Source organism: Burkholderia sp. Tr-862, from assembly GCF_011753085.1.
Taxonomy (GTDB): domain Bacteria; phylum Pseudomonadota; class Gammaproteobacteria; order Burkholderiales; family Burkholderiaceae; genus Burkholderia; species Burkholderia ambifaria.
In genome coordinates this window covers 1-53,133 of record NZ_VWWG01000033.1, presented here as the reverse complement: position 1 = coordinate 53,133, position 53,133 = coordinate 1, and the positions used below count along the sequence as shown (strand labels likewise).

Genomic DNA, 53,133 nt, shown 5'->3' with positions numbered 1-53,133 from the left:
GGTCCTGAAATAGATGTCGACGAAATTCACGCCGACGGCGGTCTGGCAAATCCGCACCTCGCCGTCGCCGGGCGGCCCGACGGGCGCATCGACGCGGCGCAGCACGCCGGCGTCGCCGTAGCGGTCGATCCCGATCCGGGCGGCGGTGACAACTTGGGTCATGACGTTCCTCGCAATCGAATGAAGTGACACGATCATCCCATCGTGCATAATCGAGCGAAATTCCCGTTACGCGCTCATCTACTGTGCAAAATTCGACCGATCCGACGCCAGCCTCTCCGCTGCCAATGAGCTGGGACGACCTCCGCTATTTCCTCGCGGTGATGCGCGGCGGCAGCCTGTCGGCCGCCGCGAGGGCACTGCAGGTCCAGCATTCGACGGTCGCTCGGCGCATCGACGCGCTGGAATCCGCGCTCGGCATCCGGCTGTTCGACCGGCTGCCGCGCGGCTGGCCGCCGACCGACGAAGGGCTGCATCTCGCCGAGCACGCGGCCCGCGTCGAGGCCGACGTGCATGCGTTCGCGCGCGCCGCGCAGGGCGCGGCGGCGCTCGACGGCGTCGTGCGCGTGTCGGCGTCGCCGGTATTTGCGAGCCACTTTCTCGCGCCGCGACTCGCCCGCGCGCAACGCGCGTGGCCCGCGCTGCGGATCGACCTGATGGGCGAGATGCACGCGGCCAACCTGTACGCACGCGAAGCCGACCTCGCGGTGCGCCTGTCGCGACCGAGCGAGCCGGGGCTGGCCGCGCGCCGGCTCGGCACGATGCGCTTCGCGCTGTGCGCGTCGCCCGAGCGGGCCGCCGAGCCGTCCGACACCTGGGCATTCCTCGGCTACGACGACGCACTCGCGCAGATGCCGCAACAGCAGTGGCTCGAACGCTTCGCGGCCGGCCGCCGCTTCGCGTTCGTCGCCAACGATCTGGCCGCGCTGCATCGTGCGTGCGTGGCCGGCGCGGGAATCGCGTTGCTGCCGCGCTTTCTCGTCGACGCACCGGTAACGGACGCGAGCGCGGGCACGCCGGCCTCGGCCGATCCGTCGCTGCCGGCCACCGCGGCGCTCGTCGAACTGACGTCGGCGCCTCGTTGCGATGTCGAGCGCGAGATCTGGCTCGTCGTCCACCCGGACGTGCGGCGCTCGCCGCGCGTGCAGCGCGTCGCGGACGCGATCGCCGACGCGGTGCGCGATGCGGAAGGCCACCTGTAGACCGGTACGCCCGGCATGGCAAGCGCGCGACGCTGCCGATGCCTTTACCGCACCGCCCGGCGGCCGGCATAGTAACGGTTTCGTCCGCCTGCTCCGCCATCATGCCCGCTGCTGCCGCCTGCGTCGTCCGCGACGCGACCGAGTCCGATCTCGCCGCCATTCACGCGATCTATGCGCACCACGTGCGCCACAGCGTCGCGTCGTTCGAGGAGACGCCGCCCGACGTCGACGAACTGCGCGCGCGCCGCGACGCGGTGCTGCGTCACGGGTTGCCCTATCTCGTCGCGGAATGCGACGGCCGCATCGCCGGCTACGCGTATGCGACGCCGTATCGCACGCGCAGCGCATACCGCCACACGATCGAGGACTCGATCTACATCGACGACGCACAGCGCGGCCGCGGCATCGGCCGCGCGCTGCTCGCGGCGCTGATCGCACGGTGCGAGACCGGCCCGTGGCGGCAGATGATCGCTGTGATCGCCGACGGCGGCACCGGCGGCTCGACGTCGCTGCACCGCGCATTCGGTTTCGAGCCGGCGGGCGTGCTGAAGGCGGTCGGTTTCAAGCACGGCCGCTGGATCGATACCACGCTGATGCAGCGCGCGCTCGGCGACGGCGCACGCACGCTCCCCGCCTCGCCCGAGCCTGTCGCGTCGCGCTAGAATGGCCGCATGTCAAAACAGACTCCCACCATGCCGGACGAGGCCGCCGCGAATTCCCGCAACGAGTACACGGTCGACGAACTCGCGCGCGTGTCCGACACGACCGTGCGCAACGTTCGTGCGTATCAGGATCGCGGGCTGCTCGCGCCGCCCGAGAAGCGCGGGCGCGTCGGCATCTACGACGACACGCACGTCGCCCGCCTGAAGCTGATCAACCATCTGCTCGCACGCGGCTACACGCTGTCGAACATCCAGGATCTGATCAAGGCGATCGACGAAGGTCACGACCTGCGCTCGATCCTCGGCCTGGAAAACGCGATCGGGGGCCGCTGGTCGCACGAACTGCCGAAAACCTATTCGCTTGCCGCCCTCGCGCAGATGTTCGGCCCGCAGACGGCGTCGCAACTGTCGCGCGTGACCGAACTCGGGCTGCTCGAACGGCACGGCCTGTCGTTCGTCGCGAAAAGCCCCGCGCTGCTCGAGGCAGCGGCCGCGATGACGAAGGAAGGCATCCCGCCGCGCGAACTGCTCGACGTGATCAGCCTCGCGCGGCCGCACTTCGACGCAATCGCGCGGCTGCTCGTCGATCTCGTCGTGAAGCGGCTCGACCGCTACGACGAAGGCACGCTGCCGCCGGTGACCGACGTGCCTGCGCTCGTCGATGCGATCTGGCGCCTGCGCCCGCTCGCGGCCGTGTTCGTCGAAGGCGAGACGAACCGTGCGCTCGAGAACGCGGCAAGCGCCTATCTCGGCGGGCGCGTCGCGACGATCCTCGACAAGAAGCTCAGCGACGAGGCGGCGCGGCAATCCGGCGCGACCGATACCGATCCGCAAGGCGACGGCGACAAAGCATAGGGCCGTCGCCGTCATATTCATATCGGCAATGCTTCGTTTGCGGGCGCGATCGCCCATGCGACGATTCTTCCAACCGGGCGGCACCGGCCGCTCGCCAGAAGACGTTTCGCATGGAGTTCGTTCGATGATTCGTTTCACCCGCTGGATCACCCGCACCGCCGCCGTCGCGCTCGTTGCGCTCTCCGCCACGTCGACCTTTGCGCAGGGCGGCGCCGACAAGGTCGTGCGCATCGGCTACCAGAAGGCCGGCCTGCTGTCGATCATCAAGGCACAAGGCTCGCTCGAAGCGCGGCTCAAGCCGCTCGGCTATGGCGTGCAGTGGTTTGAATTCCCCGCCGGCCCGCAACTGCTCGAAGCGCTGAACGCGAACAGCATCGACTTCGGCTATACGGGCGCGCCGCCGCCGGTGTTCGCGCAGGCGGCCGGCGTGCGGTTCGTCTATGTCGGCGCGGAGCCGCCGGCCCCGCACAACGAAGCCGTGTTGGTGAAGGCCGATTCGCCGATCCGTTCGGTCGCCGAGCTGCGCGGCAAGAAGGTCGCGCTGCAGAAAGGCTCGAGCGCGAACTACCTGCTGCTCGAAGCGCTGAAGAAGGCCGGCGTGCGCTATGACGAAATCCACCCCGTGTATCTCCCGCCGGCCGACGCGCGCGCGGCGTTCGAGAGCGGCAACGTCGACGCGTGGGTCGTATGGGATCCGTACTATGCGGCCGCGCAGAATGCGCTGAAGGTGCGCACGCTGTCCGACTATACGGGGCTCGCGGCGACCAACAACTTCTATGAAGCGACGCGCGACTTCGCGCAGCAGCATCCGGACGTGGTCGGCGCGATCCTGAAACAGGCGCGCGAAACGGGCCAGTGGGTCAACGGGCATCCGGCCGACACGGCCGCGCTGCTCGCGCCGAAGGTCGGCCTGCCGCAACCGCTCGTCGAGACGTGGATCAAGCGCGTGCCGTTCGGCGCGGTGCCGCTCGACGACCGGATTGTCGCGGCGCAGCAGCGGGTTGCCGATGCGTTCTATACGGCGAAGTTGATTCCGCAAAAGCTGAGCGTCGCGGAGAATGCGTGGATCGACACGAACGTGGCGAGTGCGCTCGCGGCGAAGTAACGCCAACGCACTCGAACGAGGCCGACGGACACCCTGCCCGTCGGCCTTTTCTGTCTTCTCGAATTTGCGGGAAACGCGGGAGGACCTGCCACGGGTTCCCTGCCCCGACCGCTGCCGCCGCTACCCTCGCGTCTAATCAAGATAGGGCGCCAAGACGCCCTCGATCCAGTCCATGAAGGCCCGCACGCGCGGCGACAGATTGCGCCGATGGGCCACCACGAGCGACGCCGCGAGCGGCTCGGGACGCAGGTCGGGCAGAACCTCGACCAGCGCGCCGCTTTCAATGTGATGCGCGAGCGCCGAATATCCCGCCTGGATCAACCCGATGCCGGCAAGCCCGGCCGCGTGATAGGTCTGGACGCTGTTGACCTGCATCGCGCTGGGCAACGGCAGCGACGCATAGCCGTCGCCATTCGGATATTCCCATCCGGGATGCCGGGCGCCGAGCGTCAGCGTGTAGTGGACCATCCGGTGCCCCTGGCTGCGCAGATCGTCGAGCGTGCGCGGTATGCCGTGCCGTGCCAGATAGGCCGGGCTCGCCGCATTCGTCATGCGCAGCTTGCCCAGCGGGCGGGCAATCAACGTGTCGTCGGTAATCGGACCCAGCCGGATCACGCAATCGAACCCTTCCTGCACGAGATCGACGCGCCGATCGGTGCTCGACAGTTCCAGTTCGAGCTCGGGATGCGCGGCCATCAGTTGCGGCAGTGCCGGAACCACGACGCTGCGTGCCAGCTCGGTCGGCATGTCGACGCGCAACCTTCCGCGCAGGCGTGTGCCGTTGCCCGAGAACATCGATTGCAATTCCTGCACTTCGGCCAGCAGGTCCCGGGCGCGGGAATAGAAGGCGCGGCCGTCCTCTGTCAACTGCACGCTCCTTGTGGTCCGATGCAGGAGCGCAACCCCCACGTCGCGCTCGAGCTTGCGGATTACCATCGACACACGTCCTTTCTGGATGCCCAGGCTTTCGGCCGCCCGCGTGAAGCTCGTCATTTCGGCGACACGGGCAAAGATCAAGAGCGCGTCGAGGTTTTGCATTGTTCACCCTGGAAGTAACAGCACGTTCAATCGGTCATCATTTATAACCCGGTTGCGACTCAGTAGAGTGCTTTCCCATGTCGTCGCCCGACGACAACCTGAACGAAAGGGAGCCATCATGACGCAACACACTTCTTCGGTTAAAGCGGTCGTTGTCTACCACTCCGGCTACGGGCATACCGAACGTATGGCAGCGGCAGTCGCCGAGGGTGCCGGCGCCGAACTCGTCGCAATCGACGCGGACGGAAATATTCCAGCGCACGCGTGGGACACGCTTGCGAGCGCCGATGCGATCCTGTTCGGCTCGCCGACCTATATGGGCGGCCCCAGCTGGCAGTTCAAGAAATTCGCCGATGCATCGTCTAAGGTCTGGTTCGACGCCGGGTGGCGCGACAAGATTTTTGGCGGCTTTACCAACAGCGCGAGCATTAACGGCGACAAGCTCAATACGCTCGAATACTTCGTTCTGCTCGCCGGCCAGCACGGCGGGATCTGGGCGAGCATGGACATCAAGCCGGCGAACGTGAAAGCCTCGATGCGTGACGACCTGAATCGCATGGGCTCCTATATCGCGCCGATGGCGCAGACGCCGGCCGACGCGTCGCCCGACGAGATGTCGTCAGGGGATCTCGAGACGGCACGCCGGTATGGCGCACGCGTCGCAACGATCGCCGGACAGTTTCGGGCAGGACGCGCTCGAATCGGCTGAAATCCGGGGGTGCGGGGCAAGCCGGCCTGCATGCCTTCGAGCTGTGCCGCGGTATGATGGCGGTACCTGCGCGCCACGCCGGATCGGGCGCGCAGCCATTCGGGGTCGCATCGTTGCGTCCGCCAACCGGACCGTCCAATGAAACAGTTACAACATAACGATTGACGGCCGCACTGGCGGCGCGTAGTGTGTCGCCAGAAGTTCAAGAAGTTCGATTGCTGTTCATCAATTGTCGCTACCCAGCGATATTCGTTGTCCTCTCCCTCCTTGACGCTTCAAACGCTCTCTCGTAGAGCAAATCTTTCTATTTTTTTCATCAAGGATTCTTCATGGATACCGGTATCGTCAAGTGGTTCAACGACAGCAAAGGCTTTGGCTTCATCACCCCGGACAACGGCGGCGACGACCTGTTCGCGCATTTCTCGGAAATTCGCGCCGACGGTTTCAAGACGCTGGCTGAAAACCAGAAGGTGAGCTTCGAAACGAAGCAAGGCCCGAAGGGTCTGCAAGCGGCCAACATCAAGCCGCTGTAAGGTTTGAAGGACCCGGCCTCCCGTAACGGACGCCGGGTTGCAGCGACATCCTCGCGGAGCTTCGACTCCCAAAGTTGGCGCGACTGCTCTTAGCTGCATCTGATTGACCAGCAGCTTGCCGAGCGCCACACGCCTCGTTGCACTTCATTCTCCCCTCTGGCTGCAAGGCCCCTTTTCCGCTTTTCGACTGCTTCAGATTCAGCTCGCAATGGCTTTGAATCGGCGCATCCGTGCACATTTCGCACGGCACGCGCGCACTCGAACATTATTAAAATTAAAACGCAAATGCAAAACCAACGAATTCAACAGTACAACGGCTATGCCGTTCAACCCTCGGCACATCGTTTGCCCGACGGTAGTTTTTCATCCAACCTGCTGCTCGAACGCGCCGAAGGCCGCTACCAGTTCTATTCGCTCGATTACTTCGTGAGCGAAGAGCAAGCGCTGCAGCATTCCAGCCGCTGGGCACGCAACTGGATCGACACGCGCGGCTAAAGCCAACGACCGGCCATCGTTCCAGCGACGCGCCGGCAGCCTGCGCCGGCCCGCTTTACTTCAACGCACCCGCCACCTTCTTCTGTCGCCACAGACACAGCAGATCGCACGCGACATGCGCGGCCGCGATCGCGGTGATGTCCGCGTGATCGTAGGCGGGCGCCACCTCCACGACATCCGCCCCGATCAGGTTCACCGCACCGAGCCCGCGCACGATCGCGAGCGCCTGCGCTGACGACAACCCGCCCGCGACCGGCGTGCCCGTACCGGGCGCGAACGCCGGATCGAGGCAATCGATGTCGAACGTCAGGTACGCGGGCCGCGCACCGACGATATCGACGATCCGCTCGACCGCCGCGCGCGAGCCGTGGTCGTGCACCCATGCGGCATCGAGCCGCTCGATCCCGAGAAAGTCGTCGTTCCACGTACGGATACCGACCTGCACCGACGTCGCGGGATCGATCAGCCCTTCCTTCACGGCCCTGTAGAACATCGTGCCGTGATTGAGGCTGTCCGGTTCGTCATCGGCCCACGTATCGCAGTGCGCGTCGAAATGAATCAGCGACAGCGGCTTGCCGTAGCGCTCCGCGTGCGCGACCAGCAGCGGATACGTGATGTAGTGGTCGCCGCCGAGCGTCAGCATCTTCACGCCCGAGCGCAGGATCGTGCGCGCATGCTCGACGATCGCCGGCTTGATCGACAGCGGATTGTGCGCGTCGAACCAGCAGTCGCCATAGTCGACGGCCGCGAGATCGTCGAACGGATCGAAACCCCACGGATACGGATTGAGCTCCGCGAGTTGCACGCTCGCCGCGCGGATCGCGGCCGGCCCGAGCCTTGCGCCGGCGCGATAGGTCGTCGCGAGATCGAGCGGCACCCCGGAAATCGCGACATCGACACCGTCGAGCGCACGCGAATAGTTGCGGCGCATGAACGACAGCACGCCCGCATAAGTATTTTCGATCGAGGAGCCGTACGGCGTCGTGCGACGGATCGCACCGTCGCCGTGGAGAAGCTCGGTCATGGTCGGACCTGTAGTCGTGGCGGCCGGCCGGTCCGTTTCGCCTGGCATGGGCGCGCGGGCCGGACACGGCATGGATTCATCGGGCACGCACCGGCTTGCGCATCCTGTCGCGCGGCCGGACGGGACAACGACATCGACAACGGCAATACCGCGGCGATCATAGCAAGCCGAATTGAAGGCGTTGCCCCGGTTCAGCCGGGGCAACGCGCGGAAAAATCCGGCGGCGGCATCGCCGCCCAATGCCTCCCATCGCTACCGTTTCCTAGAAGGATTCGCCGGTTCTTGCGCCCCCGTTCTTCCGGATAATGGCCGGCAGCCGCGCCCGCGACGGCGCGCCGTCCGCCACAAACAACCACAAACCGGAGACACTCGCCTTGATCGACACGCTTCCCGCCGCCTATCGCCGGCTCTGGCCGCTCGCCATCGCCGCCGCGCTGCTGTACGGGCTGTCGCTCGGCGCCGCGCCCTATCCGGGCCAAGCCGCCGCGAAAGCCGCGATGGGCCTCCTGCTGCTCGCGGCCGGCAGCACCTGCGGCGCGCCGCGCGAACGCGCGTGGCTGTGCGCGGCGCTCGCGACCGCCGTGCTCGGCGACGTGCTGCTTGCACTGCCCGGGCCGCTGTCGTTCGTGTTCGGCCTCGGCGCGTTCCTGCTCACGCACATGTGTTATTGCGCGCTCTTCTTCCGGTGGCGCGCGCGGCCGCACGGCTGGCGCATCGTCGCGCTCGTCGCGCTGTGGATCGCCGCGCCGGCGTTCTACGTGGCGTTCTTCCCGCACCTCGGCGAGCTGATGGCGCCGGTCGCCGTCTACATGCTCGTGCTGTGCGTGATGGCGAGCTACGCGCTCGCCGCCCGCACGCGCAGCGCGCTGGTCGCCATCGGCAGCCTGATCTTCGTCGGCTCCGATACGCTGATCGGCGTCGGCCGGTTCCTCGGCGGCTTTCCCGGCATCGACTACCTGATCTGGGGCCTCTACGCGCTCGCGCAGGTCCTGATCGTGGCCGGGGTTTTCCATGAGACGGCTGCCCGCTCGATCCGTCCCTGATACTGTTTCAAACAGACCATCGCGCACCGGCGATGTCGCTCAGCGCCGGTCCCGCCCTGCCGACGGCCCTTTCCGCGTCTCCCGCAATGCGGAACGCAGTCCGTTCCAAACCCCGCTCAGCCTTCTCCCGTCTGGCTTCCTGCCGTTAGAGCGCCGCTTCTAGCCGCTTGCGGTTTCCGGGCTCACCCACTATCGTTACATCAACCAATGTAACATTAAAAAATGAGCCAAATCGGAGACACCGGATGAATGCTCGCACCTTGCCTTTCGGCCCGCCTGGCCACGATGGCCCGGACGAAACCATCGACATCGCCATCATCGGCACCGGCTTCGCCGGGCTGGGGATGGCGATCCGCTTGCGGCAAACAGGCGTGACCGACTTCGTCGTCCTCGAGAAGGCCGCATCGGTCGGCGGCACGTGGCGCGACAATCATTACCCCGGGTGTGCATGCGACGTGCAATCGCACGTCTATTCGTTCTCGTTCGCGCCGAACCCGCGCTGGACGCGCATGTTCGCGCCGCAGCCGGAGATCCGCGCGTATCTGGAAGACTGCGTGCAGCGCTTCGGCATCGGCCCGCACCTGCGCCTGAATCACGAACTGCAGCGCGCCGAGTACGACGAAACCGCGCAACGCTGGCGCCTCACGTTCGCGAACGGCAAGCGGCTGTCGGCGCGCGTGCTGGTGTCGGGCATGGGCGGGCTGTCGCGCGCCGCGCTGCCGGCGATCCCCGGCGTCGAAAGTTTCCAGGGCCGCGCGTTCCATTCGCAGCAGTGGGATCACGACTACCCGCTCGAAGGCAAGCGCGTCGCGGTGATCGGCACCGGCGCGAGCGCGATCCAGTTCGTGCCGCAAATCGCGCCGCGCGTGAAGGAACTCGCGCTGTTCCAGCGCACGCCGCCGTGGATCATGCCCAAGCCCGACCGCAACCTGACCGGCTTCGAGAAATGGCTGTTCCGCACGCTGCCGTTCACGCAGAAGGCCGTGCGCAGCGGCATCTACTGGATGCTCGAATCGCGCGTGCTCGGCTTTGCGATCCATCCGTCGCTGATGAAGAACGTGCAGAAGCTCGCGCTGCGTCACATCCGCAAGCAGATCCCCGATCCGGCGCTGCGCAAGGCCGTCACGCCGAACTACACGCTCGGCTGCAAGCGCGTGCTGATCTCGAACGACTACTACCCGGCGCTGTCGCGCAAGAACGTCGACGTGATCACGACCGGCATCGACCACATCGAAGCCGACGCGGTCGTGACGACCGACGGCAAGCGTCATGAAGTCGACTGCCTGATCTACGGCACCGGCTTCCAGGTCGCCGATCCGTATCCGCGCGGCGCGATCGTCGGCCGCGGCGGCCTCGACATCGTCGACGCGTGGCGCGACGGCGCGCACGCCTACCTCGGCACGGCGCTGCCCGGCTACCCGAACTTCTTCATGATCGTCGGCCCGAACACGGGCCTCGGCCACAACTCGATGGTGTTCATGATCGAGTCGCAGATCGAATACATCCTCGGCGCGCTGCAGGCGATGCAGCGCGAGCGCGCGGATGCGGTCGAGGTGCGCCCGCTCGTCGAGGCGCAGTTCAACAGCGACCTGCAGGGCAAGCTCAAGAAGGCGATCTGGTCGACGGGCGGCTGCAAGAGCTGGTACCTCGACCCGCGCACCGGCAAGAACACGACGCTGTGGCCGGGCTTCACGTGGCGCTTCCGCCAGGCGACCGCGCGCTTCTCGATCGCCGATTACCACGCGTATGGCGCGCCGCGGCACGATACGACCGCGCGGCCCGTCGCCGCGTCCGCCGCTTCCGCTTCCACTTCCACTTCCGCCGAAGCGGCCTGAGCCAGACAAGGAGCCACCGACATGAGAGATTTCGCCAACAAGGTCGCCGCGATCACGGGTGCCGGCTCGGGCATGGGCCGCGCGCTCGCGGTCCAGCTCGCGCAGGCCGGCTGCCACGTGTCGCTCGCCGACAAGAACGGCGTCGGCCTCGCCGAAACCGAGCGGATCGTCCGCGCGATCGCACCGAACGTGCGCGTGTCGACGCGCATGCTCGACGTCGGCGATCGCGACGCGATGTTCGCGTGGGCCGAAGACACCGCGAAGGAGCACGGCAAGGTCAACCTGATCTTCAACAATGCGGGCGTCGCGCTGTCGAGCACGATCGAAGGAATGGAATACAGCGATCTCGAGTGGATCGTGAACATCAACTTCTGGGGCGTCGTGCACGGCACGAAGGCGTTCCTGCCGCACCTGAAGGCCTCGGGCGAGGGCCACGTGATCAATACGTCGAGCATCTTCGGGATCTTCGCGCAGCCGGGCATGAGTGGCTACAACGCGACCAAGTTCGCGGTGCGCGGCTTCACCGAATCGCTGCGCCAGGAACTCGACATGATGAAGTGCGGCGTGTCGGCGACCTGCGTGCATCCGGGCGGCGTCCGCACGAACATCGCGCAGTCGAGCTGCGTCGCGAAGAACATGATCGGCTTCCTGATCCAGAGCGAGCAGCAAGGCAAGGACAACTTCGAGAAATTCTTCATCACGAGCGCCGACGATGCCGCGCGCACGATCCTCGCCGGCGTGCGCAAGAACAAGCGCCGCGTGCTGATCGGCCGCGATGCGAAGGGCGCCGACTGGATGGCGCGCATCATGCCGGCCGCCTACCAGGCGATCGTGGTGCTCGTGTCGCGCCGCGAGGCCGCGAAGGCCCGCCGCGAGGCCGCCCGCTACGGTGCGCCGGCGGCCGCTCCGCTTCACGCCCCCTACAACAACGCAGGCAATCAGGCAGGAGAACAATCATGACGAACCCGAACATGATGCCGGTGCGGCGCGACATCCGTTTCGCGCTGCCGCCCGAACGCGCGAAGGACTGGCACGTCCAGGGCGTGCCGGTCACGCACTTCATGAACGCGCTATCGCTGCTGTTTCCGGCGGGCGAGCGCTTCTTCATGGATTCGGTGCGCCACTACCGCGACCGCATCGAGGATCCGGAGCTGAAGAAGCAGGTGCTCGGCTTCATCGGCCAGGAAGCGATGCACACGCGCGAGCACATCGAGTACAACGACCTGCTGCAATCGTCCGGCCTGCCCGCGCACAAGCTCGACAAGCGGCTGTGGACGATCCTCGGCTTCTTCAAGAAGACCTTGCCGCATTCGATGCAGCTCGCGATCACCATCGCGCTCGAGCACTACACGGCGATCCTCGCGAACCAGCTGCTGTCGGGCCACGAGCACCGGATCGACGGCTCGGTCGAAGGCTATCAGCAGATGTGGATGTGGCACGCGATGGAGGAAACCGAGCACAAGGCCGTGTCGTACGACGTATGGAACGCCGTGATGAAACCGGGCCTGGGCAGCTACCTGCTGCGCACCTGCACGATGCTGCTGACGACCGTGATGTTCTGGACGATCGTGTTCGACTTCCACGTGCGGCTGATGCTGGCGCACCGTCGCAAGCACGGCAGGTTCGGCGGCATGTGGCGCCTCGTGAAATATCTGTACAGCCCGAAGACCGGCGTGTTCCCGAGCATCGCCGGCGAATGGCTCGACTACTTCCGCCCGGGCTTCCATCCGTGGGACCACGACAACCATCAGTACCTGCAGGGCCTCGACACGCTGCTCGAGAACATCGACGCGACCAACGCGCGCCATGCAGCGCAGGCCGCCCCGCGCCGCGTGCCGCTGCATCCGGTTGCGCAGGCATGACGTCATGGCGCGCGCGCACGAGATGCTGACCGTCCGCTCCGGCGACGTGAAACTCGCCGTGTATGTCAGCGGCCCGCGGCGCGCGCCGCCGCTGATCCTCGTGCACGGCTATCCCGATTCGGCGGCCGTGTGGGCGCCGGTGCGCGCGCGGCTCGCGAAGCGCTACCGCGTGATCGCCTACGACGTGCGCGGCGCCGGGGCGTCCGATGCGCCGCGCCGCCGCGCGGATTACGCGCTCGCGCGGCTCGCGGAAGACCTGAAGGCCGTCGCCGACGCGACCTGCGGCAACCGGCCGTTTCATCTCGTCGGTCACGACTGGGGGTCGATCCAGTGCTGGGAGGCCGTGACCGATCCCGCGTTCCGCGGCCGGATCGCGTCGTACACGTCGATCTCCGGGCCGTGCCTCGACCACGTGTTCCGCGCGAAGATGCGGCTCAAGCAGAGCCTGAAGTCGTGGTACATCGCGTTCTTCCACCTGCCGGTCGTGCCGTCGCTGGTGTGGCGGCTCGGCGGCGCCGCACTGTGGCCGCGCTGGTTGCAGTTGACCGAGCGCGTGCGGCCCGAGCGCGATCCCGCGCAGTTGAAGAACGCGCTGAACGGCTTGCAGCTTTACCGCGCGAATTTCCTCGCACGGGCGAGACAGCCGCGCGAGCGGTATGCGCAGGCGCCGGTCCAGATTCTCGTGCCGGTGCGCGACCGCTACGTGACGCCCGAGATGTCGGTCGATCTCGAGCGCTGGCTCGGCGAGCACGTGCGCGAGGAAATCGACGGCGCGCACTGGATCGTGGTGCGCGATCCGGAGCTGATCGCGGCACGGATCGACCGGTTTGCCGCGGCTCATGAAAGACGGGCGCCAGCGGCGGCACCCGCGACGGCGAGCGCAGCGGTTCAGCGCAATGCCGGCAGGCGCTTGAACAGCGTTTCGTAGTCGATCACGAGCCCGTCGGCATCGATGTCCATCTCCGCCGTGAAATTCCGGAAGATCCCTTCGTAGCGGTAGCGCCGGCCGGGCTCGATGCAGGCGTAGGCCTGCTTGACCGGCGCGACGGTCAGATCCGGCGTCGAGATGTACGCGACGTCGATCGGCCGCCGCTCGCCGCGCGCGAGACCGAGGCGGCCGATCGGCAGCGAATTCGTAAACGGCGTCGCCGCGATGTCGATGTCGACGCAGCCATCCAGTTCCGGCAGCGCGCGGCCCGAACCGTCGCGCCAGTGCCCGGCGCCGTCGCCATGCAATTCGAGCGTGCCGCCGCCCATCACCCTGAGCACCGCATACCTGACCCGCCACTTCGGATCGCACTCGACCCGGTACGCAAGCCCGTACGCGCGGCCGTACCGCTGGCCGACCACGGCGCTTTCGACGACGATGCCGGTTTCAACACGGTCGAACGTCAGGTGTTCGATTCCGTCGCCCTCGAGCGACGCCCAGCGCACTTCCCGCATCGTTCCTCCGAAAACGGTAACGAGGATCCAAATTTACTACCAGAGCGAACAAATCTCGCGAAAACGCTAACGGGCGTTCCGAATACCTGCTCTCTCCGCCCCAATTCGGGGCATCCAACTCAAATCCCGAGTATCCAGAATTCCCTATTCCGGTGCATGGGATAGTGTCCTATGCTCGCGGCTCGTCCTGCTCCACCGCCGCCATGCCTACCGCCCGCCCTCCCTCGCCGTCGATCGACCTGCGCATCCTGCTGCGCAGCATCGGACAGATCGTGCTGCAGGCGAATGCGTTCACCGGCGCGATGCTGGTCGCCGCACTCGCGCTGACCGACCTGCGGCTCGCGTGCGCGGCGCTGGTCGGCGCAGCTGCCGCGAACGTGACCGCGGTGCTGACCGGCGCGGAACGCCGCGCCGTCGAACAGGGTCTGCACGGTTTCAACGGCGCGCTCGCCGCGCTGGTGGCCGTCCTCTTCGCACCCGCCACGCTGGCGCTCGTGCTGGCACCGCTCGCCGCGATCGGCGCCGCGCTCGTGCAGCACGCAATGCGCACCCCGCTCGCGAAATGGCGCCAATGCCCGTATTCGAGTCCGTGCCTTGCGGCCACCGCGCTGTGGCTGCCGTTTGTCGCGGTGCAGCATGCAAGCGGCGTCGCGACGGATGCGGCGCCGACGCTTTCCTCGGTCGCCGCCGTCCTGCTGTCGGGCGTCGCGCAAACCGTCTTCGCACAAGGCGCGTGGGCCGGTATGCTGATCGTTGCAGGCATCGCGGTCGCATCCCGCCGCGCAGCCGCGTTCGCACTCGGCGGCGCGATCGTATCGACCGTGCTGCTGGTCGCACTCGGCGCAGGAGACACCGGATTCACCGACGGCCTGCTCGGCTTCAACGGCGCGCTCGCCGCGCTTGCGCTGATATCGCGCGGCACACGCGCGGCGCTCGCGGCGGCCGCACTGGCCGCGCTGATCCAGTGGCTCGCGACGCACGCGGGCATCACTGCGCTCACGGCCCCGTTCGCGCTCGCGTCGTGGATCACCGTGGCCGTCGTGCGCCGCTTTACCCTCGGAGAACCCGATGTCGTCATTCGCACACCGTCCTGACACCGTGAAGCCCGGCGGCCCGATCTCGGACGCCGAGCGCCGGATGCGCGTCGATCTCGCCGCCGCGTATCGCCTCGTCGCGCTGAACGGCTGGGACGACCTGATCTACACACATCTTTCCGCGACGGTGCCGGGCGAGCCCGGCCATTTCCTGATCAATCCGTTCGGCCTCACGTTCGACGAAGTCCGTGCATCGAATCTCGTGAAGATCGACCTGGCCGGCAACCGGATCGGCGACAGCGAGCACGCGGTCAACGTGACGGGCTTCGCACTTCATGCGGCCGTCCATGCCGCTCGGCCGGACGCCGTCTGCGTGATGCATCTGCACAATACGGCCGGCATCGCCGTGTCGATCCAGCGCGACGGGCTGCTGCCGGCATCGCAACACGCGCTGCGGTTTCACGGTGACCTCGCGTATCACGACTACGAGGCGCTCGGCTTCTCGCCGGCCGAAGGTGCGCGGCTGACCGCCAGTCTCGGCGCGAAATCCGCGATGCTGCTGCGCAACCACGGCACGCTGACGGTCGGCCGGACCGTCGCCGAAGCGTATGTGCTGATGGATACGCTGATCAAGGCGTGCGACATTCAGGTGCGCGCGCAGGCAGGCGGCGGGCCGCTCGTGCTGCCCGAGCCGGCCGTCGCCGCCCGCACCGCCGAGCAACTGCGCGACGGCGGCGCGATCGAGGGCAAACTGGAATGGCCGGCGCTGCTGCGTCGCCTCGACCGCATCGATCCGTCGTATCGCGACTGACGCCGCCAGCGTCCAGACGAACACGAACCGATTCCCCCCAACCATCGGAGCATCCAATCATGCCGACTTTCAATATCCAGTTGTTCGAAGGCCGCACGGTCGAGCAGAAACGCGCATTCGTCGAAGCGATCACGCGTGCCACATGCGAGACGCTCGGCTGCGACCCGGGCTCGGTCGACATCATCCTCGCCGACGTGAAGAAGGAGAACTGGGCGACGGCCGGGAAGCTGTGGAGCGACGAGCTCTGATACCGGCCCGTTCAGCGTCGCCGGAACCTCCCGGGCGATACGCGCTCGAACCGCGGTGACACCCGACCGAACGCGCCGCACGACGCGGCGCTAGAAGGAGACCGCATGATCGACGACAAACGTATCGCCACCGCACTGAACGACATGATCCTGTCGATGGGCGCGCAACTGGATCAATCGCTGCGGCAGGTCAACGAAACCTGTCCGTCCGATGAATTCGTCGCCTATCGCGAATTCGTGTCGCAGGTATTGACCACGATGCTGCTCGACTTCATGAACCCGCTCTACGCGCGGCACCCCGACCTGAAGCCGCCGGACCTCGCTTGACCCTCCCGCGCAGCGCCGCACACGCGCGCTGCGTGCGGCCCTTCCTTCCCTGCTCCTCGTTGTGCGCCCGCACATCGCCCCGTCACGCAATCGGCGCATAATGCCGAACACACACGCAGCAGCCAATGGCCACCCGACCAGGAGACCGCCATGGAAGCGAAGAACGAAGAAGTCGTCGCACACCTGCTCTCGGATGTCGTCGAATTCGCGCGCGGGCGCCTGCCCGAAGCCACGTTCCGGATCGTCGAACCGTTCCTGCGTCATTACTACGACTTCGTCGACGCCGACGATCTGCAGGATCGCAGCATCGCCGACCTGTACGGCGCCGCGATGGCGCACTGGCAGACCGCCCAGAAATTCGTGCCCGGCAGCGAGCGGTTGCGCGTGTACAACCCGATCCTCGAGCAGCACGGCTGGCACTCGGACCACACGGTGATCGAGATCGTCAACGACGACATGCCGTTCCTCGTCGACTCGGTGACGATGGCGGTGAACCGCCTCGGGCTCGCGCTGCACTCCGCGCTGCACCCGGTGTTCCGCATCTGGCGCGGCAGCAACGGCGGGATCGAGCGCGTCGACGCCGGCGGCGCGACGGCCGCCGACGGCCAGTCGCAGCTCGCCTCGTTCATCCATTTCGAAGTCGACCGCTGCGGCGACGCCGCGCTGCTCGACACGCTGCGCGACGACATCGCGCGCGTGCTCGGCGACGTGCGCGCGTCGGTCGAGGACTGGCCGAAGATCGTCGACATCGCGCGCGCGACGATCAAGGACATGAAAGCCCGCGAATCCACCGCGGAAGACATCGAGGCGCGCGCATTCCTCGAATGGATGGCCGCCGACCACTTCACGTTCCTCGGCCAGCGCGACTACTCGCTGGTATCGGACGCGTCGGGCTTCGGGCTGCGCGGCGTCGAGGGCTCCGGCTTCGGCCTGCTGCGCGAATCGCTGCGGCCGTCCGGCGCGCCGGACGTGACGCCGCTGCCGCCGGCCGCCGCCGAGATCATCACCGGCCCCTGGCCGATCTTCCTGACCAAGGCGAACTCGCGCGCGACCGTGCACCGGCCCGGCTACCTCGACTACGTCGGCGTGAAACTGGTCGGCGCCGACGGCAAGGTGATCGGCGAGCGCCGCTTCATCGGGCTCTACACGTCGACCGCGTACATGGTGTCGAGCGCCGAGATCCCGATCGTGCGCCGCAAGTGCGCGAACATCGTGCGGCGCGCGGGCTTCCTGCCGAAGGGGCATCTCGGCAAGTCGCTGGTGACGGTGCTCGAAACCTATCCGCGCGACGAACTGTTCCAGGCCGACGAAGACCAGCTCTACGACATCGCGCTCGGCATCCTGCGCCTGCAGGAACACCAGCGCACGCGCCTGTTCGTGCGGCGCGACCGTTTCGACCGCTTCGTATCGTGCCTCGCGTTCGTGCCGCGCGACAAGTACAACACCGACCTGCGCCGCCGCATCGCGAAGCTGCTCGTCGACGCATACAACGGCGTGAACGTCGAATTCACGCCGCTGCTGTCGGAATCGGCGATCGCGCGGATTCATTTCGTCGTCCATGCCGAACCGGGCACGATGCCCGACGTCGACACGCGCGAGCTCGAAGCGCGGCTCGTGCAGGTCGCGCGCCGCTGGCAGGACGATCTCGCGGACGCGCTGCTCGACGCGTTCGGCGAAGAGCAAGGCAACCGGCTGCTGCAGCACTATGCGGAATCGTTCCCGGCCGGCTATCGCGACGACTATCCGGCGCGCACGGCCGTGCGCGACATCGAGTTGATCGAGCGCGTGAAGGAGTCGGGCCAGCTCGCGATGAACCTGTACCGCCCGATCGAGGCCGGGCCGCGCGCGTTCCGCTTCAAGGTGTATCGCGCGGGCGACCCGATCGCGCTGTCGCGCAGCCTGCCGATGCTGGAACATCTGGGCGTGCGCGTCGACGAGGAGCGGCCGTACCGGATCCAGACGCAGGATGCCGCACCCGCCTGGGTACACGATTTCGGCCTTGAACTCGCCGACGACACCGAGTTCGACATCGAGCGCGTGAAGGGCCTGTTCGAGGATGCGTTCGACCGGATCTGGAGCGGCCGGATCGAGAACGACGACTTCAACCGCCTGGTATTGCGCGCCCACCTGAGCGCCCGCGAGGTCACGATCCTGCGTGCGTATGCGAAATACCTGCGGCAGGTCGGCTCGACGTTCAGCGACGCGTACATCGAGCGCGCGCTGACCGGCAACCCGGCGATCGCACGGCAGCTCGTCGAGTTGTTCCTGCTGCGCTTCGACCCGGCCACCGGCGGCACGCGCGACGTGCAGGCCGAACACCTGCTGAAGGCCATCGAGACGGCACTCGACCAGGTGCCGAACCTCGACGAGGACCGGATCCTGCGCCAGTTCCTCGGCGTGATCAACGCGACCGAGCGTACCAACTATTTCCTGCTCGACGCGAACGGCGAATCGAAGCCGTACCTGTCGTTCAAGTTCAATCCGGCGAAGGTGCCCGGCCTGCCCGAGCCGAAGCCGATGTTCGAGATCTGGGTGTATTCGCCGCGCGTCGAGGGCGTGCACCTGCGCGGCGGGCGCGTCGCGCGCGGCGGGCTGCGCTGGTCCGATCGCCGCGAGGATTTCCGCACCGAGGTGCTCGGGCTGATGAAGGCGCAGATGGTGAAGAACGTCGTGATCGTGCCGGTCGGCTCGAAAGGCGGCTTCGTCGTGAAGAACCCGCCGCCGCCGAGCGATCGCGAAGCGTGGATGCGCGAAGGCATCGCGTGCTATCAGACGTTCCTGCGCGGCCTGCTCGACCTGACCGACAATCTCGCCGGCAACACGATCGTGCCGCCGCCCGACGTGGTGCGGCACGATCCCGACGATCCGTATCTCGTCGTCGCGGCCGACAAGGGCACGGCCACCTTCTCCGACTACGCGAACGCGATCTCGCACGAATACGGCTTCTGGCTCGACGATGCGTTCGCGTCCGGCGGCTCGGTCGGCTACGACCACAAGAAGATGGCGATCACCGCGCGCGGCGCGTGGGAATCGGTGAAGCGGCATTTCCGCGAGATGGGCGTCGATACGCAGACGACCGACTTCACCGTGGTCGGCGTCGGCGACATGTCGGGCGACGTGTTCGGCAACGGGATGCTGCTGTCGCCGCATATCCGGCTCGTCGCGGCCTTCGATCACCGGCACGTGTTCCTCGATCCGAACCCCGACCCGGCGACAAGCTTCGCGGAGCGCGAGCGGATGTTCGCGCTCGAACGCTCGAGCTGGGCCGACTACGACACCTCCGTGATCTCGCAGGGCGGCGGCGTGTACGCGCGCACCGCGAAGACGATCCCGCTGTCGCCGGCCGTGCAGGCCGCGCTCGGCATCGACGCGCAAGCGCTGCCGCCGACCGAGCTGATCCGCGCGATCCTGCAGGCGCCGGTCGACTTGCTGTACAACGGCGGCATCGGCACCTATGTGAAAGCCACGCACGAAACCCACCAGCAGGTCGGCGATCGTGCGAACGACGCGGTGCGCGTGAACGGCGCGGACCTGCGCTGCAAGGTCGTCGGCGAAGGCGGCAACCTCGGCTGCACGCAGTTCGGCCGCATCGAGTTCGCACAGCGCGGCGGCCGCATCAACACCGATGCGATCGACAACTCGGCGGGCGTCGATTGTTCGGATCACGAAGTCAACATCAAAATCCTGCTCGGCCTCGTCGTCACCGACGGCGAGATGACAGAGAAGCAGCGCAACACACTGCTCGCGGAAATGACCGACGAAGTCGGGCTGCTGGTGCTGCGCGACAACTACTACCAGACACAGGCGCTGTCGATCGCGGGCCGCTACAGCGTCGAGCTGCTCGACGCCGAGGCGCGCCTGATGCGCTGGCTCGAACGCGCGGGCCGCCTGAACCGCGTGATCGAGTTCCTGCCGACCGACGACGAGATCGCCGAACGGCAAACCGCGAAACAGGGCCTGACGTCGCCGGAGCGCGCGGTGCTGCTCGCCTACAGCAAGATGTGGCTGTACGACGCGCTGCTCGAATCCGACGTACCGGAGGATCCGCTCGTCGCCGCGATGCTCGTCGACTATTTCCCGACGCCGCTGCAACAGCGCTTCAGCGAACCGATGCAGCGCCATCCGCTGCGTCGCGAGATTCTCGCGACGCACCTGACCAACGCGCTCGTCAACCGCGTCGGCTGCGCGTTCGTGCACCGGCTGATGGAGGAAACCGACGCGAAGCCGGGCGACATCGTGCGCGCCTGCATCATGGCGCGCGACGTGTTCGATCTCGATGCGGTGTGGCGCGATATCGACGCGCTCGACAACCGCGTCGCCGACGACGTGCAGGCGCGCATGTTCGTCGACGTCGCACGGCTGCTGGAGCGCGCGGCGCTGTGGTTCCTGCGGCACCTGCAGTCGGGCGCGGTCGCCGACGGCGGCGTCGCCGGCTTGATCGCGCGCTGCCGCGACGCGGTGCAGCGCCTCGCGCCGCAATTGCCGGCGCTGCTGCCGACGAGCGATCTCGAAGCATTGTCGGAGCGGCAGCGCGTACTGGTGGACGCCGGCGTCGACAGCGCACTCGCCGGCCGCGTCGCGAACGGCGACATCTCCGCCGCGCTGCTCGACATCGCCGAAGTGGCCGCGACCTGCGATCGCAGCCTCGAGCTGGTCGCGGGCGTGTACTTCTCGCTCGGCACGCTGCTGAACTACCGGTGGATCGGCGAACGCGCGGCCACGCTGCCGGCGCCGACGCACTGGGACATGCTGGCGCGCGCGGCCGCGCTCGCGGAAATCGCGCGGCTCAAGCGTACGCTTGCCACCAGCTCGCTGGCGGAATCGGCCGACTCGACGGCGCCGGAGACGATCGTCCACGCGTGGCGCGAACGCCGCGAAGCCGCGCTGGAGCGCTACGAACATCTGCTCGCCGATCTGCGCGCGTCGGGTGGTGCGAGCCTCGCGGTGCTGCTCGTGATCGTGCGCGAGATGGCCGTGCTGGAACGCGCGTGACGGGTGACCGCGGCGTTACACCGTCGCGACCAGCAGTTCTTCCGCGTTGTTCGGCGGACGCAGGCCGTCGGTACGATCGGCGAAGTAGCGGCGCGTGAGCTCGGCGGCCGACACATGCTCGGCCCGCGCGAAGCCGGCCTGCGTCGCGAGCGCGCGGATTTCCGCCGGCATGAAGAAGCTGATGAACGGCGTGCCGCTCGCGCGCGCGCCCTTCGCGGCCATTTCGAGCCCCGGGCGTATGTCCGGATCCGCATGCTCGAGCGGCAGCAGGAAGGTCATCGCGAACGTCGAACCCGGCGCGAGCGACGCGACTTCGCGTAGCGCCGCCGCGTTCGCGTCGCGCGTCAGGTACATGCTGACGCCGGTGGACACCACGACCGCCGGTTTGCCTGCATCGAAACCCGCGCCAACGAGCGCGTCGCGCCACGACTGCTTCGCCTCGAAATCGACCGGCACGAACCGCAGCCAGTCCGGCACGCCGAAACCGAGCTCGGTCAGGCGGCGGTGCTTCCACGCCTGCGACGCGGGCGGATCGACTTCGAAGACGGTCAAGCGCGACGCCATCTCGGGCCGGCGCTGCACGAAGCTGTCGAGTCCCGCACCGAGGATCACGTACTGGCTCACACCCTGCGCGGCCTGCTCGACGACGAGATCCTCGATGAAGCGCGCCCGCGCGACGATCGATGCGCGAAACGGTCGCGTGAACTGCGGATCCATGTCGCCACGCTGCTGCCAGCCGGGCGCCGGTGCAAGCAGGCGCAGCCCGACTTCGTCGGCGAGCACGTGTGGCGGCGCATCGAGTTCGACGTGCAGCGCGCGCCACAGCGCGACGCGGGCGGCGGTGCTGTCGGGGGCGTCCCGATGGTTCTGATGGTCCTGATGGAGGTCGCTCATCGCCGCGGCCTCACTCACCCGACCCGCTCGGCGTACCCGGCGCCTGCAGGCGCCATACGCGGCCGTCGGGGTCTCGCACGGTCATGTCCCGCGTGCCCCAGTGCGTATCCTCGAACGGCGTGACCACGTCGACGATCGGCTGCGGCCGGACCGACTGTTCGTCGGATACCGTCAGCACCACCTGCATGTCCGGCGTCTCGCTCGTCGGCACTTCGGCGATGAACAGATACGGGCCGTCGCCGCGCCTCAGCTGGCCCGACGCGTGATCGGTTTCGAATTCCAGCGTGAAGCCCAGCGCCTGGAAGAACTTCGCCGACTTACCCCAGTTGTGCGTCGTCAGGTACACGGCTTCGATTCGCCCGGATGACATGTCACTCCTCCTTGGTGGACGGCCCGGCTCCCGGTGGCGGAGCGGCCAGATACGCGCGCAATGCGTCGGCCACCAGCGCGGACAGCGACTGCTCCGTTTCGATGGCGCGATGCTTGACCTGCCGGATCAGGCTCAACGGCAGGTACACGTTGAACTGCTTCACTTCTTCGTCGCTCATGATTACTAGTATGCTAGCAAAATAGCAAAAGTCAAACACGGAACGGAATCGGCGGCGTGGCGCGTGGCGGACGCCGACGCCGGCCATGCCGCCGCTCGCCACGCGCTCACGTCATGTTGGCCCGCGCCGCCACCCGCGCGAACAGCGCGTCGAGATCGAAGCCGGTCGTGTCGATGCCGATCGTGTCGCGCAGGCACGCGCCCCACGCCGCCGCGTCGTCGAAGGTGACGGTGCGCCCCGCGCCCGCCGCGTCGCGCAGCGTCAGCGTGGTGTTGAACAACGCCGCGCGGCCGTCCGGCAGCACGCGGCACGCGATCAGGTCGTTCACGAAGATCGATTCGGGATACGTCGACGTGAACCAGTTCGCGGCGTCGTAATCGATCCACTCGGCCCGCTTCAGCGAGAAGCGATAGGTCGTCTGCCAGCCTTCGGGAATCTCGAACTGCATGTCGAACTCGCCGTCGACCGGCGCGCCGACGACGCGAAACGCGCCGTGCGGCGTCAGTTGCCGCTCGTCCGGCACGAAGCGCAGCGGCGCGGTCAGCGTCGCGCTGCCGAAGCCGATGTCCGCGAGCCACGTCGCGCCGTCGAGATCGATGCGCAGCAGCATGTGCGTCTGCGCGGTGACCACCTCGGGCGGCCGCATCCAGCGCACGCGTGCGATCAACGGCGTCACGCGGAAACCGATGTGCGTGAGCGCGGCGTAGAACAGCTTGTTGAGTTCGAAGCAGTAGCCGCCGCGGCGGTGCGCGACCACCTTGTCGACGATCGCCGGCAGGTCGAGCGCGACACGCGCGCCGGTCAGCGGATTGAGGTTTTCGAAGGGGATCGCCTGTGGGTGCAGCAGATGCAGCCGGCGCAGCACGTCGAGCGTCGGCTCGGCCGGGCCGTCGTAGCCGATGCGAGCGAAATAGCGCGGGAGGTCGAACGAGTCAGTCATGAACCGGCACCGGAAACGGGGAACACGCCACGATAGCATCGAGCGTAATCCCCATGTTGCGCGGGGCCTTCCCGGCGCGCGGCCGGCAACGTTACGGCAGCAGCTTCAGCGCGGACGACGCGACCGCCGGCACCGAGATGCCCTGGCTCGTCGCGAACTGCACGGCCTGGCTGAGCGTCGACGTGAGCGACTGCAACTGGCCCGGCGCGCTTTGCGCTATATACGACGCGGCCTGCATGTTCTGCGGATTGAGGCCCGCCTGCAGCAGCGATGCGGCGCTGGTCGAACCGAGACTGCCGAGCCCCGACTGCAGCTGCGAGTACTGCGTGAGGCCCTGGCCGAGCGATGCAAGGCCGTTGCTGAACGCCTGCTTGTCGACCTGGCCGTGCGTCGCACCGCCGCTCGCGAACGCCTGGCCGAGCGCCTGCGACACCGACTGCTGCGCGCCGCCCATTTGCGACAGCGCGGCCGGCGTCAATGCGTTGCCGCCGCCAAGCAGGCCGGCGGCCTGCTGCGCCTGCCCGGCCGCGCCGGTGAGCCCCATCGCCGACGCGAGCGACGACTGGCCGGCCAGCACCTGCTGGTTCGCGCCGACGTACGCCTGCAGCAACTGCGCGACGCCGCCCTGCGACGGCGCGGCCTGCTGCTGCCCGCCGCCGAGCAGCGACGATCCGATCGATTGCAGGTCGAGTTGCGCATGCGCGCTGCCGTTGACACCCAGCAGGATGCCGAATGCGATGCCTGCCGATGCCACGTACTTGCCCGTCGCGCGAATGTGCTTCATCTGTTTCCCTCGTGCCCGAATTATTGAGGCAGACATTGTCGAAGCGCGTCGCGCGCCGCCGCAACGACTGAAACACATCGAAACGAAATCGCGCGCCGCGGCCGCTTGCAATTCCGCCGCCGTCCGGGCTCGCCGCGCGCATTCGTCCGCATTTGCCGCGCGATCTCGAGCGCGCGTCAAGATTCGTTCCTTGCCCGCATCAATATCGCTGGTTGCGGGCCGCCCGGGATCGCGGCCGCCGCGTGCGTCAAGCAGCCATCCAGGCCGGCAGCCGCCGGCCGACCCAGTCGGCCGCCTGCTCGTAGCCGCGCGCGAGCTGCAGCACCGCGAGATCCGCGCGCGGCCGGCCGATCAGTTGCATCCCCATCGGCAGCCCTGCGTCGTTGAAGCCGACCGGCACGCTGATCACCGGGCAGCCGGCCAGCGTCCACGGCACGACCGTTTCCATCCAGCGGTGGTAGGTATCCATCGCGCGGCCGGCGATTTCCTTCGGCCAGCGCTGCTCGACGTCGAACGGGAATACCTGCGCGGTCGGCGCCGCGATGAAGTCGTAGCGATCGAAGAAGCTGAGCACGGCCTGATGCCACGCGGTGCGTTCGATGCTCGCGTCGAACACCTCGGCCGCCTGCATCGCGAGCAGCCCTTCGACCTCGTAGATCGCCTCGGGCTTGAGCAGCGCACGCCGTGCCGGATCGCGATAGTGTGCGAGCAGCCCGCCGCCGGACAGCAGATGCCGATGCGCGAGCCACAGACGCCAGATCCGGTCGGGCGCGAACGCCGGCAGCGCCGCATCGACGTCGCAGCCGATCTCGCGCAGCGTCGCGAGCCCCTTTTCGCACTGCGCGAGCACGCCCGGCTCGGTCGCGAGATAACCATGCCAGTCGCCGACCCACGCGATGCGCTCGCCGCGCAGGTCCTTGTCGAGCGACTTCGTGAACACGACGGGATCTTCCGCGAGCGACAGCGGATCGTTCGGGTCGTAGCCGGCCTGGATCGACAGCAGGTGCGCGACGTCGCCGACCGTGCGGCCCATCGGCCCTTCGATGCCGAGCTGCTGCATGAACACGTCGACGGCCGGCCAGCGCGGCACGCGGCCCTGCGACGGACGCAAGCCGTAGATGTTGCAGAACGCGGCCGGATTGCGCAGCGAGCCGCCGAAGTCGCTGCCGTCCGCGACCGGCAGCATGCGCGCGGCGAGCGCCGCCGCCGTGCCGCCGCTGCTGCCGCCCGCGCTCTTCGTCAGGTCGTACGGATTGCGCGTCGCACCGTGGACCTCGTTGAACGTGTGCGAGCCCAGACCGAACTCCGGCGTGTTGGTCTTGCCGATGAAGATCGCACCCGCCGCGCGCATCCGCCCGACACCGACCGAGTCGGCCTGCGGCACGTGATCGCGGAAGATCGGCGAGCCGTAGGTCGTCCGCAACCCTTTCGTCATCGCGAGATCCTTCGGCGCCTGTGGCATCCCGTGCAGCCAGCCGTGATATTCGCCGCGGGCGAGCGCCGCGTCCTTTTCCGCGGCTTCGGCGAGCAGCGTGGCGCGATCGCGCAGCGAGACCAGCGCGTTCACCGCGCCGTTCACGCGCTCGATGTGATCGAGATACGCACGCATCGTTTCGACGCAGGAGACCGCCTTGCTGCGGATCGCCGACGCGAGCTCGCCGGCCGACAGGCGCACGATCGGGTCGACGGTGATGGAAGCGGGGGCGAGAAGCTGCGGGGCGCCGTGCGGCATGCGAGGTCTCCTGGAATCGGAAGGGAATGGCGGGCCGCGTGGGGTGGCCGCACTCGGTCCCGAGCGGCCGGCAATGGGCCTGGAATGGGCGGGAGGGGCCGCGCCGCGACCGATGCTCTACTCTACGCGACGCCCGATGGCCGACCTTCGATATTTTCCGCCGCGATTCATTGAAGATCCGACTAAATCGGCGCGCCGCCCGGGAGGACCGGAGCGGCCGACCGGCTGATGAAAACGTTTATGCGCATAAACTTAAATTTCTTATATTTCTAATAGGCGCGACACAACGCGACGGCCGGCGTTAACGGCATTTTTACGCGGCCGCCCGATCTCTTTAGATCGAGTGATCCGGCGGCGCGCTACGCTGGAAACATCTCGATTCCGGAGCATCTTCCATGCTCAAGCTGCTGGTTCCTGTCGGTCATTCGCCCCGTTCGCTTCAGGCGGTCCGACACGCGACCTTCCTGTATCGCGAACGCTGCGCGTCGGAGATCGTGCTGATCAACGTACAGCCGCCGCTCGAAGCGACGCGGCTCGAGGCGTTTCACCCGCTGTCGCGGCTGCGCTCGATCGAGGACAAGTTCGCGTGCGACGATCTGGCGATGGCCGAGCGGGTGCTGCGGGAAGCAGAAGTCCGGTACAGCGTCGTGAAGAAGGTCGGGCCGGTGGCCGACACGATCGCGGCCGTCGCAGCCGAGACGGGCTGCGACGAAATCGTCGTCGTCGCGCCGCGGCACGATCCGGTTCATACGATGCTGTCGATGTTCCGCCGCAGCGTGATGAGCCGGCTCGTGCGGATTTCGAATGTGCCGGTGACGGCGGTGCGATAAGCGGCTGATCGCAGCCGCGTCGCCGTCGTGTTGTGCGGCACCGCGCCGTCAAGCTCGATGCGCACCGGCGTGACGACGTCTTCATGGACCCGCTCAGGCGGATCGTTTCATTCGCGTCGACGCGAGGATGCGTCGTGCACGGCGCAAAGCCGTCGTGTGCCATGTACCGATACTGCGACGCGCACGCGTGCGCCGTCGCGCAGCATCGACCTGCTTACTGGATCGCCTTGCGCCAGAACACGAGATAGGCCGCCGCTGAAGACGCGCCCAGCAGAATGACCCACAACGGCGCCATGCTGATCAGGACCGAAGAGACGTTAAGCATTTGGATTCCTCACTATTTCGATAGCGATGTTCAACATGTACCGCTGCATTCGGAACCGCTGCGCCCATCGCTTGCCGCGCATCGCGTTCCGCCAGAACTTGCATTCATGCTATCGCTTCGCCCCGTAGCGCGACCGTCTCGCCCTGCCCGTACCCTGACATTCGTCAAACTCGGATCGATTGCGCGCCGGTCCGGCCAAACACCGCCCCTTTCCCCGCCGCGATGGGCAAAGAAAGGACGCCATTACGTCGGCCGACGGACATTTCAGCAGACGATTACCCGGGGAAGCCCCAATGCTTCGCACATCGTGTCCGCGTTACGCTTGAGCGACGAGGAGACGAATCATGAGACGAGTGGTACACATCGCTTTTTTCGCGCTGCTGGCCTACCTGATTGGCGATCGGGCGCTGCTGCATGCGCAAGGCCGCGACGCCAGTCCGACGGCGTGCTCGCAAGGCGCCGAGCAGGTGAAATACGACGCGCTCAGCCGCGGCTTCGGCAACGCGGCAGCCAGCAGCCAGAGCGAGGCATTCAAGTCCGGCTGTCTCGTGAGCGGGCGCGGCAATCAGGATGCCGCGATCGCGGCGCGTTGAGATCGAACAGGCGCCGCCGTGTCGGCAGCGCCCGTGTCGCGCCGCGTGGCCGGGAGCGGTCGCGACCGGCGCCTTCCATCCTTGGTGCTCCGCGCTACCGGCCCTGACCTGCCGGTAGCCGGCACTACACCGTCAATGCCGCACTCGACGAACCGATGAGCGGCCTGCACGACACTTCAAGCAAATCCTTGCCATAGCGGCAGAGGCAAAATCGCCTGGCAACGCCCGTCGATGTCCCGATTCGGATGCGCTCGTTCATGCGCGCGCCGTCCGCCCAACTTCCCCTATCCTCGCTTCCCGCGCGCCGCCCGTAGCGGCTTTCTGCTGCGCTGGGCTGCGCGACCGAAACCCATTCCGCCCGGGCACGCCGATTGCGGCTTCCTTGTCCTTCATCACGGGCCGCCGCCAACATGAACGACCAAGAGTCCATCGATTCCGCACAACCTCGTCCGTCCGCGACGACGTGGCTCCGGCGCCTCGGACCGGGCCTCGTCACCGGCGCCGCCGACGACGATCCTTCCGGCATCGGTACCTATTCGCAGGCGGGTGCACAGTTCGGCTTCGAACTGCTCTGGTCGCTGCTGCTGACCTATCCGCTGATGACGGCCATCCAGCTGGTCAGCGCGCGCATCGGCCGCGTGACGGGCAAGGGCCTCGCGTCGAACATGCGCACGCACTATCCGCCGTGGCTGCTCTATGCCACCGTCGCGCTGCTGACCATTGCGAACGTGATCAACATCGCGGCCGACCTGTCGGCGATGGGCGCGGCGGTCAACTTGCTGCTGCACGGCCCGCAAGAGCTCTATGTCGTCTGCCTGGGCGGCGTGTCCGTCGTGCTGCAGATTTTCGTGCCATACGACCGCTACGCCCGCCTGCTCAAATGGACCGCGCTGACCCTGCTCGCCTATGTCGCGGTCGCGCTGATCGTGCCCGTCCCGTGGGGCGAAGTCGGCCGTGCGATCGTGCTGCCGCATATCCAGTTGAACGCCGCCTACCTGACGACGATCATCGCCGTGCTTGGCACCACGATCAGCCCTTATCTGTTTTTCTGGCAGGCCTCGCAGGAAGTCGAGGAATTGCGCGCGGCGCCGAACCAGGAACCGCTGCGAAGCATGCCTCACCAGGCGCCCGCTCAGTTGCGCCGGATCAGCGTCGATACCTGGGTCGGCATGGGCGTGTCGAACATCATCGCGTTCTTCATCACGCTGACGGCGGCGGCGACGCTCCACATGCATCACATCGACGTGAAGACGTCGGCGGATGCCGCACGGGCACTCGAGCCCGTCGCCGGGCACTTCGCGTACGTGTTGTTCGCGCTCGGGATCATCGGCACCGGCCTGCTGGCGCTGCCGGTTCTCGCGGGATCCGCCGCCTATGCGGCCGCGGGCACCTTCCGCTGGCGCAACAGTCTCGCGTTGCGGCTGGGTGTCGCGCCCGAGTTCTACGCCGTGATCGCATTGGCGATCATCGGCGGCGTCGCGATCACGTTCATGCATTTCGACCCGATCCGCGCGCTCTACTGGAGTGCGGTCATCAACGGTGTGACGGCCGTGCCGATCATGTTCGTGATGATGCTGATGGCCGGCAGCAGACGCATCATGGGCGAATTCGCCGTCAGGGGCGTGCTGGCATGGGGCGGCTGGCTCGCGACGCTCGCGATGGTGATCGCGGCGATGGGCGTGTTCGTGCCGGGATGAACCGCACCGCCGCCCCACCCTGCCGGCGCTTCGCATCGCCGGATCAACCGGCATCGCGCGGTGCACGCGCACCGGGAACGCATGCCGCCCGATGGAAGGAGGACGCATCGTGACGAAGAAAACCGCCGGATCGGCACGGCTGCCGACCTGCGACCAGCGCGCGCACATTCTCGCCAGCCTGCGCAGCCGCAAGATGGCGCGCTCGATACACACCTATACGCGCGGCAGCGCCGAGCGCTTCTACGCATGGCTGGCGGACCATCGATCCGGCACGTTGCCCGACGGTCCCGCGATATGGATCGGCGGCGATTGCCATCTCGGCAATCTGGGGCCCGTCGCGTCGAAGACGGGTGAAGTCGCCGTGCAGATTCGCGATCTCGACCAGAGCGTGATCGGCAATCCGGTCCACGATGTGCTGCGTCTGGGGTTCTCGCTCGCCACCGCGGCGCGCAGCTCCGATCTGCCGGGCATCATCACGTGGCGGATGATCGAGGCGCTCATCGACGGATACGAGCAGGCGTTCGACAGCCGGCGCCGCGACGAACTCAGCCACATGCAACGCCCGACCGAGGTGAAGATCGCGATGAAGGCGGCGCTGCATCGATCGTGGCGGAAACTCGACCGGCAGACGATCAGTAACACCACGCCACACATCCCGTTGGGCAAACGCTTCTGGCCGCTATCGGAACGGGAGCGGCGCGCCATCCACACCCTGTTCGAATCCGCACCGGTTTCGACGATCAGCGCCGCGCTCAGCCGCGCGGCACGCAGCGACGCCAGCATGAAGGTGCTCGACGCCGCCTTTTGGGTGAAGGGCTGCAGCTCGCTGGGCCGGCGCCGCTTCGCGGTGATGCTCGATATCGACGACGCGTGTTCCGATGGCCATCCGCCCTACCTGATCGACATCAAGGAAGCCACGGCCGCCAAGGCGCCGAAACAGCCGGGGGTGCGCATGCCGCGCGATGCCGCACAACGGGTGCTCGAAGGCGCGCGGCACGTGTCGCCGATGCTGGGAAGCCGGATGTGCGCGGCGCGCCTCGACGGGCGCTCGGTCGTCATGCGCGAATTGATGCCGCAGGATCTGAAACTGGACGCGGAACGACTGTCGGAGGCTGACGCGGTGAAAGTCGCACGATACCTTGCGCTGGTGGTCGGCCACGCGCATGCCGCGCAGATGGACAACACGACGCAACGCGCGTGGCACGCCGAGTTGCGTCGCCAGCGTCCGAAGACCCTCGACGCGCCTTCGTGGCTGTGGCAAAGCATCATCGAACTGATGGCCGCGCATGAACAAGCGTATCTCGAGCATTGCCGGCGCCATGTGCTCGGCAAGGCGGTCCGCTGAATCGACGCACGGTCATGCGCCGCGAACGATCCGCGCGATCAGCCGCTCTGCGGGCGAATCACCAGCTCGTTGAATCCGGTGCCCGCATCGGGTTCACGGGAGAAACGATGCGCGGGCAACAGCACGAGCAGTATCTCGGCGGTCGTACGCACCACGCAGCCGCTCGCGACGTGCCCGCCCGATACCCGGCCTTGCGCGTCGGAAACCGACATGTGCAGGTGCGCACCGTCCGGCGAGACCGAACCGGCCAGCGTCAGGATTTCGAGGTCGCCGCGCAGTTCGGTCGGTGAGTCGACGCCGGCAAAGCGCAACTGCGCGACGTTCAGGCTGCCGATGCCCTGGATCACGAACGCGGCATGTGCGCCCAGCCCGCGCAACGCGTGCTCGATAGCGGCGCGCAGATCGTCGCCGGGGGAAAGACGCAGAGGATGGGCTTGCATGGTCGATCACCTGCTGGTGGAGGCGTGGGTTTCGACAAAGCGTACGTTCGGCCAGGCAATCCGGCAAGCCGCCTCGTGCGAAAACGACAAAGGCCCGGACATCGTCCGGGCCTTCCGTGTCAGCCATTGCAGCCGTTGCGGCCGGCCGCGCTTATGCTTCCAGCGCCTCCAGCACCTTGCCCTTCGTCTCGATCCCGACGAAGTGGACGGTCAGCGCCGCGATCAGCGGCACGATGCCGATCAGGTAGAACGCCGGCGCGAGGTTGCCGCCGATGATCGCGTGCGGCACGATCATCGGCGCGGCGAACGATGCGATCTTCAGCCATGCGCTGCCGAGCCCGCAGCCGGACGCGCGGATGCTCGTCGGATACTGCTCCGGCGTATAGACGTACGCCGTGATGAAGCCCGATGCCATCAGCCCCAGCGACAGCGAGCAGAAGATCGCGACGACATACACCGACGACGCGTGATAGACGCCCGCAAGCGCCAGCGACAGCGCGCACAGCACGAACGACCAGACGATCACCGGTTTGCGGCCGAGCTTGTCGACGAGCAGCGCCGACGCGAGCGAACCGAGCACGCCCATCACCGAGCCGATCACCGCGAGGTTCAGCGCGAGCTGCAGCGGCGCATGATAGAAGTTCTTGTAGATCGTCGGCAGCCACGTGGACAACCCGTACTGGATGAACCCGCAGGTCGCCCACAGCGTCGCCACCGCGAGCGTGCGCTTGCGATACGCGGCGCTGAACAGGTCGCTCATCCGGCGCTTCGGGTGCTGGCGCACCATCTCGTCGAACGCGGCCGCTTGCGTCGCCGGCGGCAGCTCGCCGCGCACCGACGCTTCGAACACGCCAACCGCACGCCCCGCTTCCGCGAGCCGCCCGCGCGACGCGAGCCAGCGCGGCGATTCCGGCACGAGGCGCGTGAGCACCAGCGCGAGGATCAACGGCAGCCCGCCGACGAAGTACATGATTTCCCAGCCGAACCGCGGCACGAGCCACGCGCCGAGCGCCATCGACACCAGCAGGCCGATCGGGAACACGATCTCGTACAGCAGCACGAAGCGGCCGCGGCCGTGCGCACGCGTGATCTCGTTGATATAGGTCGCGGCGACCGGCAGCTCGCCGCCCAGCCCGAGCCCCTGCAGGATCCGCAGCAGCACGAAGATCTCGAACGTCGGCGCGAAGCCGCACGCGATGCTGGTGACGCCGATCACGGCGGAACTCCACGCGATCGCCTTCACGCGGCCATGCTTCTCCGCGAGCGCGGGAAACAGGAACGCGCCGATCAGCTGGCCGATCGCGCCGGACGCGATCAGCATGCCGATCTGCGTGGGCGACAGCCCCCACTTGTGAATCAGCAGCGGCAGCGTCGCCGCGATCGTGATCACGTCGAAGCCGTCGAAGAACGTCGCGGTGCCGATCAGCACGCGCGCGCGAATCTGCATCGCGTTGGCCGGAAGCCGCTCGAGCCGCGCGATGATCGCGCCGGGCGTGGAGGCGGCAGCTTCCATCGTGGCCCTGCCGGCCACGACGTTGTCGAAAGTGCTCATGCGGGGTGTCTCCTGGATCGTTTCGCCGGTCAGGCAAGCGCTTTGGTCGTGTCCGCCAGGGCTTCCGTATCCACTGCCCGGCCCTGGTTCATCCACTTGCGTGCGAGCTTCAGCTCGCGTGCGTTGTTGATGGCGATGACACCTCTCACATGTCCATCGCCCAAGAAAAACAGCGTCGCGCGGCGCGCGGCGAGATCGCCGCGCACGACGAGCTGCGCATCGGCCGGCAGATCGCCGAGGATCTGCAGGTTCACGTCGTACTGATCGGACCAGAACCACGGAATTTCCGCATACGGCGCACGCACGCCGAGCACGGCCTTCGCGGCCGCGATCGCCTGGTTTTGCGCGTTCGCCCACGATTCGAGCCGCACGCGCCGCTTCAGCCAGCCGTTGTGATGGTTCGCGACGTCGCCGCACGCGAAGATCGCCGGGTCGCTGGTCGCGCCGAATTCATCGACGACGATGCCGTCGTCGAGCGCCAGCCCTGCGTCGCTCGCGAGCGACGCATTCAGCGCGAGGCCGATGCCGGCCACCGCGAAATCGGCGTCGATCGTCGTGCCGTCGGCCAGCGTCGCGCGCACCTTCGATGCGTCGTCCGGCTGCGCGTCGAGCGATGCGAGCGCCGCGCCGAGACGCACGTCGACACCGTTCGCGCGATGCAGGTCGAGCAGGAAGTCCGACACGATCTGCGGCACCGAGCGCCCGCACAGACGCGGCGCGCCTTCGACGACGACGGCCTCGACACCGAGCTTGCGCGCGGTCGCCGCGACCTCGAGGCCGATCCAGCCGCCGCCGATCACGAGCACGCGCCGGCTCGCACGCAGCTTCTCGCCGAGCGCGGCCGCCTCGTCGAGCGTGCGCAGGTAGTGCAGGTTCGACGTCTTGACGAGCGCATCGGGCAAGCGGCGCGACGTGCCGCCGGTCGCGATCACGAGGCGGTCGTATTCGATCTCGCGGCCGCTTTCGGTCTTCACCACGCGGCGCGCACGGTCGATCGACGCCGCGCGTTCCGGCTGCCATGCCTCGACGTTCAGCGTATCGAATTCGTCCGGACGCACGACGCGCACGGTCTCGATGTCGGCGTCGCCGGCCAGCACGGCCTTCGACAGCGGCGGACGCTCGTACGGCAGGTGCGGCTCGTCGGCGATCATCACGAGGCGGCCCGCGAACCCTTCCGCGCGCAGCGTCTTCAGCACCCAGCCGGCCGCCTGGCCGCCGCCGATCACGACGACCGTGCCCGGCGCGGCCGCTTTCTGCGTGTTTGGTTCGTTCACGATTTACGCTCCGTCATGAACTTGCCTTCCGGCGCCTTCGCGTTCTTCTGCCGGCGCGTGTTGCCGTCGAGGCCGCCGTCGACGGCCCATTCGGCGAACACGGTCGGGCCCGGTTCGAATTCGCGCGGCTGCCATTCCGGTGTGAGCACGTCTTCATCCGCGTAGTACTCGATCAGCGCGCCGGCCGGATTCTGGAAGTACCAGAAGTACGCGGACGACACCGGGTGACGCCCCGGGCCGAGCTGCGTTTCCCAGCCGCAGCGATCGATGTGCATTCCTCCGCCGAACACTTCATGGATGTCGCGCACGGTGAACGCGACGTGGTTCAGGCCGCGCTTGCCATTCGGCAGCGCGAGCAGGAACAGGTCGTGGTGGCCGCCGTGCGGTGCGCAGCGCATGAACGCGCCGCGGCCCGGATAGCGGTCCGACGTCTCGAAGCCGAGCAGGTCGTGATAGAACGTTTCCTGCGCGTCGAGGCAGTTCGTGAAGAACACGACGTGCCCGACCTCGACCGGCTCGGCGCGCGCATAGATCGGGCTCGGCTGGTCGACGCGCATCGTCTGGCCCCACACGTTCGACGGCGAGCCGGTGATGTCGAGCGCGCGCTTGCGCGTCACCTCGATACGGATCGCCATCCCGTTCGGATCAATGCAGCCGAGCGCATCGTCCTGTGCGTAATAGCCGGGCTGGCCGGCCAGCTTCGTGCGCAGCGCGTCGAGTTCCTGCCGCGTCGCGACGCCCCACGTGACTTCACGCAGCGTCGGGCCCGCTTCGAACGCGGGCGGCAGCGACGGATCGTCGGCTTTCACGACCAGCACGGTGCAGCCGTTCATCGTCTCGAAACGTGCGCGCGTGTCGTCGTGCGCGACTTCCTTCAGCCCCCAGTCGGCGAAAAAGCGCCGGCACGTCGCGAGGTCGTCGACACCGTACGTGATCTGCTCGATACCCAAGATGCTCATTGCGTCATTCCCCTTCGCTCAGTTCGCCCACGGCAGCGGCGCGTCGTTCAAGCCCCAGTAGAGGCTCTTCTGCTGCATGTACTCGCGGATCCCGAGACGTCCCTTCTCGCGGCCCATCCCGCTCTCCTTCCAGCCCGAGAACGGCGTGGAGATCGAGAACAGCTTGTACGTGTTGATCCAGACGGTGCCCGTCTCGAGCGCGCGCGCGAGGCGCCAGGCGCGCTTGTAGTCGCGCGTCCAGATGCCGGCGGCGAGGCCGAACACGCTGTCGTTCGCCTGCGCGATCAGCGATGCTTCGTCGTCGAACGGCATCGCGACGAGCACCGGCCCGAAGATTTCTTCCTGGCAGATGCGTGCGCTGTTCGGCAAGCCTTCGAGAATCGTCGGCTGGTAGAAGAAGCCGTCCTCGCGCCCGTCGCCCGACGGCCGCTCGCCGCCGCACAGCAGGCGCCCGCCTTCTTCCAGCCCGAGCGCGACGTAGCGCTCCACCGATTCGCGATGCTTCGCGCTGATCAGCGGGCCCATCTGCGTGTCGGGCCGCGTCGGGTCGCCCACGCGCAGCTTGCGCGCGCCAGCGACCAGCCGCTGCATGAATTCGTCGTACACCGCGCGCTGCACGAACAGCCGCGAGCCCGCGATGCAGGCCTCGCCCGACGAGCTGAAGATGCCGTACAGCACACCGTTGACCGCATGATCGAGATCCGCGTCGTCGCACACGATCGTCGGCGACTTGCCGCCGAGTTCCAGCGACACGGGCATCAGCTTTTCCGCCGCGATGCGCGCGATGCCGCGGCCCACTTCGGTGCCGCCGGTAAACGACACCTTCTTCACGAGCGGATGACGAACCAGCACGTCGCCGATCACCGAGCCCTTGCCCGGCAGCACGCTCAGCACGCCCTTCGGCACGCCGGCCTCCTCGCAGATGCGGGCCAGCGCGAGCGACACGAGCGGCGTGACCTCGGCCGGCTTGAGCACCACCGCGTTGCCGCCGGCGAGCGCCGGGGCCAGCTTCTGCGCATCGGACGCGATCGGCGAGTTCCACGGCGTGATCGCCGCGATCACGCCGATCGGCTCGTGCACGCTCATCGTCAGGTAATCGCCGCGTGACGGCGTCAGTTCCTCGTCGAGCGTCTCGAGGCATGCCGCGAAATAGCGGAACGTGTTGGCCGCGCTCGCGACCAGCACGCGTGTCTCGCCGATCGGCTTGCCGTTGTCGCGGCGTTGCAGGTTCGCGAGCGCCTCGTGACGCTGCATGATCAGGTCGGCGATCCGGTACAGCACCAGCGCGCGCTGGTGCGGCTTGAGTCCGGCCCAATCGGCGCGACGCCATGCGGCGTCGGCGGCCACGACGGCGTCGGCCGCGTCTTGCGCGTTCGCCGTCGATACTTCCATGTTCAGCGACTGGTCGGCCGGATAGATGCTCGTGTAAGGCGCGCCGCGGCCGCGCCGCCACTCGCCGCCGATCAGGATGTCGCCGTTGGGTACGAGGCTCGTATCGAATGGAGTCATGTCACAAGTCCCACAAATCTGTCTCTGCCAGCCGCCCGCGCCGTGGCGCAGGCGGCCGTTCAATGGCCCGAATGGTCGGAATGGCCGCGTCGTCCGCTCAGATCACGCAGCGGGCCGCGCGGTTGCGCAGCGCGCGGATCGCGCAATACGCGGTCAACGCGGACGTCTTCGGGTTGTCGGGCAACGGCTTGCCGCTCATTTCGAGCGACATCTCGCCGAATGCGCCGCGTGCGGTGATGCGGTGCACGTTGCGCGTGACGGCCGGATCGGCGATCAGGCGCACGCGCGTCGCGTCGAGGCCGAGACCCGCGAGCGCGACGGTCGCCGCGACGTTCGCGTTCTTCGGATACAGCCGCGCGGCGTCGCGTGCGGTGCCTTCGAAGATCACCTTCTCCTCGGTCATCGCACGCAGGTCGCACAATTCCTCGGCGGGTGTGCCGAGCCAGCCGAGCGGCGGCTTGCGGCCGACGTACAGCACCTCGTCGAGGCCGCCCTGCTTCGCCGACGCCAGCGCGTCGATCCCGCCGATCGCGCCGGACAGCAGCGTCAGCGTCGCGTCGCCTTCGTCGGCGGCCTGCGACAGCACGTCGAGCAGCGCGAGATCGGACAACGCGCCGATCGACGCGACTGCGCAGTCGGTGCCGGCCTTCAGCAGCGGCACGACGTGATCGACGAGCGCGCTGTGACCCGCGCATTCGAGCGCGAACTCGGGACGGCGGGCCAGCGCGTGGACCGACGACACGACCTCAACCGCACCGCCGAGCTCACGCTGCACCGCGTCGCGCTGGTGCTCCGGCACGATCACGTGCGCGACGCGCAACGATGCATCGTGCTCGACCGCGTGATACACGGCCGCACCGATCGCGCCGAAGCCGATCATCGCGACGTCGACGGGCGCATGCCCGTGTGCGTGTCCGTTACGCATATTGCCGCTCCGACGGCTCTTCCTTCTTCACCGGCGGGCCCGCGAAGTTCGATGCGAACGCGCCGACCGACAGCATGTCGACCTCGACCATCACGGGCCCTTCCTTCGCGATCCCTTCGCGCACGATCGCTTCGGCCTGGTCGAGCGACGTGATCCGGTAGTGCGTGAGGCCGAAGCTCGCGCAGAACTGCGCGAAATCGGGCTGGTGCAGCTGCACGAAGCAGCGGCGGCCGCCGTACTGCGCGTCCTGAATGTTGCGGATCACGCCGTAGCACTGGTCGTTCATCAGCACGATCATCACGTTCGCGTTCTCCTGCACGGCCGTCACGAGCTCGCCGACGTTGACCATCAGGCCGCCGTCGCCGACCAGGCAGACCGTCTTCGCGGCCGAGCCGGCCAGCGCCGCGCCGATGCCCATCTGGATGCCCTGGCCGATGCCGCCGCCGAGCGCATGCACGCCCGCGCGCGGTTCGAAGATCTTCAGCAGGCGGTTGCCCCACGTGCTGTTCGAGATCGTCACGTCGCGCACCCAGTTGTAGTCGCGGCCGACCGCCCCTTGCAGCGTGTCGACGAGCTTCTTGTAGGGCCCAAGGCCTTCCGCCACGCTGGCGACGGCCTGCTCGCGCGCCGCCGCGAGATCGAGCGCGAATTGCGGATCGACGGACAGGCGGCCTTCGAGGCGATCGGCCAGCTCGGCCAGCACGCGCTTCGAATCGCCGTGCACGAACAGCTCGTTGCGATAGCCGCGGTTGTCGGCGAGCGCATCGGCGTCGACGCGGAACAGCGGCTGCGGCAGCGCGAGCTTGTACTTCAGCGTCTCGTTGCCGCGCAGGCGCGAGCCGACCACGACGAGCGCGTCGCAGGTCTTGTAGAACGCCTCGACGGACGCATGCACGTTGAACGCGCCGAGCGTCGCCGGGTGATCTTCCGGCAGCACGCCGCGGCCCTGCACGCTCGTCACGACGCCAAAGCCGAGCTTCACCAGGCGTTCGACTTCCGCCCGCGCATGGCGCGCACCGCCGCCGAGCCACAGCAGCGGACGGCGCTTGGCCGCCAGCGCGTCGGCGAGCTTCGCGACGCGTGCGTCGTCGTGCTCGCGCACCGCGACGTGCGCCGGCGCGAGGTCTTCCGGCCATTCGATTTCGGCGGCCTGGATGTCGATCGGAATCTCGACCGACACGGGGCCGGTCGGCGCGGTTTGCGCGATACGCACCGCTTCGCGGATCGTCGGCAGCACGGTTTCGACCGTGCGCACGCGGAACGCGGCCTTCGAGATCGCGTCGAGCATCGTGAGCTGGTCCGGCGCTTCGTGGATGTAGGCCAGGTCCTGGTCGAGATACGGTGTCTCGATCTGCCCCGTGATGTGCAGCAGCGCCGTGCCTGCCGTCAGCGCCTCGACCATTGCGCCGGCCGCGTTGCCCGCCGCCGTGCCGGTGCTCGTGAACGCGACGCCGAGGCCGCCCGACACGCGGGCCAGGCCGTCGGCCATGTTCACCGCGCCCGCTTCACCGCGCGCGCCGACATACCGGATGTTGCCGCGCGAGTTGATCGCGTCGAGGATCGGCATGTTGTGGATCGAGATGACACCGAATGCGGTTTTGACGTCGCACTGCTCGAGAAAGGCGGCAATCAGCTCGCCAACCGTGGTTTTTTTAGACATGGCGTGCAAAGCCTCCAGAAACGTCGATATGGCTGCCCGTCGTGTAGGACGACAGATGCGTTGCGAGATAAAAAAGTGCCCAGGCTGCCTCGTCGGGCTTGCCGAAGCGGTTCAGCGGAATGTTCTTCTTGCGGGCGAGCGCGCCCGTCCAGTCTTCCCAGCTTTCGCCGGCCTGCGCCTGCGCTTCGTAGCGGCGGCGCCACTGACCCGACTCGACGATGCCGATCAGGATCGAGTTCACGCGGATGCGCTGCGGCGCCAGTTCGGTCGCGAGCGACTTCACGAGGCTCAGCACGCCCGCGCGCGCCGACGACGTCGCGACCATGTGCGGCTCCGGCTGCAGTGCGAGCAACGAGTTCACGCAGGTGATCGTCGGCGCCAGCGCGTCGCGCAGCAGCGGCAGGAATGCGCGCGTCGGGCGGATGATGCTGAAGTACTTCAGTTCGAGCTCTTCGCGCCATGCGTCGTCGGTCGTGTCGGCGAAGGTCGACACGCGGCCCTGGCCCGCGTTGTTGACCAGCATGTCGGCCCGGCCGAAGCGCTCGGACACGGCCTGCGCGAACGCGGCCACGTCGGCTTCGTCGAGCACGTTGCAACGCACGGCGAGCAGTTGCGCGCCCGGGTATTTCTCGCCGAGTATCGCTTCGGCGCGCGCGAGGCGTTCGCCGTCGCGGCCGCAAATCGCGACCGACGCGCCGGCCTGCAGGAACCGTTCGGCAGTCGCGAGGCCGATGCCGGACGAACCGCCCGTCACCACCGCCACCTGCCCGGTCAGATCGATCTCAATCATCGGAGTCCTAAAGCCTTCAGAAACGTGTGCTCGTCATCCGAGCGGTAATTGAGCCGCCGCGACAATTCCGCCGCCGCGCGCTGCACCTTGTCGAACAGGCCGTCGGCGATCAATGCCTCGTCGATCTCCGGCCGCGGCACCGTCACCGTGATGCACGCGACGATCTTCTGCGTGTCGTTGCGCACCGGCGCCGTGACCACCGAGATACCGCGCTCGAACGACGAATTGCTCACGCCGTAGCCGCGCAGCGCATCCTCGCGGATCACTTCGTACAGCGCATCGACCGTTTCCGGCGTCGCGCTCGTCATCCGGCTCAGCGTGCCTTCCGGATACAGCGCACGCAGCTCCTTCAGCGACAGGTCGCCCATCAGCACGTGGCCGTGGGTCGTCGCATGCGCGGGCAGCCGCGTGCCGACGTTCACGCGAATCGCGCTGAACACCGGCGACTGGCACTGCGCCTTCGCGACGAACACCACGTCGCGGCCGTCGCGGATCACGATGTGCGTCGTGAAGCCGGTCGCGTCGCGCAGGCTCTCGATCACCGGCAGGCCGAGATCGGTCAACTCCAGCGAGCTCAGGTATTCGAAGCCGAGCCGCAGCACGGCGATGCCCAGCTTGTAGTTGCGATCCTTGTCCGCACGCTCGAGAAAGCCGAGCGATTCGAGCGTCTGCAGCAGACGGAACACCGTCGTGCGCGGAATGCCGAGGCGCTTCGACAGCTCCGGCGCGCCGAGCACCGGCTCGCGCGGCGAGAATTCGGCGAGGATCCGCAGGCCGCGTTCGAGGCCCGGCACCACATAGCCGGCGTCGGCCTTGGTGCTCTCGGATTCTGGTTGTTGCAGCGGTTCGCTCATGCCATACCTCGCTGCGTGTCGCACTGACGACAGAACGTGTCGATGAGCGACGAATAGACGGCCGGCGCTTCCACGTAGCCGGCATGACCGGCCCGCGGAATCACCTGCAACTCGACCTGCGCGGCCGCGGCGATCCGCTCGCACGCGGCGGGCGGCGTGATCGCGTCGTTCGCGCCGACGGCCACGGCCGTGCGGCCGCGAAAGCCGGCGAGATCGGTCGCGAGATCGGCGTTCGCGAGCAGATGCGTGGCCTGCGCATAGCCGGCCGGCACGATGCGCGCCATGTTCCAGCGCACCCACGCACGCGCATCCTCGCTCGCAAAACCCGACAGCATGTTGCCGCTGCGCTGCTCGGCGAGCCCGGCCGGACCGAGTTCCTCTAGCATCGCGAGGCGCGCGTCGCGGCGCGTGTCGCGCGTTTCGGCGGGCGCGCGGCCGTAGCCGCCCGCTGGCGAGATCAGCAGCAGGCCGGCGATCCGCGCGGGCTTCATGCGGGACAAGCCGCCCGCGATGATCGCGCCGAGCGAATGCCCGACCAGCACGCAGCGTTCGATGCCGAGTGCCTCGAGCCACGCGTTCAGCGACGCCGCGTAATCGGCGGCGGTCGGCGATGCGCCGTGCACGGGGGTCGACACGCCGTAGCCGGGCGCATCCCACGCCACCACGCGTCGCGACGCGCCGAGCGTGTCGAGCTGGCACACCCACGATGCGGCGCCCGAGCCGATCCCGTGCAGCAGCACGACGGGCAGCGCGTGGCCCGCATGCTGCGCGCCGGCCTCGCGATAACCGATCGTGCCCGCCGCGCCGGCCGCGCAGCGCTGTTCGGGAAACTGCCCGAGCAGCGCGGCGAATGCCGCGGTGCGGTCGCGTTCACGTTTGTCGATGACACTCATTGCTTGGCTCCGCCCCGTCTCAGCGCTTGATCTTCGCGAGCGGCGAATCCGGCGGATAGGTCGGCGTGATGGGCTTCGCCGAACCGAGCATCACGCACATCAGCGCGTCTTCCTCGCCGATGTTGATTTCCGTGCGATACACGCCCGGCGGCACCGAGATCAGATCGCGCTCGCCGAGGATCGCTTCCCAGGTCTCGCCGTCGCGCTCGCAGATCACCTTCATCTTGCCGCGCAGCACGAAGAAGATTTCCTCGACGTCAGTGTGGATGTGGCTCGGGCCGATGTTGCCGGCCGGGATGACCATCGTCGAAAACGTGAAGTTGCCGGCCGGCACCGTGTTGACGTCCTTCGCGACGCCCGTGCCGCCCGTGCCGACGTAGCGCATCTGCGCACGGCGGTACTTCGGGTCGTAGTCGGCCTGGAACTTCAGCGCGTCCCAGTCGTAGCGCCGCGTCGCGTAGCGCGCGACGCGCCCTTCCATCCAGTCGCCGAAGCTTGCGTCTTCCGGCTGGTCCCACGACTTGCGTTCGAGATCTGCATCCGCCATCGTCCTCTCCTTCATTCAGAGTGAAAACTTCAATTCAAATCAATTCATTACGAAGCCGCCGTTCACCGGCAGCAGCTGACCCGTCACGAAGCGCGCGCCGTCCGACAGCAGGAACAGCACGGGGCCCGTCACGTCGTCGGGCACCTGCGCGCGCGTGAGCGCACGGCCCTGCATGTAGAACGCATGCCGTTCGGCCGGCACGTAGGCCGTCGCCTCGACTTCGGTGAGCCCCGGCGCGATCGCGTTGACCGTCACGCCGTGCGCGCCGAACTCGCGTGCCAGCGCATGCGTCATCGCGATCACGGCGCCCTTGCTGGCGACGTACGCGAGCAGCTTCGGCGCGCCCCATAGCGCGGTGTCCGACGCGAGGTTCACGATCGCGCCGCGGCCCGAGCGCGCGAGGTGCGGCAGTGCCGCATTGCTGACGAGCCACACGCCGCGCACGTTCACGTTCATCACGGCATCCCAGGTCGGCACGTCGAGTTCCGTCGACAGCCTGCCGCCCGAGTTCGTGATCGCCGCGTTGTTGATCAGCGCGTCGATGCCGCCGAGCGCCGCCGCGCCCTGCGCGACGAATGCGTCGACGCTCGCCGGATCGGCCAGGTCGAGCGCGAAGAAATGCGCGGTGTGGCCGGCTTGCGCGAGCTGCGCGGCCAGCTCGCGGCCCTCTTCGGCGAGCACGTCGCCGAACGCGACCTGCGCGCCCGCTGCGACCAGCGCCTTCACGAACGCCGCGCCGAGACCACGGGCGCCGCCCGTGACGAGCACGCGGCGCCCCGGCAGCGACACGACCGGAGCGAACTCAGCCATTCGCGGGCTCCGCCGCGGCATGTGCCGCACGGTGCGCGTCGAGCGCTGAAAGGTGTTCCTGCGCGCGCTGGCGCAGCATCCGGCGCACGCGCGTGATGCCGACGTCGTGCTGGTACAGGTATTCGTGATCGCGTGCATGCGGCGCGAGGCTTTCGAGGACGTAGCGGTCCTGCTCGAGCACGTCCCAGTGCAGGCCCTCGAGGCGGTTGCGATACATGAAGCGCCACACGTCGCGCTGCCAGCCGCTGACCTTGCGGGTGCGCCAGAAGTAGACCTGGCAGTTGTCGCCGTCGACCGGCGTCGCGAAGCCGATGATCCCGAAGTTGCCGCCCGGGCCGAACTTCTGCTTGTACGGAATCGCGAGGCGCATCCACAGGCAGCCGGTTTCGCCGAGCTCGACCCAGTCGAAGTTCACGTCGCGCTGGCCGACCTTCTCGAACATCAGGCCCGTTTCCGTCTTGCGCACGCGCATGTCGGCCTGCTTGTCGCCTTCGGCCATCGAGTGCGACGTCGCGTGCAGGTACGCGCCGTGCATCGGGTCCATCACGTTGTCGATCGCGTACTGGTAATTGCACTTCCAGTTCGACACGCACAGGAAGTGGCCGTACTCGGCGTCGACCAGTTCTTCCGGCAGGTTCAGCGGCGCCGGTTCGCCGTGCGCTTCGTCGCCGAACCACAGGAAGATCGCGCCGGCCTTCTCCTCGACCGGATACGACTTCACGCACTTCATGCCTTCGAGCGGACAGTTCGACACGGCCGGCACGCGGTTGACCGTGCCGCCGCCGTCGATTTCGACGCCGTGATACCAGCAGGCGATGTTGCCGCCGAGGTTCCAGCCGAGCGACAGGCGCGCGCCGCGGTGCGGGCAGCGATCCTCCAGCGCATGGACCTTGCCCTCGTGATCACGCCACAGCACGATCTGCTCGGACAGGCGCGTGAGGCCGACGGGCGCGTTCGACACCTGCCAGCTCGGGGCGACGGGATACCAGTAGTTCTTGATGCCGCGGTCGAGATAGGCGCGGACCGGGTCGTGTTGGACTTCGTGTTGTGCGGGGGACGTCATCAGTGTGCTCCGGATGCGGTTGTCGTCGGGTCGGCGGTCACGCGGCTCGCGCGCTCATTCCGCCAGCGAGGCCATTTCGGCGCGGAAGCGCTCAGGTGTCCATGCCGTGCCGTCCGGCGCACGGAAGCCGATGCGGTTCAGGCCCGCGACGACATCGTCCAGCTCGGTCGCGCCGCTCTCGAACACGCGTTCGAGCGCATCGCCGAGATCGTTCTCGTACTGGGTCGGCGCGGCCTTGCGGTTCTGCCAGACCTGGTTCTCGACCTGGCCCGGGATCTCGATCTGTCCCTTGCCGGCGACGTTGTTCGGCTGCGGCGCCACCCACGGCTTCAGGAAGGGATTGAAGTTGACGGTCGCTTCTTTCATGTCATTCCACCTTGATCTGGATTTCCTCGCCGGCCAGGCGCACCGCGTACTGCTTCAGCGCGCGCCCGCCCGGGCCCTTCAGGCATTCGCCCGTCTTGATGTCGAACACGGCCTCGTGCAGCGGGCATTCGACCGTGCCCTCGTCGACGAAGCCCTGAGTCAGCAGCGCGTATGCATGCGGGCACACGTTCTCGAGCGCATACACCTCGTCGCCGACGCGGTAGATCCCGATTTCGACGCCGTCGGTCCGCTTGAACTCGATCGGCGCGTCTTCCGACAGCGCGCCGGCGTGCCCGGCGCAAATCCATTGTTCAGACATCTCAAACCCTTCCTTCTGATCGACTCTCGGTTCGCTCCGGAATTGTTCCATATCCGGAACAGCAGTTTATGGATGGTGATTATAGAAGCGACTTTCCACGAGCAAAACAAAAAGCTGCATGTCCTAGGGAAAACACTGACCGTTGAGTCGGCGATCTCCGCCGCAACGCGCGTCAAATGTAATTTTGTGTTTGGTGGCGGGTATTTAAGTCCGTTTTTCTGGATTCTCGAACCCGTGTTGCGGATCACCCTCATCTCCATCCGACCCGATAAATTTATTTTTGATACGGCGCACGACACCTCTATACTCCATTCCATCAGAGGCACGCCGTTCCTTCTATGGAACAATAAAGAGCGCCCGCCCCGGTGGCAGAAACGCGCGACGGCCGGCCGTCCCCGCGCCCGCCGCCACGGCATGTTTTCCGTCAGGTTTGGAGAGTCAGGAGATCAAATGGTCAAGCAAGCGGTAGCAGCAGCAGTCATCGGAATGAGCGCCGTGTCCGGCGCGTGGGCGCAGAGCAGCGTGGTGCTGTACGGCAGCATGGATGCCGGCGTCGCGTACGTGAACAACGTCGGCGGCCATGCGAAGTGGGCAATGATCCAGGGCAACACGCAGCCCGACCGGTGGGGCCTGAAAGGCAAGGAAGACCTCGGCGGCGGCCTGTCGGCGATCTTCCAGCTGGAAAACGGCTTCTATACGAACAACGGTCAGTTCGCGACCGCGAACACGATCTGGAATCGCGCGGCGTTCGTCGGGCTCAGCTCGGAGCGCTACGGCACGTTGACGCTCGGCCGTCAGACGCCGCTGACGTTCGACTATCTCGATCCGCTCAGCACCGCGTATCTCGCGATGAGCTGGTATGCGTTCCACCCCGGCAACATCGACGGGCTCGCCGCGACCGGCAACGTGCCGTACAACAACGCGGTCAAGTACCGTTCGCCGAGCTTCGGCGGCTTCTCGGCCGCGGCGACGATGGCGCTCGGCAACACGACGAACTTCTCGACCGGCAAGTCGGTCGGCGTCGCGCTGAACTATGCGAACGGGCCGTTCAAGGCGTCGGCCGTCTACTCGAACGAGCACGACCGCTCGATCCTGATCAGCCAGACGGGGATCACGTCGTTCCAGGGGCAAAATACCGCGAACGGCTATCTGGCGAACAAGGTCGAGAACATCGGCGCGGGCGCGTCGTACCAGATCGGCGACTTCCTCGTGCACGGCCTCTACACGCGCGTGAAGATGCAGTCGAACGGGTTTTCCGACACGTTCCAGAGCTACGACGCGGGCGTGAACTATCGCAGCAGCGCGTTCAACACGATCGCGGGCGGTGCGGCGACGACGACGCTGGCCGGCCGCCGCTGGACGCAGGTCGAGCTCGGCGACATCTATTCGCTGTCCAAGCGCACGCAGCTCTATGCGAACGTGCTGTTCGAGCACGGCTCGGGCGGTGCGAAGGCCGCGTTCTTCACGGCCGGCACGTCGAGCACCGCGAACCAGGTGGTCGTGCTGACCGGCATTCATCACTCGTTCTGAGCGGCGACGGGCGCACGCGCCCGATGACGAAAACGAAAAGAGCAGCCCGTGGGCTGCTCTTTTTTTGCTGGTGAAGCCGTGCGATGCGGCGGCCGGCTCGACGGGTCAGAACATCGCGACCCGATGGCGCGCGTGCGCGAACGTCGGGTCGCTTTCGAGCGGCCGGTAGTTCAGGCGCTGCGACAGGTCGACCGCCGCGCCGCATACCGCTTCGACGAGCCGCTCCTTCTCGCCGGCCTCGCCGATTTCCGAGCGCGGCACCGTCGCCGTGATGGCCGAGACGATCGCGCCCGAATGGTCGCGCACGGGCGCGGTCACCGCCGAGATGCCGCTCTCGAACGCGGCCTCGCTGACCGCGTAACCGAGCCGCGCGTAATGACGCACGCGCTCATACAGCTCGTCGACGGAGCCCGGCGTGCGCTCGGTGAACTGCTCGAGCCGCTTTTCCGGATACAGCTGGCGCAGCGCGTCGCGCGTGAGGTCGCCCATCAGCACGTGGCCGTGCACGGTCGCGTGCGCGGGCAGCCGTGTGCCGACGTGCACCTTCACCGAACCGAACATCGACGTGTTGCTCTGGGCCTTCGCGACGAACACGACATCGCGCTGGTCGCGGATCAGCAGGTGCGTCGACAGGCCCGTCGCGTCGCGCAGCCGTTCGAGCACGGGCGCGCCGAGGTCGGTCAGTTCCAGCGAATTCAGGTATTCGAAGCCGAGCCGCATCACGCCGACACCGAGCCGGAAATAGCGGTCGCCGTTCACGCGCTCGAGAAAGCCGAGCGCTTCGAGCGTCTGCAGCAGACGGAAGGTGGTCGTGCGCGGGATGCCGATGCGCTTCGACAACTCGGGCGCGCCGAGCACCGGCTCGCGCGCGGAAAATTCGGCGAGGATCCGCAGCCCGCGTTCAAGACCCGGAACCAGATACGACGACGCGCCGCCGGACGATTCGTCGTCGCCCGCGCCCGGCTTCGACGCGTCGTGCTCGACGTCGTCGCTGGCTGCCGCGCGCGGCACGCTTGCCGGCTTCGCCGGCGGTTTCGGTGCACCGCTCATCGTTGGATTGACCCTGTGCACATGGACGGAATGGAAGCGTTCACAAAAGACCCGCAATGCTTGATTATGGATTTTCGACCGGACCGGATCAACTCGATCCGGCGCAGGCGGCCGACGGCCCGGTGCGCCCGACCGGACAGCCGGACTGTCATATAGCCTGATGCGATCGAAAGAATAACAGCGATAGGCATGACTGCCCACCGGAACGTCGTCGGGTGCGGGGGGGCGGTGGGTGAACGCGAGCGCACCGTACGCGACGTCGCATACGGATCGATTCGGGCAAGTCGAAAAGAGGGGGAATGGAACAGGAAAACACGGGACAACGAACGACCACGCCGATCCGGGATCGGTGTCGCGATTGGCGCGACGGCGTCAGGCCGTCACGGTGTCGTCATACTCGGCGCGCGCGAGCTGACCAGCGGCATAGGCGTCGGCTTCTCCGCGAAAGCCGTCCGTGCTGAATGCGACGACTTTCACACCGACGCCGGACGCCCGCTTTACTGTCAGCGCCCATTGCCAACCGCCGTCTTGTTCGAAGACGTGCAGCGAGGATTCGAGGGATGAGTCCAGTACGGTCACGGGTTATGCTCCTGCCCTGCGTGTCCTATTGGCGACACCTCGGGCATGTCGAAAAAATGCGCCGGTTCGCGGCGCGTTTCAGCTATTCGACAGTCTAGTCAAGGAATGTTGCGACGCACCATCAGGGCTTACACCTGCCTATCGGAACCAGGTGGTTGATCGAATCCACCTGAAACCCTTACGGCACGGGCCTGGCGGGCATATTTGCGGCGCACGATACAGCACTCGTGCGGCAACGTGCCGCATGGACGACCGATGGATCGTATCGATCGAAAAACGGGTCATGATCGAACGCGAGCGCCCCGCCCGGGCGGCATGGCCAGCGACTAACGACCCGCCGCCGCCGACACCACCCGCCGGAACGTCAGATTGATGCGCTCGCCCTGCACGGCCGGCGCCTTGGGCACGCGGTGCTGCCATTCGGCCTGCGTGCGGCCGCGCATCACGAGCAGGCTGCCGTGCGTCAGCCGGTACGCATGCACGACGCCGGTCGCACGGTGACGCAGGTCGAACACGCGCATCGCGCCGAGGCTCACCGACGCGATCACCGGTGCGTCGCCGAGCTCCGGCTCGTTGTCCGCATGCCAGCCGAGGCTGTCCTGTCCGTTGCGGTAACGATTGAGCAGCACGCTGTTGAAATGCGCGCCGCACGTAGCCTCGACCGCACGCTTCAGGTCGAGCACGGCCGCCGTCCACGGCGCGGGCACGTTGCGGATCCCCGAATACACGTAGACGGCGTCCGGCTCGCCCTGCCACGCGGTGAGCCGCGGCAGCGGAATGCGGCCGCGCGGCGTGCGGATCGTGTCCTGCCGCCACGCGACTTCATCGACCAGCGCGGCCAGCACGCGATCGGCGTCGGACGGTGCGAGCCAGTCCGGGTACCAGTCCACGTCGGGCGCGGGCGCATCGGCGAAAAGATCGGGCGTCGACATGTCGGGATCAGGCAGAAAATGAACGGTACAGACGGACCATGCCTGCATGGTAGACAACGGCGACACGCGCCGCCATGCGCTGTCATTCCGGCGCGTGACGCGGCCGTCCGCGCGAACAGCGAACAGCGAACCGCGAAGCCGATGCATTTGCGGCGTGTCACGCCATCATCGCAGCGCGCGTCGATTTCGACGCTATCGCGCGCCCGTCACCCAGTCGCGCGCGTCAACCGGATCAGCGTGATTTCGGACGGCACGCCGAAGCGGTTCGGCGGCCCCCAGTAGCCAGTACCGCGGCTCGTATAGAGCCACATCGCGCCGAAGCGGTTCAGCCCGCCGATCACCGGCTGCTGCAGACGCACGAACGGCGGCCACGGCAGGAACTGGCCGCCGTGCGTATGGCCGGACAGCTGCACGGTGAAGCCGGCGCGGCTCGCCGCTTCCGCGCTGCGCGGCTGGTGCGCGAGCAGGATCTTCGTCGCGACGTCACGCGGCGCGCCCGCCAGCGCCTGCTCGGGGTCGCTGCGATGCGCGGGATCGAACCCGCCCGCCGTGAAATCGGTGACGCCCGCGAGCACCGCGCGCGCACCGTCGTGCTCGATCAGCACGTGCTCGTTGAGCAGCACCGTCAACCCGATGCGCCGGAATTCGTCGATCCACGCGTGCGCGCCGGCGTAGTACTCGTGGTTGCCCGTCACGAGGAAGCTGCCGTGCCGCGACTGCATGCGGCCGAGCGGCGCCGTGTGTTCGCGCAGCCGCTTGACCGAGCCATCGACCACGTCGCCCGTCACGACGACGAGATCCGCCTCGAGCGCATTGACCGCCCGCACGATCCGCTCGATATAAGGACGCTTGATCGTCGGCCCGACGTGAATGTCCGACAGTTGCACGATCGTCAGCCCGTCGAGCGCGGCCGGCAGCCCGTCGACCGGAATCGACACGCGCTTGACCGCCGCCGTGCGGCGCGCGCCGACGAATCCGATCGCGGTGACCAGCACCGCGGCCACCAGCACGCCGAGCGCCGTGTCGGAGGTCGCGCCGCTCCAGGCGCCGTCATGCCCGAGATGCCGCCACACGACGACGCCGAGCAGCACCAGCTCGCGCAGGAACGTCAGCACCAGCAGCGACGAGAAGAAGCCCATCGCGAGCGAGCCGGCCCAGCCGACGAGCGTCGCGGCCCAGCCTTCGTCGAAGCGGCGCGAGAACATGCCGACCGGGATCAGCACGACGAAGCTCGCCAGTACCAGCGCCGCGATCGTGCGCGCGAGCGGCGACGCGAATGCGCCGGGAATGATCCGCAACCCGACATACAAATGGAACAGCACGCCGATTGCGATGAACCGGACAAAGAAACTTCGCATGGAACATTCATCCTCGTTGCGATACCACCGTCGCGCGACGCGTCGGCCGGGATCGTGACGTGACGTCAAGTCTCGTCATGCCCCGCGCCACGCGCCGCGTCCTTCGCACGATGGTACACAGATACCGGCCGGCTCGACCGGACGTGGATTCGCAACCGCTCGCGCAGCAATCCGGCTATCGCCGCCGCGATTCCCGCCCATCGGCGAACAACCGTCGCCGGCGCGGTTTCGTCTGACGATCCTTTACAGTCCGTCAGCAACCCTGCGCAAGCATGCGCTGGCAGAATCGCGGACCGCGCCACGACCGTACCCGAACGCCCGCCGGGCGCCCCGGTGCGCGCCGCATCGCTGGCGGTCCGCATCGCGCTGATTTATGATCGGCTCCGTATCGCGGAATCGTCGTCGCGGCAACGAACCGCATTGCGCCGTGCCCGGCATCCACCCCCAACGTCGAGCTCGTCACACCATGAGAAAAACAACGCCGCGCGTACCCCTACGCGCCGCCGCCGTCCTGGTGCCAGCCCTGCCGCTCGCGGGCTGCACGTCGCGCGGCGCACCGTCGTACGTCCTGTTCGGCGCGTATTTCCCGCTCTGGCTCGTCAGTGCGATCGTCGGCATCGTCGGCGCGATCGTCGCGCACCGCGTGTTCGTCGCGACCGGCTGGGCCGCCACGGTGCCCTATCAGCTTGCGGTCTGCACCGCGATCGGGCTCGTGGTCGCCGTGATCGTATGGCTCACCGGCACGGGGCCGTTTGCATGAAGGCCGCCGGAATCGCCCGCCCCTCCACGAAAGGCCGCGTGATCGCGCTGGCGATCGTCGCGCTCGGCATCGCCGCGCTCGCGTACGCGTACCACCGCACATCGGCCTACCCGTCCACCGACGACGCGTCGATCGACGCAGACCTCGTCCACGTCGCGTCGCCCGTCGGCGGCCGCATCGTGCGGCTCGCCGTGCACGAGAACCAGCGCGTCGCGAAAGGCGACCTGCTGTATGAAATCGATCCGGTGCCGTACCGGCTGACGGTCGCGCAGGCGCAGGCTGATGTCGAGCTCGCGCGCGCATCGCTCGACACGCGCCGCCGGTCGCTGATCGGCGAGCATTCGAACGCGGCGGTCGCCGCCGAGCAGGTCAAGCGCGCGACGCAGAATTACGATCTCGCAACGCGCGACGTGAACCGGCTCGCGCCGCTCGCCGCGCAGGGCTACGTCAGCGCGCAGCAGTTCGACCAGGCGAAGGTCCGGCAGCGCGATGCGGCCGTGTCGCTCGCGCAGGCCAAGGAACAGCAGCGATCGTCCGCGCAGACGATCGGTGACGATGCCGACGCGATCGCGACGCTCCATGCACGCGAAGCCGCACTCGCCCGCGCGCAGCACGCGCTCGACGACACGGTCGTGCGCGCGCCGCACGACGGGCTCGTGACCGGCCTGACCGTGCTCGCCGGCGAAACCCTCGCGCCGAATCAGTCGATCTTCACGCTGATCGACGCAAGCGAATGGTTCGCGGTCGGCAATTTCCGCGAGACGGCGCTGAATCGCATCGCGGTCGGCGATTGCGCGACCGTCTATTCGATGATCGACCGCAGCCGTGCGCTGACGGGCAAGGTGGTCGGCATCGGCGCGGGCATCGCGGACAGCGATCGCATCAACCTGCCGCGCGCGCTGCCGATCGTGCAGCGTTCGGTGAACTGGGTGCATGTCGCGCAGCGCTTCCCCGTGCGCGTGAAGCTCGACGAACCCGACGGCAAGCTCGTGCGTGTCGGCGCGAGCGCGATCGTCGAGGTCCGGCATGGCTCAGCCTGCCGCTGACGTCCGCGCGCCGGGCCCGCGCGAAGTCCTGCGACTGCTCGCGCCGTTTCCGGGGCGCACGTCGATCGCCGTGCGGGTCGCACTGATCTGCGCGCTGACCGTGCTCGTGACGAGCGCGTACGGTACGCCCGAAGCCGCGCTGTCCGCCTACGTCGTGTTCTTCATGATCCGCGCCGACCGCGTGACGAGTATCGTGCTCGCAGCGGCGCTACTGCTGATCATCACGATCGTGATCGGGCTCGTGCTCGGCGTCGCGATCTTCAGCATCGACTATTCGATCCTGCGGGTCGCGTGCATGGCCGTGCTGTCGGTCGGGCTGCTGTACCTGACGTCGGCCAGCAAGCTGCGCCCCGTGGGCGCGATCCTCGCGATGATCGTCGGCTTCGGGCTCGACCAGCTCGGCCTCGCGCCGTTTGGCGAAGCCGCGACACGCGCGCTGCTCTATATCTGGCTGACGATCGCGATTCCGGTCGGCGTTGCGATCGTCGTCAACCTGCTGATCGCGCCGTCGCCGCGCCGGCTCGCGCTCGCGCAGATCGCGAAGCGGCTGCGGCTCGCCGCGCAGCGGCTGCGCGGCGACGACGACGCGCGCGCGGCGTTCGACGCCAGTCTGCGCGAAGGCGACAAGCAGTTGCTGACGTGGCTCAAGCTGTCGAAACTCGAAGGCTCGTCGAGCGCCGCCGACGTTGCGGCACTGCGACAGGCGATTGCGTCGAGCACGGCGCTGATGGTCGGCGTCGCGCTGACCGATCGCGAACCCGACGCGCGGCTGCCCGCCGCGTTCGCCGCACCGATCGCGGCCACGCTCGACGAGATGGCGGCCATTCTCGAGCGTGGCGGCTATCCGGTCGACGTGACGCTCGCGCTGCCGCCGGCCGATGCACTGCCGCCGCTCGTGCGCGTCGCCGCGACCGATCTCCATGCGGCGATCACGCGCTTCGCGGAACCGGGCGCGGCGGCCGATACGACTGCACCCGCGCCGGCTGCCCCCGTCAGCGCGCCCGCTGCCGA

At 67.5% G+C, this 53,133-nt stretch carries 52 protein-coding genes and 2 pseudogenes; 25 read left to right on the top strand and 29 right to left on the bottom strand.

Features of this window, described 5'->3' with window-relative positions; genetic code table 11:
- A pseudogene (locus F3J14_RS36185) lies at positions 1–162 on the bottom strand (quinone oxidoreductase); the annotation flags it as partial.
- Between the two features lie 125 nt (positions 163–287).
- On the opposite strand from F3J14_RS36185, the gene F3J14_RS12875 reads away from it, so the two are divergent.
- The 4 genes from F3J14_RS12875 (at position 288) to F3J14_RS12860 (ending at position 3,824) form a co-directional block, all read left to right on the top strand.
- Entirely contained in the window at positions 288–1,202 is a 915-nt protein-coding gene (locus tag F3J14_RS12875; RefSeq protein ID WP_166723311.1) for a LysR family transcriptional regulator, read from the top strand.
- A 101-nt stretch (positions 1,203–1,303) separates the two neighbouring features.
- Positions 1,304–1,864 (top strand): GNAT family N-acetyltransferase, encoded by a 561-nt coding sequence (locus tag F3J14_RS12870; RefSeq protein WP_166723310.1) that lies wholly within the window; start codon positions 1,304–1,306, stop codon positions 1,862–1,864.
- A gap of 9 nt (positions 1,865–1,873) precedes the next feature.
- A complete protein-coding gene (locus F3J14_RS12865) occupies positions 1,874–2,719 on the top strand; it encodes a MerR family transcriptional regulator (protein ID WP_166723309.1) in 846 nt (281 codons plus the stop codon).
- 124 nt (positions 2,720–2,843) lie between these two features.
- Complete coding sequence (locus tag F3J14_RS12860; RefSeq protein WP_166723308.1) at positions 2,844–3,824, top strand: sulfonate ABC transporter substrate-binding protein; 981 nt, start codon at positions 2,844–2,846, stop codon at positions 3,822–3,824.
- Positions 3,825–3,956: 132 nt separating this feature from the next.
- On the opposite strand, the gene F3J14_RS12855 is transcribed toward F3J14_RS12860, so the two are convergent.
- Positions 3,957–4,862 (bottom strand): LysR family transcriptional regulator, encoded by a 906-nt coding sequence (locus tag F3J14_RS12855; protein ID WP_166723307.1) that lies wholly within the window; start codon positions 4,860–4,862, stop codon positions 3,957–3,959.
- A 118-nt stretch (positions 4,863–4,980) separates the two neighbouring features.
- Here F3J14_RS12855 and F3J14_RS12850 point away from each other — a divergent pair, with 118 nt between their 5' ends.
- The 3 genes from F3J14_RS12850 to F3J14_RS12840 all read left to right on the top strand — a co-directional run bounded on the left by F3J14_RS12850 (position 4,981) and on the right by F3J14_RS12840 (position 6,599).
- Entirely contained in the window at positions 4,981–5,571 is a 591-nt protein-coding gene (locus F3J14_RS12850) for a flavodoxin family protein (RefSeq protein WP_166723306.1), read from the top strand.
- 329 nt (positions 5,572–5,900) lie between these two features.
- Positions 5,901–6,104, top strand: coding sequence for a cold-shock protein (locus tag F3J14_RS12845; protein WP_006485974.1), 204 nt, complete (start codon positions 5,901–5,903; stop codon positions 6,102–6,104).
- A gap of 285 nt (positions 6,105–6,389) precedes the next feature.
- Positions 6,390–6,599, top strand: a complete 210-nt coding sequence (locus tag F3J14_RS12840; protein WP_006753082.1) for a hypothetical protein — start codon at positions 6,390–6,392, stop codon at positions 6,597–6,599.
- A 55-nt stretch (positions 6,600–6,654) separates the two neighbouring features.
- Here F3J14_RS12840 and speB read toward each other — a convergent pair whose 3' ends face one another.
- The gene (gene speB / locus F3J14_RS12835; RefSeq protein WP_166723305.1) at positions 6,655–7,623 is read right to left on the bottom strand and encodes an agmatinase; all 969 of its coding nucleotides are present in this window, start codon (positions 7,621–7,623) and stop codon (positions 6,655–6,657) included.
- A gap of 374 nt (positions 7,624–7,997) precedes the next feature.
- On the opposite strand from speB, the gene F3J14_RS12830 reads away from it, so the two are divergent.
- From F3J14_RS12830 to F3J14_RS12810, 5 genes are all read left to right on the top strand, one after another.
- Positions 7,998–8,666, top strand: coding sequence for a lysoplasmalogenase (locus tag F3J14_RS12830; protein WP_166723304.1), 669 nt, complete (start codon positions 7,998–8,000; stop codon positions 8,664–8,666).
- Between the two features lie 245 nt (positions 8,667–8,911).
- A complete protein-coding gene (locus tag F3J14_RS12825; protein WP_166723303.1) occupies positions 8,912–10,501 on the top strand; it encodes an NAD(P)/FAD-dependent oxidoreductase in 1,590 nt (529 codons plus the stop codon).
- A gap of 21 nt (positions 10,502–10,522) precedes the next feature.
- Complete coding sequence (locus tag F3J14_RS12820) at positions 10,523–11,461, top strand: SDR family oxidoreductase (RefSeq protein ID WP_166723302.1); 939 nt, start codon at positions 10,523–10,525, stop codon at positions 11,459–11,461.
- Positions 11,458–12,363, top strand: a complete 906-nt coding sequence (locus tag F3J14_RS12815; RefSeq protein ID WP_166723301.1) for a metal-dependent hydrolase — start codon at positions 11,458–11,460, stop codon at positions 12,361–12,363. The genes F3J14_RS12820 and F3J14_RS12815 overlap by 4 nt, the downstream gene beginning before the upstream one ends.
- A 4-nt stretch (positions 12,364–12,367) precedes the next feature.
- On the top strand, positions 12,368–13,291 hold the full coding sequence (locus tag F3J14_RS12810) for an alpha/beta fold hydrolase (RefSeq protein WP_166723300.1): 924 nt from the start codon (positions 12,368–12,370) through the stop codon (positions 13,289–13,291).
- Here the strand turns inward: F3J14_RS12810 and F3J14_RS12805 are convergent.
- Positions 13,252–13,806 (bottom strand): putative glycolipid-binding domain-containing protein, encoded by a 555-nt coding sequence (locus F3J14_RS12805; protein WP_166723299.1) that lies wholly within the window; start codon positions 13,804–13,806, stop codon positions 13,252–13,254. The two genes, F3J14_RS12810 and F3J14_RS12805, sit on opposite strands and share 40 nt — an antisense overlap.
- 203 nt (positions 13,807–14,009) lie before the next feature.
- Here F3J14_RS12805 and F3J14_RS12800 point away from each other — a divergent pair, with 203 nt between their 5' ends.
- From F3J14_RS12800 to F3J14_RS12780, 5 genes are all read left to right on the top strand, one after another.
- Complete coding sequence (locus F3J14_RS12800; RefSeq protein WP_166723298.1) at positions 14,010–14,900, top strand: urea transporter; 891 nt, start codon at positions 14,010–14,012, stop codon at positions 14,898–14,900.
- The gene (locus F3J14_RS12795; RefSeq protein WP_166723297.1) at positions 14,875–15,651 is read left to right on the top strand and encodes a class II aldolase/adducin family protein; all 777 of its coding nucleotides are present in this window, start codon (positions 14,875–14,877) and stop codon (positions 15,649–15,651) included. The genes F3J14_RS12800 and F3J14_RS12795 overlap by 26 nt, the downstream gene beginning before the upstream one ends.
- Before the next feature lie 59 nt (positions 15,652–15,710).
- A complete protein-coding gene (locus tag F3J14_RS12790) occupies positions 15,711–15,899 on the top strand; it encodes a 4-oxalocrotonate tautomerase (protein WP_011659070.1) in 189 nt (62 codons plus the stop codon).
- Positions 15,900–16,004: 105 nt separating this feature from the next.
- Entirely contained in the window at positions 16,005–16,226 is a 222-nt protein-coding gene (locus tag F3J14_RS12785) for a hypothetical protein (RefSeq protein ID WP_166723296.1), read from the top strand.
- A gap of 150 nt (positions 16,227–16,376) precedes the next feature.
- A complete protein-coding gene (locus tag F3J14_RS12780) occupies positions 16,377–21,218 on the top strand; it encodes an NAD-glutamate dehydrogenase (protein ID WP_166723295.1) in 4,842 nt (1,613 codons plus the stop codon).
- A gap of 15 nt (positions 21,219–21,233) precedes the next feature.
- Here F3J14_RS12780 and F3J14_RS12775 read toward each other — a convergent pair whose 3' ends face one another.
- The 6 genes from F3J14_RS12775 to F3J14_RS12750 all read right to left on the bottom strand — a co-directional run bounded on the left by F3J14_RS12775 (position 21,234) and on the right by F3J14_RS12750 (position 26,116).
- The gene (locus F3J14_RS12775) at positions 21,234–22,112 is read right to left on the bottom strand and encodes a class I SAM-dependent methyltransferase (protein ID WP_166723294.1); all 879 of its coding nucleotides are present in this window, start codon (positions 22,110–22,112) and stop codon (positions 21,234–21,236) included.
- A gap of 10 nt (positions 22,113–22,122) precedes the next feature.
- Positions 22,123–22,482, bottom strand: coding sequence for a VOC family protein (locus F3J14_RS12770; protein ID WP_166723293.1), 360 nt, complete (start codon positions 22,480–22,482; stop codon positions 22,123–22,125).
- A gap of 1 nt (position 22,483) precedes the next feature.
- Positions 22,484–22,660, bottom strand: coding sequence for a ribbon-helix-helix domain-containing protein (locus tag F3J14_RS12765; RefSeq protein ID WP_105831255.1), 177 nt, complete (start codon positions 22,658–22,660; stop codon positions 22,484–22,486).
- A 106-nt stretch (positions 22,661–22,766) separates the two neighbouring features.
- Positions 22,767–23,600, bottom strand: coding sequence for an arylamine N-acetyltransferase (locus F3J14_RS12760; protein ID WP_166723292.1), 834 nt, complete (start codon positions 23,598–23,600; stop codon positions 22,767–22,769).
- A 91-nt stretch (positions 23,601–23,691) separates the two neighbouring features.
- Positions 23,692–24,384: a hypothetical protein gene (locus F3J14_RS12755; RefSeq protein ID WP_166723291.1), complete on the bottom strand. Its 693-nt coding sequence runs from the start codon at positions 24,382–24,384 to the stop codon at positions 23,692–23,694.
- Positions 24,385–24,631: 247 nt separating this feature from the next.
- Positions 24,632–26,116 carry an amidase gene (locus F3J14_RS12750; RefSeq protein ID WP_166723290.1) on the bottom strand — a complete coding sequence of 495 codons (1,485 nt, stop codon included), beginning with the start codon at positions 26,114–26,116 and terminating at the stop codon, positions 24,632–24,634.
- Between the two features lie 395 nt (positions 26,117–26,511).
- Between F3J14_RS12750 and F3J14_RS12745 the strand changes: the two genes are divergently transcribed.
- From F3J14_RS12745 to F3J14_RS12730, 4 genes are all read left to right on the top strand, one after another.
- The gene (locus tag F3J14_RS12745; protein WP_166723289.1) at positions 26,512–26,946 is read left to right on the top strand and encodes a universal stress protein; all 435 of its coding nucleotides are present in this window, start codon (positions 26,512–26,514) and stop codon (positions 26,944–26,946) included.
- Between the two features lie 669 nt (positions 26,947–27,615).
- Positions 27,616–27,864 carry an adhesin gene (locus F3J14_RS12740; protein WP_166723288.1) on the top strand — a complete coding sequence of 83 codons (249 nt, stop codon included), beginning with the start codon at positions 27,616–27,618 and terminating at the stop codon, positions 27,862–27,864.
- Positions 27,865–28,274: 410 nt separating this feature from the next.
- Entirely contained in the window at positions 28,275–29,561 is a 1,287-nt protein-coding gene (locus tag F3J14_RS12735) for an Nramp family divalent metal transporter (RefSeq protein ID WP_166723287.1), read from the top strand.
- Positions 29,562–29,670: 109 nt separating this feature from the next.
- Positions 29,671–30,906: a DUF2252 family protein gene (locus tag F3J14_RS12730; protein WP_166723286.1), complete on the top strand. Its 1,236-nt coding sequence runs from the start codon at positions 29,671–29,673 to the stop codon at positions 30,904–30,906.
- A gap of 38 nt (positions 30,907–30,944) precedes the next feature.
- On the opposite strand, the gene F3J14_RS12725 is transcribed toward F3J14_RS12730, so the two are convergent.
- The 15 genes from F3J14_RS12725 to F3J14_RS12655 form a co-directional block, all read right to left on the bottom strand.
- Positions 30,945–31,346: a PPC domain-containing DNA-binding protein gene (locus F3J14_RS12725; RefSeq protein ID WP_166723285.1), complete on the bottom strand. Its 402-nt coding sequence runs from the start codon at positions 31,344–31,346 to the stop codon at positions 30,945–30,947.
- A gap of 151 nt (positions 31,347–31,497) precedes the next feature.
- On the bottom strand, positions 31,498–32,898 hold the full coding sequence (locus F3J14_RS12720) for an MFS transporter (protein WP_166723284.1): 1,401 nt from the start codon (positions 32,896–32,898) through the stop codon (positions 31,498–31,500).
- A gap of 29 nt (positions 32,899–32,927) precedes the next feature.
- Positions 32,928–34,172, bottom strand: coding sequence for an FAD-dependent oxidoreductase (locus tag F3J14_RS12715; RefSeq protein ID WP_166723283.1), 1,245 nt, complete (start codon positions 34,170–34,172; stop codon positions 32,928–32,930).
- Positions 34,169–35,131 carry a VOC family protein gene (locus F3J14_RS12710; protein ID WP_166723282.1) on the bottom strand — a complete coding sequence of 321 codons (963 nt, stop codon included), beginning with the start codon at positions 35,129–35,131 and terminating at the stop codon, positions 34,169–34,171. Before F3J14_RS12710 ends, F3J14_RS12715 begins: the two co-directional genes overlap by 4 nt.
- An 18-nt stretch (positions 35,132–35,149) precedes the next feature.
- Positions 35,150–36,640 carry an aldehyde dehydrogenase gene (locus F3J14_RS12705; RefSeq protein ID WP_166723281.1) on the bottom strand — a complete coding sequence of 497 codons (1,491 nt, stop codon included), beginning with the start codon at positions 36,638–36,640 and terminating at the stop codon, positions 35,150–35,152.
- A gap of 97 nt (positions 36,641–36,737) precedes the next feature.
- Positions 36,738–37,565: an aspartate dehydrogenase gene (locus tag F3J14_RS12700; protein ID WP_006758069.1), complete on the bottom strand. Its 828-nt coding sequence runs from the start codon at positions 37,563–37,565 to the stop codon at positions 36,738–36,740.
- Positions 37,558–39,225, bottom strand: a complete 1,668-nt coding sequence (locus tag F3J14_RS12695) for a thiamine pyrophosphate-binding protein (RefSeq protein WP_166723280.1) — start codon at positions 39,223–39,225, stop codon at positions 37,558–37,560. Before F3J14_RS12695 ends, F3J14_RS12700 begins: the two co-directional genes overlap by 8 nt.
- Positions 39,218–40,015, bottom strand: coding sequence for an SDR family oxidoreductase (locus F3J14_RS12690; RefSeq protein WP_166723279.1), 798 nt, complete (start codon positions 40,013–40,015; stop codon positions 39,218–39,220). Before F3J14_RS12690 ends, F3J14_RS12695 begins: the two co-directional genes overlap by 8 nt.
- Positions 40,012–40,869 carry an IclR family transcriptional regulator gene (locus tag F3J14_RS12685; protein WP_166723278.1) on the bottom strand — a complete coding sequence of 286 codons (858 nt, stop codon included), beginning with the start codon at positions 40,867–40,869 and terminating at the stop codon, positions 40,012–40,014. Before F3J14_RS12685 ends, F3J14_RS12690 begins: the two co-directional genes overlap by 4 nt.
- Positions 40,866–41,762: an alpha/beta fold hydrolase gene (locus F3J14_RS12680; protein ID WP_166723277.1), complete on the bottom strand. Its 897-nt coding sequence runs from the start codon at positions 41,760–41,762 to the stop codon at positions 40,866–40,868. Before F3J14_RS12680 ends, F3J14_RS12685 begins: the two co-directional genes overlap by 4 nt.
- A 19-nt stretch (positions 41,763–41,781) precedes the next feature.
- The gene (locus F3J14_RS12675) at positions 41,782–42,309 is read right to left on the bottom strand and encodes a cupin domain-containing protein (protein ID WP_012366322.1); all 528 of its coding nucleotides are present in this window, start codon (positions 42,307–42,309) and stop codon (positions 41,782–41,784) included.
- A 39-nt stretch (positions 42,310–42,348) separates the two neighbouring features.
- Complete coding sequence (locus tag F3J14_RS12670) at positions 42,349–43,119, bottom strand: SDR family oxidoreductase (RefSeq protein WP_166723276.1); 771 nt, start codon at positions 43,117–43,119, stop codon at positions 42,349–42,351.
- Positions 43,112–44,182 carry an aromatic ring-hydroxylating dioxygenase subunit alpha gene (locus F3J14_RS12665; protein ID WP_011659097.1) on the bottom strand — a complete coding sequence of 357 codons (1,071 nt, stop codon included), beginning with the start codon at positions 44,180–44,182 and terminating at the stop codon, positions 43,112–43,114. The genes F3J14_RS12670 and F3J14_RS12665 overlap by 8 nt, the downstream gene beginning before the upstream one ends.
- 54 nt (positions 44,183–44,236) lie before the next feature.
- Positions 44,237–44,548, bottom strand: a complete 312-nt coding sequence (locus F3J14_RS12660) for a recombinase-like helix-turn-helix domain-containing protein (RefSeq protein ID WP_006758061.1) — start codon at positions 44,546–44,548, stop codon at positions 44,237–44,239.
- Position 44,549: 1 nt separating this feature from the next.
- Positions 44,550–44,867, bottom strand: a complete 318-nt coding sequence (locus F3J14_RS12655) for a non-heme iron oxygenase ferredoxin subunit (RefSeq protein WP_006751284.1) — start codon at positions 44,865–44,867, stop codon at positions 44,550–44,552.
- 450 nt (positions 44,868–45,317) lie between these two features.
- Here F3J14_RS12655 and F3J14_RS12650 point away from each other — a divergent pair, with 450 nt between their 5' ends.
- On the top strand, positions 45,318–46,397 hold the full coding sequence (locus F3J14_RS12650) for a porin (protein ID WP_166723275.1): 1,080 nt from the start codon (positions 45,318–45,320) through the stop codon (positions 46,395–46,397).
- A 105-nt stretch (positions 46,398–46,502) separates the two neighbouring features.
- On the opposite strand, the gene F3J14_RS12645 is transcribed toward F3J14_RS12650, so the two are convergent.
- From F3J14_RS12645 to F3J14_RS12630, 4 genes are all read right to left on the bottom strand, one after another.
- On the bottom strand, positions 46,503–47,447 hold the full coding sequence (locus tag F3J14_RS12645; protein ID WP_166723274.1) for an IclR family transcriptional regulator: 945 nt from the start codon (positions 47,445–47,447) through the stop codon (positions 46,503–46,505).
- Positions 47,448–47,819: 372 nt separating this feature from the next.
- Positions 47,820–48,026, bottom strand: a complete 207-nt coding sequence (locus F3J14_RS12640; RefSeq protein WP_166723273.1) for a hypothetical protein — start codon at positions 48,024–48,026, stop codon at positions 47,820–47,822.
- Between the two features lie 326 nt (positions 48,027–48,352).
- Complete coding sequence (locus F3J14_RS12635; protein ID WP_166723272.1) at positions 48,353–48,958, bottom strand: alpha-ketoglutarate-dependent dioxygenase AlkB; 606 nt, start codon at positions 48,956–48,958, stop codon at positions 48,353–48,355.
- Between the two features lie 206 nt (positions 48,959–49,164).
- Entirely contained in the window at positions 49,165–50,316 is a 1,152-nt protein-coding gene (locus tag F3J14_RS12630; RefSeq protein ID WP_166723271.1) for a metallophosphoesterase, read from the bottom strand.
- A gap of 466 nt (positions 50,317–50,782) precedes the next feature.
- Here F3J14_RS12630 and F3J14_RS12625 point away from each other — a divergent pair, with 466 nt between their 5' ends.
- The 3 genes and pseudogenes from F3J14_RS12625 to F3J14_RS12615 all read left to right on the top strand — a co-directional run.
- Complete coding sequence (locus F3J14_RS12625; protein WP_041491666.1) at positions 50,783–51,076, top strand: hypothetical protein; 294 nt, start codon at positions 50,783–50,785, stop codon at positions 51,074–51,076.
- Positions 51,073–52,122, top strand: a complete 1,050-nt coding sequence (gene mdtN / locus F3J14_RS12620) for a multidrug transporter subunit MdtN (protein ID WP_166723270.1) — start codon at positions 51,073–51,075, stop codon at positions 52,120–52,122. The genes F3J14_RS12625 and mdtN overlap by 4 nt, the downstream gene beginning before the upstream one ends.
- Positions 52,103–53,133: pseudogene (locus F3J14_RS12615) on the top strand (FUSC family protein); the annotation flags it as partial. The gene mdtN and the pseudogene F3J14_RS12615, both read left to right, overlap by 20 nt.

Bases quoted from the DNA above. Each gene is read 5' to 3' on its own strand.
- F3J14_RS12735 (WP_166723287.1), top strand. From the start codon at position 28,275: ATGAACGACCAAGAGTCCATCGATTCCGCACAACCTCGTCCGTCCGCG.
- F3J14_RS12690 (WP_166723279.1), bottom strand. From the start codon at position 40,015: ATGATTGAGATCGATCTGACCGGGCAGGTGGCGGTGGTGACGGGCGGT.
- F3J14_RS12825 (WP_166723303.1), top strand. From the start codon at position 8,912: ATGAATGCTCGCACCTTGCCTTTCGGCCCGCCTGGCCACGATGGCCCG.
- F3J14_RS12765 (WP_105831255.1), bottom strand. From the start codon at position 22,660: ATGAGCGACGAAGAAGTGAAGCAGTTCAACGTGTACCTGCCGTTGAGC.
- F3J14_RS12645 (WP_166723274.1), bottom strand. From the start codon at position 47,447: ATGAGCGGTGCACCGAAACCGCCGGCGAAGCCGGCAAGCGTGCCGCGC.
- F3J14_RS12815 (WP_166723301.1), top strand. From the start codon at position 11,458: ATGACGAACCCGAACATGATGCCGGTGCGGCGCGACATCCGTTTCGCG.
- F3J14_RS12700 (WP_006758069.1), bottom strand. From the start codon at position 37,565: ATGCGTAACGGACACGCACACGGGCATGCGCCCGTCGACGTCGCGATG.
- F3J14_RS12720 (WP_166723284.1), bottom strand. From the start codon at position 32,898: ATGAGCACTTTCGACAACGTCGTGGCCGGCAGGGCCACGATGGAAGCT.
- F3J14_RS12680 (WP_166723277.1), bottom strand. From the start codon at position 41,762: ATGAGTGTCATCGACAAACGTGAACGCGACCGCACCGCGGCATTCGCC.
- F3J14_RS12865 (WP_166723309.1), top strand. From the start codon at position 1,874: ATGTCAAAACAGACTCCCACCATGCCGGACGAGGCCGCCGCGAATTCC.
- F3J14_RS12800 (WP_166723298.1), top strand. From the start codon at position 14,010: ATGCCTACCGCCCGCCCTCCCTCGCCGTCGATCGACCTGCGCATCCTG.
- F3J14_RS12745 (WP_166723289.1), top strand. From the start codon at position 26,512: ATGCTCAAGCTGCTGGTTCCTGTCGGTCATTCGCCCCGTTCGCTTCAG.
- F3J14_RS12810 (WP_166723300.1), top strand. From the start codon at position 12,368: ATGGCGCGCGCGCACGAGATGCTGACCGTCCGCTCCGGCGACGTGAAA.
- F3J14_RS12740 (WP_166723288.1), top strand. From the start codon at position 27,616: ATGAGACGAGTGGTACACATCGCTTTTTTCGCGCTGCTGGCCTACCTG.
- F3J14_RS12660 (WP_006758061.1), bottom strand. From the start codon at position 44,548: ATGAAAGAAGCGACCGTCAACTTCAATCCCTTCCTGAAGCCGTGGGTG.
- F3J14_RS12790 (WP_011659070.1), top strand. From the start codon at position 15,711: ATGCCGACTTTCAATATCCAGTTGTTCGAAGGCCGCACGGTCGAGCAG.
- F3J14_RS12630 (WP_166723271.1), bottom strand. From the start codon at position 50,316: ATGCGAAGTTTCTTTGTCCGGTTCATCGCAATCGGCGTGCTGTTCCAT.
- F3J14_RS12820 (WP_166723302.1), top strand. From the start codon at position 10,523: ATGAGAGATTTCGCCAACAAGGTCGCCGCGATCACGGGTGCCGGCTCG.
- F3J14_RS12805 (WP_166723299.1), bottom strand. From the start codon at position 13,806: ATGCGGGAAGTGCGCTGGGCGTCGCTCGAGGGCGACGGAATCGAACAC.
- F3J14_RS12750 (WP_166723290.1), bottom strand. From the start codon at position 26,116: ATGCCGCACGGCGCCCCGCAGCTTCTCGCCCCCGCTTCCATCACCGTC.
- F3J14_RS12845 (WP_006485974.1), top strand. From the start codon at position 5,901: ATGGATACCGGTATCGTCAAGTGGTTCAACGACAGCAAAGGCTTTGGC.
- F3J14_RS12625 (WP_041491666.1), top strand. From the start codon at position 50,783: ATGAGAAAAACAACGCCGCGCGTACCCCTACGCGCCGCCGCCGTCCTG.
- F3J14_RS12840 (WP_006753082.1), top strand. From the start codon at position 6,390: ATGCAAAACCAACGAATTCAACAGTACAACGGCTATGCCGTTCAACCC.
- F3J14_RS12780 (WP_166723295.1), top strand. From the start codon at position 16,377: ATGGAAGCGAAGAACGAAGAAGTCGTCGCACACCTGCTCTCGGATGTC.
- F3J14_RS12705 (WP_166723281.1), bottom strand. From the start codon at position 36,640: ATGACTCCATTCGATACGAGCCTCGTACCCAACGGCGACATCCTGATC.
- F3J14_RS12770 (WP_166723293.1), bottom strand. From the start codon at position 22,482: ATGTCATCCGGGCGAATCGAAGCCGTGTACCTGACGACGCACAACTGG.
- mdtN (WP_166723270.1), top strand. From the start codon at position 51,073: ATGAAGGCCGCCGGAATCGCCCGCCCCTCCACGAAAGGCCGCGTGATC.
- F3J14_RS12725 (WP_166723285.1), bottom strand. From the start codon at position 31,346: ATGCAAGCCCATCCTCTGCGTCTTTCCCCCGGCGACGATCTGCGCGCC.
- F3J14_RS12635 (WP_166723272.1), bottom strand. From the start codon at position 48,958: ATGTCGACGCCCGATCTTTTCGCCGATGCGCCCGCGCCCGACGTGGAC.
- F3J14_RS12685 (WP_166723278.1), bottom strand. From the start codon at position 40,869: ATGAGCGAACCGCTGCAACAACCAGAATCCGAGAGCACCAAGGCCGAC.
- F3J14_RS12795 (WP_166723297.1), top strand. From the start codon at position 14,875: ATGTCGTCATTCGCACACCGTCCTGACACCGTGAAGCCCGGCGGCCCG.
- F3J14_RS12695 (WP_166723280.1), bottom strand. From the start codon at position 39,225: ATGTCTAAAAAAACCACGGTTGGCGAGCTGATTGCCGCCTTTCTCGAG.
- F3J14_RS12775 (WP_166723294.1), bottom strand. From the start codon at position 22,112: ATGAGCGACCTCCATCAGGACCATCAGAACCATCGGGACGCCCCCGAC.
- F3J14_RS12755 (WP_166723291.1), bottom strand. From the start codon at position 24,384: ATGAAGCACATTCGCGCGACGGGCAAGTACGTGGCATCGGCAGGCATC.
- F3J14_RS12870 (WP_166723310.1), top strand. From the start codon at position 1,304: ATGCCCGCTGCTGCCGCCTGCGTCGTCCGCGACGCGACCGAGTCCGAT.
- F3J14_RS12650 (WP_166723275.1), top strand. From the start codon at position 45,318: ATGGTCAAGCAAGCGGTAGCAGCAGCAGTCATCGGAATGAGCGCCGTG.
- F3J14_RS12855 (WP_166723307.1), bottom strand. From the start codon at position 4,862: ATGCAAAACCTCGACGCGCTCTTGATCTTTGCCCGTGTCGCCGAAATG.
- F3J14_RS12670 (WP_166723276.1), bottom strand. From the start codon at position 43,119: ATGGCTGAGTTCGCTCCGGTCGTGTCGCTGCCGGGGCGCCGCGTGCTC.
- F3J14_RS12760 (WP_166723292.1), bottom strand. From the start codon at position 23,600: ATGACTGACTCGTTCGACCTCCCGCGCTATTTCGCTCGCATCGGCTAC.
- F3J14_RS12655 (WP_006751284.1), bottom strand. From the start codon at position 44,867: ATGTCTGAACAATGGATTTGCGCCGGGCACGCCGGCGCGCTGTCGGAA.
- F3J14_RS12665 (WP_011659097.1), bottom strand. From the start codon at position 44,182: ATGACGTCCCCCGCACAACACGAAGTCCAACACGACCCGGTCCGCGCC.
- F3J14_RS12875 (WP_166723311.1), top strand. From the start codon at position 288: ATGAGCTGGGACGACCTCCGCTATTTCCTCGCGGTGATGCGCGGCGGC.
- F3J14_RS12785 (WP_166723296.1), top strand. From the start codon at position 16,005: ATGATCGACGACAAACGTATCGCCACCGCACTGAACGACATGATCCTG.
- speB (WP_166723305.1), bottom strand. From the start codon at position 7,623: ATGACCGAGCTTCTCCACGGCGACGGTGCGATCCGTCGCACGACGCCG.
- F3J14_RS12710 (WP_166723282.1), bottom strand. From the start codon at position 35,131: ATGAGCATCTTGGGTATCGAGCAGATCACGTACGGTGTCGACGACCTC.
- F3J14_RS12860 (WP_166723308.1), top strand. From the start codon at position 2,844: ATGATTCGTTTCACCCGCTGGATCACCCGCACCGCCGCCGTCGCGCTC.
- F3J14_RS12850 (WP_166723306.1), top strand. From the start codon at position 4,981: ATGACGCAACACACTTCTTCGGTTAAAGCGGTCGTTGTCTACCACTCC.
- F3J14_RS12675 (WP_012366322.1), bottom strand. From the start codon at position 42,309: ATGGCGGATGCAGATCTCGAACGCAAGTCGTGGGACCAGCCGGAAGAC.